The following is a 45,119-nucleotide window of genomic DNA, read 5'->3' on the forward strand; positions in this document are numbered from 1 at the left end:
ATCAGTCCTTTAAAAATGGCAACAGGAAACTGTTGCTATTTTTTTGAAATGTAAAAGAAGTATTAAAATGACACGCAAAAGTTATACTGCTGTTATCAATTATTTAGACTATAATAAGATACATATTGACCGGGATGAATTTGAACTTCAGTTGGAAGGACATCCGGACTTTCCAAGCCTTTTAGCATTTTCTGATGCTCTGAATTTTTTCAATATTGAAAATTATAGTTATAGAATAGATAACGATGAAAAAGATATTTTACCTGAAGATTTTTTGGCCTTGGTAGAAGGTGAATTGACTGTTGTAAAAAATAAAAACAATCAGCTTACTATTAATGGTTCTCCTGCACATGATTTTTTTACAAAATGGGAAAATATAATCTTCATTGTAGAACAAGAAGAATCTGCCAATACAAAACCCAAGTTTGATTATTCCTATATCAATTGGGGAATCTTTATCCTGTTGTTGGTATTTCTATTAGGATATGATTCTTCTAATAGGATATTAAAATTAATATTTGCCTGTACTTCTTTGGTGGGATTTATAATGGCTTATGAAGCTTATAAAAAGACGCATGGAAAAGGAACATTTATTCCGGTTGGAGTATGCAAGAGTAATTATTTGAATACAGATTGTGATTTGGTATTTAATTCCAAAAAATGGAAGCTTTTTACAAAAATAGATTTGTCTGAAATTTCATTGCTGTTTTTTACTACTCAAGTCACATGTTTTGTTCTGTTTTCACTGATGGGAAATATCGGATTTTTCCTTGAGGTTTATCAATATGCTTTATTGGGCTTTATACCCATCGCTTGTATGTCTTTATACTATCAAATAGTTGTGGTTAAAAAATATTGTCCGGTATGTATGGCCATCATCGCTTGCGTATTGATTCAATTAATAGTTGCTAATCTTATGTTTTTTGATCATAAAACTATTGATGTTGGTTCTGTCATCTTATTTTTTATTGGAATTTTTGGGACAATGATTGTTTTGCTAAACCTAAGGGCAAATGAAGAGATCGCACAGAAAAATGAATATATCATTAAGAAAGATTTGAAATTCAGGAGAAACTATAAGTTTTTCAAAAACAATCTATCCTTTCAAAAGAAACTGACGGATACCGATTTTTCGGGTGCTTTTGTGTTTGGAAATGAAAAAGCATTGCAAAGCTTAACCTTCATTACCAATCCTTTTTGTAAGCATTGTAAGGATTTTTATCCCGTTTTTATAAAGCTGGTGAAAAAATATTCTGACGAATTGAGAATCAATATTTTCTTTGATATAGATCTTGGAAGAGACGATGTGGATAACAGAACAGTTCACATAAATCTTAGCAGTATATATATCAATAGCGAAAATAAAGCAGACTTTCTGGAAGCCTTAAGCGGTTGGTATTCAGTTCAGGGATATAATGAAAATAAAACCGGCTGGTATAGAAAATATTCTAAATATTTTGGAAACCCAGAAGAAGCACTTGTTATTTTAAAAGAGCATGAAAAATGGTGTGGCAACAATAGTATTCATTTTACACCTGATATTTTTATCAATGATACGGAATATCCACTCCAATACGAAAGAGCAGACCTGGAATATTTTATACCGGAACTTTTATCTGAAAATTAAAATTAATTATGAAAAACTTATTATTTATATTGTTGGGAACAGCCATGCTCTTTTCTCAGAACAACAGGTTCATCTATGATGTTAAATATAAAAAAGACTCAACTTCAAAGCATATTATCAGAGAAAATTACTATTTGGATATCACAAAAGATGATGTAGCCTATTATAACAGACTGAATTATATTAATGATTCAATATTCAGTGTTACTGGAAAATATACACCTGCTAAGCTGACTTCTTTTCTCATAAAAAAGAACAAAAGCAATGTCTATCAAAATTATGAATATATTGGGGATGTAAACTTCTATAAAATATCCGAAGAAGCCAGACTGCATTGGAATATCACGGACAGTATAAAAGTTTCCAATCATTTCCGGCTTCAAAAAGCTACTACGCAATTCGGAGGAAGAAATTGGATCGCATGGTTTTCTAAAGATATTCCCATGCCTTATGGGCCCTATAAGTTTAACGGATTACCAGGGTTGATCATGGAATTGTATGATACCAAAAAGAATTATTATTTTAATGTGATTAAAAGTGAAAAGATTCCGGATGATTATAAGCGTCATTCCTTAAATAATTATATACCCAGAGCAATTCCCGTTACTCAGAAAGAATTGAATAAATTAAAGTTAGACCTTTATTCCAATCCTTTTAAATATGTTTTGAATGGGGCATTAACGATTCCGGAAGGAAAGAAACTTCTTTTGGATGATGGGACAGTTCTCTCCAAAGAACAATTGAAACCCGCAGAAGCCAACGAAAGAAAAAAAATAAAATCTTTCAATAATCCTATCGAATTGGATAAAGCAATTAAGTATCCTTAATCTGCTGCTGTATTAATAAAAAAGAACCTTTCAAAATCTTGAAAGGTTCTTTTTTATTAATACATTAAATAGTGAGTCTATGAGTCAAAAATTGTTTTGAGATTTTAATATTCGATTTTCTTCTTTTAATTCATGAATATTTTGCTTTAGAAAAACAATATAATCCTGTAAATTTTCAATTAGTGAATGATTGAAATTTTGGATATACTGATATTGGGAGTGATCTTTGAATATGGAATTTCCATTACTGATTATTTTCTCATCCTCTTCTTTGATTTCAGAAATAGGAACATTCAGTGTTTCAGATATTTTCTTCCATTCGTCTTCATGTATCCTTACTTCTCCTCGTTCTTTTCGGGAGTAATTTGAAGGATCAGTTGATAAAATTTTTGCCATTTTCTCTTGAGAAATGCCTTGTAGTTTTCGTAGGTTTTTTAGTTTTTCTTGCTTCATTGTTTCTTAATGTCGATTGCAAATATGCAAAACATGTACATGTTCTGCAAAAAATTTGCCAGAAAAATGCCTGATCTATTTCTCTTATTCGAGATTTTAATTTATAGTTTTGAAAAGTCAATAATGACACAGAATATTAAAAGAAAATTTTATGAAAAAGAATGCTTTAAAAATTACAAAAGCAAGCTTAACGAGAAACGAGTTAAGAACACTTAAAGGAGGAAAAAGAATACCAGATGATCCAGAAACTGGCGTAGAGTGTGGTTGTGTACAAGCAGGCTGTGCTGGAGATGGTAGTGCAAGATGTGGTGGAGGATGTTGTAACTAAAACTAAATCACAATCAGCAATGAAATTTCATTGCTGATTATTTTTTTAAGATCTATGAAGAAAAATATTAATATACTAACCCATTATTTGAACCTTAATGATATTCATGTTGACAAAACTGAGTTTGAATATCAGCTAAATGGTCATCCGGAATTTCCTAATATTCTGTCTTTTTCTGATACACTTCATTTTTTTAATATTGATTGCTCTGTTTTTGAAATAGATAAAGAGGATGTTGAATTGTTACCTGAAAATTTTCTTTCAATTAATGAAGGTGATTTTAAATTGGAAGACAAAAAAAATTATGATATTTCCACATCTAACGTTGTTTTATTAGTTGATAAATCAGAAATTTTCCACAATGAAAAGAAAAAGAATAATATCTTGTTATGGAGTATGCTTTTATTAAGCGCTCTGGTATTATCCATATTATTAATAGACTTTTCTTTTTTTTATATAGGAACTGCATTTTTATCACTTTCATTTTTAGGAATCTTTCTTTCCTATGAGGCTTATAAAAAGACACATGGTAAAGGAACCTTCATACCTTTAGGTGTATGTCAGAATAAAATGTTGAAAACAGACTGTGATTATGTATTCAATTACAAAAAATGGAAGTTTTTTGATATATCTGAGATTTCTTTGCTGTTCTTTTTTTCTCAAATGATCAGTTTTATAATTTTAGCAATATATAAAGATCTCAGTTTTTATTATTTTATTTACAAGTACATATTCTACTTATTTATACCTATTTCATTCATTTCATTGTATTATCAGGTTATTGTTATTAAAAAACTCTGCCCGGTTTGTATAGGGATCATACTTTCTGTCTATGGCCAGCTGGCTCTTTTATTATTCCTGCCAAATTCTTTAGTGAGTGTCAATCCATTCTCTATTATTTTGTATCTCATTTTTGTATTGGCTTCTGTACTATTCCTTCTGTATTTGAAGGAAAAAATTTCATGGAATAATAAACTGAAAGAAGAAATTATAAAAAGTTCGAGGTTTAAAAAGAACTATGCTTTCTTTAGAAATAACCTTTCAATTCAAAAGAAAACTCTTAATGATGATTTTTTAAACTCATTTAATTTTGGAACACCTGATTCCAATTTAACATTAACTTTAGTAACAAACCCTTCGTGTAAATATTGTAAAGAGTTTTATCCAACATTTATGAGAATTATTAATAATTATGGCAATAAAGTTAATATACGTCTTGTATTGGATGCAGACTTAGATAATTTTCCTGAAAACTTGCGGGCTACCTATATAAACTTAGCCTGTATTTATGAAAATTCGGAAGATAAAACAACTTTTTTTGTAGCTTTGGAAGAATGGTATAATATAAGAACAGATAAAAACGAAATTGATAAATGGTATAATAAGTATTCTCATCTGTTTAATAATCAGTATGATGTGATTTCTATTTTAAATAATCAGAAAAAATGGAGAAATATCAATGACATTAATTTTACACCTGATATTTTTATCAATGGATATCAATATCCTATAGAATATGACAGAGCAGATTTAGAGTATTTTATATCAGAGATGGTAGGATAATAATTAATTATGAAAAAACTGTTATTTTTATTATTGGGAACATTTATTTGTTTTTCCCAAAACAATAGATTTATATATGAAGTAGTCTATAAAAAAGATTCTGTTTCTAAAGATTTAATAAGAGAAAATTTTAATCTTGATGCAACTACAGAGGATATTGCCTATTATAATAGATTGTATTACGCCAACGATTCGTTATTTGCAGCCAAAAATCAGTATGGATTTAAAGGTTATAAACTGACCTCATTTCTGATTAAAAAAAATAACAATAATGAATATCAGAATTATGAATATATAGGAGATGTAAATTTCTATAAGATAAACGAAAAAGCAGAACAGAATTGGAAGATTACAGACGCTGTTAAAACTTCTGATGGTATTCATCTTCAAAAAGCGGTAACAGAATTTGGAGGAAGAAGCTGGATAGCATGGTTCTCAAAAGATATTCCCATTCCTTATGGCCCTTATAAATTTAATGGTCTGCCCGGACTTATTATGGAATTATATGATACAAAAAATAATTACTATTTCAGAGTGATTAAAAGTGAAAAAATTCCAGACACTTATAAAAGGACTTCATTAGAAAACTCTATTTCCAGGGCAATCCCTGTTGATCAGAATAAATTGAATAAATTGAAATTAGAATTATATGACAGCCCTTTTAAATATATAATGAACGGAAGGCTTACGTTGCCTGAAGGAAAAAAATTGCAGCTAGATGACGGAACTATTCTTACAAAAGAACAATTGAAACCCGCAGAAGCCAACGAAAGAAAAAAAATAAAATCTTTCAATAATCCGATAGAGCTTGACAAAGCAGTCAAATATCCTTAATGAGGCACTTTATTAATAAACAAAATCCCTTTCAAAAGCTTGAAAGGGATTTTTGTATTTCTGCTGATTCAGAATATTATAAATTATTCAGAATAAAATCTGTCATTTTCTGATACAGTTGCGGCCTTGTCTGTCCACCGTAAATTCCGTGGTTTTTGTCAGGGTAAGCCATGAAATCGAATTGCTTTTTGTTTTGAATCAAAGCTTCAGAGAATTCCATAGAGTTCTGGAAGTGAACATTATCATCAGCCGTTCCATGGATTAACAGAAATTTGCCTTTCAATAAATTGGCATATTCGGTAGGGGAGTTTTTATCATATCCATCCGGATTTTCCTGAGGTGTTCTCATAAATCTTTCCGTATATACAGAATCATAATATCTCCAGTTGGTTACAGGAGCTACTGCGATTCCCACTTTGAAAACATCAGCTCCTTTAGTCATAGCCAGGCTGGTCATATAGCCACCGAAACTCCACCCGAACATCCCGATTCTGCTCTTATCAATATAAGATTGGTTTCCGAACCATTTTGCTGCAGTAATCTGGTCTTCAATCTCGTATTTCCCAAGATTCATGTAAGTTACCTTCTTATATTTTGCTCCTTTATAACCGGTTCCGCGCCCGTCTACACAAGCAACGATGTATCCCTTTTGTACAAGGTGGTTGAACCACATGGCATTTCCGTTATCCCAAGAGTTTGAAACCTGCTGAGACCCCGGTCCGGAATACTGGAACATAAATAAAGGATATTTTTTATTTGGATCGAAGTTCTTAGGCTTCATTATCCATGCATTCATCTGATCACCAACAGCATTCGGAATAGTAATGAATTCTTTTACCGCAAAATTATCCGTTTTTAATTTCTGCAACTGGTCGTTATTATTCTGAAGCTCTTTTACAGCTTTTCCATTGCCATCTTTTAAAACATAAGTGTAAGGTCTTGCAGCGGTAGAAGATGTTTCAATAAAATAGTTGTAATTTTTACTGAAATTAGCCGAATTGTTTCCTTCCGTATTAGAGATCAGCTGAGATTTCCCATTTTCAATATTTACTTTGGAAACCACTTTATTGATGCTCCCTTTCTCCGTAGTCTGAACGTAAATTTCTTTAGATTTCGGGTTGAAACCATAATAATCGGTAACTTCCCAATTTCCTTTCGTAATCTGTTTTTTGAGCTTACCATCCTTGTCATACCAGTAAAGGTGGCGGTTGCCATCTCTTTCAGAAGCCCAAAGGAAAGAGTTGTCCTCAAGAAACTCCAATGTAGGGCTATCCGTATCAATCCATTTATCATCCGTTTCGGTAAATAATTTCTGAACCGCTCCAGTTTTGGTATTAACTTTTAAAATGTCCGAAGCATTCTGAATTCTCTCAGAAGTAATCAGAACAATTTCATCCGGTTTTGCGGTCTGGAAAACATTGGGGATATAATAGTTTTTGAAAGAACCTAAATTCAACAGCATTATTTTCCCGGTATCAAGACGGTATAATTGTGCAGATACTACAGAATTCTTTTCACCCGCTTTTGGATATTTGTAACGCATTTCTACCGGATACAGGTTTTTACCGTAAATTGGAATATAGATTTCCGGAACTTGGCTTTCATCAGATTTTACAAATACAATGGCATCAGAATTTTTTGTCCATTCATACTGTTTTGCGTGCCCGAATTCTTCTTCATAAACCCAATCTGCCAAACCATTGAGGATGGAGTTCTTTTTACCATCAGTCGTTACCTGGATAATTTTCCCCGAAGTAAGATCCTGATAGAACAGGTTGTTGTCAGAGATGAAAGCTACTTTGGTAGCATCAGGAGAAAAGGAAGGTTCCTGAACTGTTTTTCCCTCATTCAAACTGATAGTCTTTCCGGATTTTAAATCTTTTACATCAAATTTTCCAAGGAAAGAATGTCTGTAAATCGGCTGGCTTCCTACCTGTAAAAGAATTTTTGATTCATCATCAGAAAAAATATAGCTTTCGAATTTTCCGTCAACAATATTTCCTTCCTTCTGAGAAGTTTTGTAAGAATACTTTGCAATTCCTGAAGGCTCAATAACAAGATAATTTTCACCATTTTTCATGGAAGAGATTCCTGCAATTCCTTTTCCCCGGTAGTATCCCGAATATATCTTATCTAAAGTGATTTCCTGTGCCGATACATTTTGGAATGCCGCAGCTACAGTAAGTGTTAAGAGTAGTTTTTTCATTTCTAACATTAATGGATTTCAAAGATAATGATTTTATTAAAATGTGTAAAAAAGCTTTTCACAATACGCTTTTGGCAAAAAAATTGAATATCATTAAGTATAATCAAATCAAATAATAATTATGGAAACGAATGCATACAATCAGAAACTCAACCGTTACGTATTGAACGATCAGATTGTTTATACAGGTTTTTCCAGCTTTAAAGATGCGGAAGAATATACAAAGCGAAAAGGCGGAACACTCGTTGAAATAGGGTTTAAAGACGGAAACGATAACCCTGAAATTACAGATGAAGCCGGCTTGATAGAGAAAAAACTTCATTACTATGTGTATGCAGGCGATGAATATAAATTTATCCACTCATCTGATCCCGGCTTTAGAAAATATGCAGATGAGCTGCAGAAAATAAAGGCTAAAAATGATAAAACAAGCCCGGATGAAAGGTATTTTGCCAATTTCGAAATTGAAAATATAGAAGACCCGATTATTGTGATTAAAAATGATCATTTTGAATCGGTAACTTCGAGAGAGCGTTCAAAGTATTTGAAGCATGCCAGAGTTTATGAACTAGGGGTATCCCTGCCGAAATCTTAAAAAAAATGGATGATGAGCAAGACTAAATATTCAGACAAAGCTCAGGACAAAGTAGGAAAAGTGATGCACGAATTTAAGGAAGGAAAACTGAAGTCTTCCTCCGGAAAAAAAGTGACAAGCAGAAAACAGGCCATAGCCATCGGTATTTCTGAAGCAAGAGAAAAAGGCTTGAAAGTGCCTCCAAAGAAAAAATAATCATTCTAAAATAAAAAATGCCCGGAAATTTCCGGGCATTTTTTATTTTTTAAGCAAAACTACAAATTATCTATTTCGCGATTTTGACATTTAACGTTTTTGCTATTTTGCTTCATTATAAAGTATTCTGTAATATTCATCCGCCATTCTGTCGCTGTTGAAATGATCTTTCACATCGTTCATCGCGTTATGCTGAATTTTTCTCCACTGATCAGGACGATCGTAGTAAGTGGGAAGAATTTCATTTTCAAGAAGCTCGTATAATTTATTCAGATCATAATTATCCTGTTCATAGATACTCATGTTCAGGTAGTCGGCTTTTGGAACTACAAAAGAGTTTTCTCCGCTTTTAGCAAATTCAGGAATCCAGCCATCGTCTGTGGATAAATTTACAGAACCGTTCATGGCAGCCGTCATTCCTGAAGTTCCTGAAGCTTCTCTCGGAACCCTTGGATTATTTAACCATAGATCCGAGCCCTGTTTTAAAGATTTGCTTAAAGAAAGCTCATAACCTGTAAGAACAGCCATGTTCTTGTGGTTTTTACTTTCCTCAACCAACGTATTGAAAGTGGATATTGCAGAATAATCCATTGGGTAAGGTTTTCCTGCCCAGATAATCTGTACCGGATATTTTGGATTGTTCAGAAGTCTGTAGAATCTGTCTTTGTCATGTAAAAGAAGTTCCGCACGCTTGTAACCTGCAAATCTTCTTGCCCAGACAATGGTGAAAACATTCGGGTTGAAGAGATTTCCTGTCTGATCCGCTACAATGCTGAATAATTTTTTCTTTAAATGCTTCTTACGGTAATCAAAAACCATTGAATCATTTTCATCTTTGGCATTGTATAAAGGTTTGTCTGCCCAATATTTAAATTCCTGAGCGTTGGTGATGGAAGTGATTTCACAGATTCCCGGGTATTTATTCCACATAGCTCTGGAAACAACACCATGAAGCTGGGAAACACCGTTGGCAATTCTTGCCATTTTCAAAGCACAAAGCGAATGGTTAAAACGTTCATCATGAGCTCCTTCAATATTTTTTACTTCCTCTATGCTGTACCCTGAGAAATAAGACATGTCATAACATAATTTCATATTATGCTTTTCATTTCCGGCTTCTTCAGGAGTGTGGGTAGTGAAAACAAGCTTTTCTTTTACTTTATTCAGGTCTCCGTTATATTTTTTCAACAGGTAAAATGCCGCGGGAAGCCCGTGGGCCTCGTTTAAATGATAAACATCTCTTTCAATGTTCATTTCATCAAGAAGTTTGGCACCTCCTTTTCCCAATAAGATATATTGTGCCAGCTTTGTAGATTCATTGGCATCGTATAATTTATGACAGATTGTTTTTGAAACATGGTCATTTTCCGGAACATCCGTAGAAAGGAAGAACATGGGAGCCGTATTGAAGATTTCAGGATCAAGGTACCACACTTTTACCCAAACCGGAGCACTGTGGATTTCAATCTGAAACTTGATCCCGGTATCTTCAAGAAAGCTGTACATTTTCCTCGTCCATACCGGCTGAAGCGTCTGATCATGATTTCTGGCCTGGTCATAATAACCAAATTTCCATAGAATACCAATACCGATAAGGTCCTGTTTAAGATTATAAGCACTTCTCATGTGAGATCCGGCAAGGAAGCCAAGTCCTCCCGAATATATCTTCAGTACTTGCTCAAGGGCAAATTCCATTGAGAAATAAACAGCTTTTTTGGAATATTGAGGATTGATGTTGTAGGGTATTTTAAAATTCCTAAAATCCATAAATGTGGGTTTGTGTTAGAAGGGACAAAGGTATTAATTATCAAAATAAACTTTACATTAATTAATAGATAAATTAATTTTAAAAGTAGATATCGGATTGTTTTTTTACCTATCTTTAAGTGTGTAAATTTTTGATTATCAAAAACTTTTAATGATGAAAGCCTGTGGCTGCATGTGTTCTTTAATTTAATAAAAAAATCACACATGAAAAAGACGTTTTCTGATGAAGATCTGATTAAGAATCTGAGTTTATATTACCTGAACAGGCATTTGAAAAAAAAGCCCATAGAAAAGTATCACCGTACCATAGATGAATCTCCGCTTCATGATCGTGAAAAATACAGAAAGAAGTCAGAGATACTTCTTCTCAACTCTTTTATGCATCATTTCCCCGAAGTGAAATTTGAGAATCTTACCTGCGAGAGCCCGGACTTTATCGCAAAATTGAATGACAAAAAAATCGGAATAGAACTGACCGAAGTAATCAATCATCTGGAAATGAAAAAAGTAGAAAGTACTTTGAATAAGATGTTCCGTCAGGCAGAAATATTATTAGAACAGGAAGACACTACGAAATATCGTGGTGTTTATTTTTTAGAATTCCATCCCAATATTAAATTTGATAATCTAGAAGCACAGGAAGAAAACATTATCAATATTTATAAAAGTATCAAAAAAAATAAAGCAATTGGCTGCGTAAAAAGTATCAGAAAATCTTTCCACCGCAGAAATGTTTTTATTACTCATGAATACAGTATGAATCTATTTGATGAGCTTTGCTCGGAGAAGATTCTTGAGCTTATTGAAAAAAAGAACGAAAAATTTCCTTATTATGACACTTCCGTAGACGAATGCTGGCTGGTGATTGTTTCGGATATGAATTCTATTGCTTCAAGATATACTTTTATTCAGGATAAAGAACATTTGAATGAAGTAAAAAGTCCCTTCCATAAAATTTTTCACCTGGAAAACCTGTGCGGTAATATTACAAGTATAAAATAAGTTTTCATTGTTATATGTTTAAATATTTCGCGTTTTAATTTAAAATACTTTAAAATTATTTATATTTTATTGTTTGTAATTAAAATATAGGTATATTTGGTATAGGTTGAATATCAGTCTGATTAATAACCAATTTAACCATAAAAACATATATCTATGAGAAAACTTTTACTCTTTGCACTCCTGTGTATGTCTCATATTTTGTATTCTCAGGCGGATTGCGCTACTGCTCTGTCAGTTTGTGGAAATTCAAATATTACGTATAGTCCTTCAGGATATGGTGATATAAAGGAATTAGTAAATTCGGGAAGCTGTATAGACTTTACCGGAGAACACAACTCAATCTGGTATAAAATTACCATTGCTACCGGAGGTACACTCACTTTTGATCTGGTTCCGAATAATCCAGATGCAGATTATGACTGGGCGATCTTTGGCCCTAATGTAACGTGTGGAAGTCTGGGCTCTCCAATACGTTGTAACGCAGCAACCGTTATCGGTCCAGGACCAGCTACAGGATTGAATATGACAAGTACGCTTTTAAGTGCTGCCGGAGGTTCCCTTACACCTTATTGCAGATACATGGATGTTCTTCCCGGGCAAACTTATTATTTATTTATAGACAATTGGGTGAGCAGTACGAGCTCCACTACCGCTCCGTTTTCTTTAACGTGGGGAGGAACTGCAACGCTGGCATCTCCATTTACAGATCCTAATATTCAGACGCAGCCGTTTAACCCTCCGGGAATTCCAGCTGCAAATCCTGCTGATCCGAGAGAAGTAGTAATATGCTCAAGTACGGCTTTGTTTGATTTTTCTACATTGTCTGCAGGGATTCTTAACGGGAATCAAAATTTCAATGTCAGCTATCATGTAACACAGAATGATGCTTTAACAGGTAATAACCCGATTACGGCACCAAGAACGGTAAATACAACTACTGTTTTTTATTATAGTATCAACTATACAGATCCGACGAATCCGGTCAATCCGCTCAATAAATGTAAACAAATCGGAGCATTTAAGTTTAAAGACGGTTCTATTACGGTTAAAAATGTAACATTAACCCAGTGCAACAATAATAATGCGGGAACAGCAACATATGATTTAACGACAGCTGATGTCATTGCCAATCCGAATGTGACGAAGAAATATTATCATACGATGTCTGATCTCAATGCCGGTATCAATGAAATAACCAATCCAATGGCATTTGTATCCGCAGAAGGAGTCATTTACGTGAAAGTAATTTCTGAATTCGGGTGTACCGCAGTGGCACAAATCACTTTAAAATTCTATCCGCTGGTAGTGGTAAATGAAGTAACATTAAGATCATGCTTTATAGAATCCAATCCTTCTACTGCATCTTTTAATCTTGTCAATGCATCTGTAACCGGTCAGAACCCTGTTCCGATAAAAAAATATTATCCGTCACTTACCGATGCAATCAATCAAACCAATGAGATTATGAATCCAGGTGCTTATATAGCTCCAAACGGATTTGTATATATAAGAGTTTCCAATGCACAGGGATGTTATGCCATAGCGAGAGTAACTCTGGTAGTGATTCCGCCGGTATATTCAGACATTCTTAAAGATAAAACCATTTGTGCAGAAGAGCAGACGGTTCTGGATGCCGGACCAGGTTTCAAAAGCTATGAATGGAGCACAGGAGCTACTACTCAAACCATCAAAGCGGGAATTGGAGTATATTGGGTAAAGCTTAAAACTGGTGAATGTATTACAATGCAGACTGTTAAAGTAATTCCTTCTGAACAGCCGGTTGTTTCCGGAATTGATATTTCCAACAATACAATTACCGTTAATGTAATTGGCGGGAATCCTGCCTATAAATATTCAATTGATAAGATCATTTGGCAGGACTCCAATGTTTTTACCAATCTTTCAAGAGGAGACCATAAAGTGTATGTAAAAGATGCTTACAACTGTGATCCTATAGAAATAGGAATTGTAGTCCCTAATCTGGTGAATGTGATTACGCCTAACGCAGACGGTGTGAATGATGTGATTGATTATTCTGCATTGGCTAACAAGCAAAATCTCATCCTGAATGTTTTTGACAGATACGGAAATAAAATTCATCAGGCAGACCGTCAAAACGGATATAAATGGGATGGCACCCAGGGCGGAAGAAGAGTGCCTACGGGAACTTATTGGTATTCTGTAACATGGAATGAGAATAATAAAAACAGTACTCCTGTCAAATTTACAGGTTGGGTATTGGTGAAAAACAGAGAATAATCATAAATAAAATACATAGACAAAACCACTTCATCCGAGGTGGTTTTTATTTTAAAAAATAACTACATTAGTTATCAAAATAGAAGGTATGATTGATTTGTTTGTAAAACGTTTTGAATATTATAAAACCCTTGGTGATAAGACATTCGGTCAGTTGGATGATGAGCAGATATTCTGGCAGTATAATGAAGAAAGTAATTCTGTTGCTGTAATTGTAAAGCACATTGCCGGAAATATGCTTTCAAGATGGACTAATTTCCTTACTGAAGATGGCGAAAAATCCTGGCGTAACCGTGATGAAGAATTTATAACGGATTTCAAAACGAAAGATGAGGTAGTAGAGTATTGGGAGAAAGGATGGACATGTTTTTTTGACGCTTTGAAACAGATTAATGATGAAAATTTATATTCTACCATTTATATAAGAGGAGAAGGGCATTCTGTTATTGATGCTGTTTTTCGGCAGCTGGCCCATTACCCTTATCATATAGGGCAAATTGTTTACATCGCTAAGATGATAAAAAATGATGACTGGAAGACGCTGTCCATTGCAAGAAATCGCTCTCAGGAATTTAATGCTGAAATGAAAAATAAGTTCTCAGATAATGAACAGGAGGGGAATTCTTCCCCGGTCTGCTTTCAAAACAGTTCCGAAGTAAGAAACGAATATAAACAATAGATTGAATCAATCTTGGATTATTATTAAAATTACTATCTTTGCACCCATAAAATTCAGGAGTAACAAATGTCTACTTTTCACAGAACTGCCGCGTTTCATACACTTGGCTGCAAATTAAACTTTGCAGAAACATCTACTATTGCCCGTCAATTAACAGATGCAGGTTATGATAAGGTAAGTTTTGATGAAAAAGCCAATGTATATGTCATCAATACCTGTTCGGTAACTGAAAATGCTGACCGTGAATGTAAGCTTCACGTAAAAAGAGCAATGAAAGCCAATCCGGAAGGGCTGGTAGTTATTGTAGGATGTTATGCACAGCTGAAACCTGAAGAAATTTCCCAGATTGAAGGTGTTGATCTTGTTCTGGGAGCTAAAGAAAAATTCAATATCCTAAGCTATCTTGATGATTTAGAAAAATCAGATAACGAAGGTGTAGTTCATTCATGTGAAATTGAAGAAACCGATTTCTTTATCGGAAGTTATTCTATCGGAGACAGAACCAGGGCTTTTTTGAAAGTTCAGGATGGCTGTGACTATAAATGTACGTACTGTACCATCCCATTGGCAAGAGGGATCTCTCGTTCGGATACCATTCAAAATGTTCTGAAAAATGCGACAGAAATCGCAGCAAAAGACATTAAGGAAATTGTTCTTACAGGTGTGAATATCGGAGATTACGGTAAAGGAGAGTTTGGAAACAAAAGACATGAACATACCTTCTTAGATCTGATCTCAGAGCTTGATCAGGTAGAAGGAATCGAGAGAATCCGTATTTCGTCTATTGAACCCAACCTTTTGAAAGACGAAAGTATTGAGCTGGTTTCTAAAAGCAAAAGCTTTGTTCCGCATTTTCATATCCCGTTACAATCCGGAAGCGATGATTTATTGAAAAAAATGAAACGCCGTTACCTGACAAAACTTTACAATGACAGAGTCAACAAGATCCGTGAGGTAATGCCTGATGCAGCTATTGGCGTGGATGTTATCGTAGGGTTCCCGGGAGAAACAGAAGAAAAGTTTATGGAAACCTATAATTTCCTTAATGAACTTCCTATCACTTATCTTCATGTATTTACCTATTCTGAAAGAGAAAATACAGAAGCTGCTGCTATGGACGGTGTTGTTCCGGTAGTGGAAAGAAAAAAACGTAATAAGATGCTTAGAATTCTTTCTGAAAAGAAGAAAATGGCATTTTATCAGACACAATTAGGAAAAACGCTTCCTGTACTTTGGGAGCACGAAAATAAAGACGGGAAAATGTTTGGCTTCACAGAGAACTATGTGAGAGTCCAGAAAGACTTTGATCCTGCATTCGTAAACCAAATCGAATTTCTAAATTTAGAAAAAATCCTGTCAGATGGCACGGTTTCAGTGCAATCTTCCTACCAAAATTTTTTAGCAAAAGCATAGGCTCTTTGCAAAATTTCCACTAATTTTATTTTTAAACTTTAAATACTACATTCATGAGAGATAAGTTTTTATCTTGGGGAATTGTATTAGTACTTGCTACATGGATTATAGCAGTACTGATCAGAGCGCATTATTGGATACCAACACTGCTATCCGCCATTTATGCATTGGGTGTTTACAATGCTTACCAATCGAAACATGCTATTTTGAGGAATTTCCCTGTATTGGGGTATTTCCGGTATTTTTTCGAAAGTATTTCACCGGAAATGCAGCAATATTTTATTGAAAGGGAAACAGACGGAAAGCCGTTTCCAAGAAATCAGCGTTCTGCAGTATACAGAAGGGCAAAAAATTTAAGTGATACTGTTGCTTTCGGTACACAGCTGGAAGTTAATCATAGAAAATATGAAGGGATCAAGCATTCAATCTATGCCAAATCACCATCAGAAGAGCTTCCGAGAGTTTGGGTAGGAGGAGAGCAGTGTACACAGCCTTATCATGCTTCTTTATTCAATATTTCGGCAATGAGTTTTGGAGCATTGAGCGACAGGGCGCAGATTTCCCTGAACAGAGGAGCTAAAAAAGGGAATTTTTATCACAATACAGGAGAAGGAGGAATTTCACCTTACCATATGGAAGGAGGAGATTTATGCTGGCAGATCGGAACAGGGTATTTCGGTTGTAGAGATGATCAAGGAAAATTCAATCCTGAATTATTTGCAAAATATTCAACACTTCCGAATGTGAAAATGATTGAGATTAAATTGTCACAGGGAGCAAAGCCTGGTCACGGAGGAGTGCTTCCCGGGGTGAAAAACACTCCGGAAATTGCAGCAATTCGTCACGTAACTCCGGGAATGACGGTTATTTCGCCACCTTCACATACTTCTTTTTCTGATGCCGCAGGATTGCTGAGGTTTGTACAGCAGCTGAGAGAGCTTTCAGGAGGGAAACCGGTAGGATTTAAGCTGTGCATAGGGGATACAAAAGAATTTGAAGATATCTGTGTTCAAATGAATGTTCTGAAAATCTATCCGGACTTTATTACGATAGACGGAGCAGAAGGAGGAACCGGAGCCGCACCACCGGAATTCTCGGATGGAGTAGGAATGCCTTTAGAGCCGGCATTGATATTTGTCAACAGAACATTGAACAACTATAATGTAAGAAGCAAGCTGAGAGTGATTGCCAGTGGTAAAGTTCTTACCAGTCTGGATATTCTGCGAGCGGTAGCTATGGGAGCAGATATGTGTAATAATGCAAGAGGATTTATGTTCTCTCTGGGATGCATCCAGGCATTAAGATGTAATTCTAACAATTGCCCTACTGGAGTGGCCACACAAGATAAAATGCTTATTAAAGGACTTGATGTGACAGATAAGGCAGAAAGAGTATACCATTTCCACAAAAATACTCTTCATACTTGTAATGAATTGATTGCGGCAGCTGGTAGAAGCTCTTATGAAGAAGTAGATGCCACAATGTTTATGAGAGGAGATGAATTTGACCACCTGGCAGATCTTTACTTCCCGGATATTTTAGGAAATGTAAAACAGAAAGCGAGATCTTAACGCTGATATTCCTGCAGATAAATAAAAACCCCGCAATGAGTATTGCGGGGTTTGCTATTGTAAGTAAATTTTTATCTTTGTTTATGGTCTTGCAGATCTTCCGTAAACCTGGAAATTGAAAACAAAAGTTTTATTTCTCAGAGAGATAACACTGCTGTAATTCATATAGTTGTAAGGGTAATAAGGATCTCTTGCAAAAGCTGCTCTTGACGGAACAATAATTACTCCTTGTAAGTTATAGGGAGCTTCACTACCAAGATTATTGAAAGCTTTGAATTTCTGTAATGCTTCACTGAAACCTTCAATCATATAGTAACTTGGCTGTTGAGCCGCTGCTGTAGTAGCATTTTTGATTAATGGGTCAGTTGGCGAAATGTAATAGTACTTAGGATCAATTGCAGGGACTCCGGTTCCACTGATTGTATTCATGAAAGGAGTTGCTGTGATAAATGTAGCCTGCCCGTCATTATTAGCTGCCAGGTAAGTAGTAGCATTCATCATGACTCTAATAATATCCGTACTGCCAATGGTTTGTTCATCAGTTGGAGAGGGCTGAGCTCCAGTTCTCATAATATAGATTGTTCCGGAAGGAAGAGTCTTATAATCTAAGTCAGATAATTTTTTCTCGTTGTCATCAGAAGTATCCGTAGCACTGAAAGCTTTTATATTTCCCTGCGCATCAAGATAATTCTCATCCATAAATTTCTTAATGGCCAGATCATCGTAGGAATTTTGCGTTGCAATATCTTCTGGCTCTACATAAGTTGCTACATTATCATCTTTCTTACATGCAGAAAAACATAAAGATCCTGCAAGGATATATAAAAATATTTTTTTCATTTCAAAAAACTTTAATTACTTTACAAATAATATAACGGCAAAAGTATAAAAAAATATGAGAATAGATAAATTTTTATGGAGTATTCGTTTTTATAAGACGAGAAGTATTGCAGCAGAGGAGATTAAGAAGAATAGAGTTTCTATAGGAACTTCCGCCGTAAAATCATCTAAGGAGGTAAAAGAAGGAGATGTTATTAAGATCCGCAAAAATCAGATTGACTATAAAATAAAGGTAATCCAGATTCCCAAAAGCAGAATCGGAGCCAAGTTGGTTCCGCTTCATATCCAGGATGTAACGGATAAAGAGCAGTACGAATTGCTGAAACTCCGTAAAATGTCACAGGATTATTACAGAAACAAAGGAGAGGGAAGACCTACTAAAAAAGACAGAAGAGAAATGGATGACTACGTAGGCAATGATGTCGCCTCTGATTTTACAGACTGGGATGACTTTTTCGGAGAAACTGATGACGAAACAGAAGACGAAAATTAAAATAAGAAAGCTCTAGAGATAGAGCTTTTCTATTATTTCGTTGACAATGTCTTCCGGTTCTCTGGAATCTGTGCCCACGGTGAACTGCGCTTTGCTGTAAAACTGATTTCTTTCAAATAAATGTTTAGCAATAAATTCCGGCAGATCTTCCTCAGAAATATTGGCGATAATTGGCCTTTTTTCTTTTTGTTTGGACAGTCTTTCTGCTAATGTTGATACAGAGGTTCTTAAAAAGACAGTTTTAGAATTGTGATTGATGATCTCCATATTATTATAATAGACAGGAGTTCCTCCGCCAAGGCTTAAAACAATGTTCTCTTCGGAAGCCAGGATCTCTTCCAGTGCTTCTCTTTCCAGTTTTCTAAAGTAAATTTCTCCCTTTTTTTCAAAAATTTCAGGAATGGTTAATTTATTTCTTCTGGAAATCTCTTTATCGAGGTCAATTAGTTTAAAATTTATTTTTTCGCTTAATATTTTGGAAATGTGAGATTTGCCGCTCCCCATGTATCCGATCAATGAAATTACCATGTATTTTTTTTAAACAAATTTGCGAAAAAGTTTTGAGATAAAGAAAAAAGTCATATCTTTGCACCACTTAAAACAAGGGACATTACTTAAATGAAAACTTGTTAAGTAAGTGGCCGACTCGGTAGCTCAGCTGGTAGAGCAATACACTTTTAATGTATGGGTCCTGGGTTCGAATCCCAGCCGGGTCACTAGCAATAAAAATTACTAAACTTTGTAATTTTATTGCCTGCGTGGTGAAATTGGTAGACACGCCATCTTGAGGGGGTGGTTTCCTAAGGATGTGCTGGTTCGAGTCCAGTCGCAGGCACTGCAAAGAAAAATTTATAATTAATATTGAAATTTATTTCATTTTAATTGTGGCCGACTCGGTAGCTCAGCTGGTAGAGCAATACACTTTTAATGTATGGGTCCTGGGTTCGAATCCCAGCCGGGTCACAAGTTTACTGAAAAGTAAATTTTTTTCATATTAATATTTTGTGATTTGGTGTTTCAAAGGTCTCCCTCAGGAGGCCTTTGATTTTTGTATTAAATCTACAATGAATATTTCTGCCAACTTTGTGTCAAGTAGATTTCATAGACGCAAACAATAGTTATCAAGATAAAAGTATAAGTAGACAAAGGAATTTTCAATTGAGTTTCATTTATTTTTATCCCCAATTTTTGTGCTTGATCGTAAAAAATCCCCAGCCATATCAATGGTTAGGGATTGAATTTTATATAAAAAATTCGGATGAATTAATCCAAATGCATATTGTCAATTAATCTTACTCCGTCTACAACAACTACGATAAAAGCCCTGAAGCTTCTGTCTTTGTAGAAGAAATCTGTTTCCTGTAAAGTATCTTCATCAGCAATCAGGAAGTATTCAAGCTTCATTCCCTGCTGGTGGTCAAAAATATCCGTTACTCTTTCCTTTATTTCAGGGATTGTTACTGTTCTGAACCAGTCATTGACTTTTTTAAGGGTTTCATAAATAACTTTAGATACTTCTCTGCGGTCTTCATGAAGTCTTTGATTTCTTGAGCTTAGTGCCAGTCCGTTTTCGGCTCTGTAAATAGGAACGCCTGTTATTTTAACGGGAAGGTGTTTTTTTGAAACCATTTTTTTGATAATGGCAAGCTGCTGGAAATCTTTTTCACCGAAATAAGCATTGTCAGGCTGTACCTGTTTGAAAAGCTCTTCTACTACAGTACCTACTCCGTCAAAATGCCCAGGTCTGGATTTTCCTTCCATTTCATTTTCCAATCCATCAAAATCATAATGTCTGCTTTCTGCCTTTTCAGGGTAAATATCTGTTATTTCAGGGATATAAACGGCATCTACAAAACCTGAATTCTGAAGAATGAGGATGTCTCTGTTGATGTCTCTAGGGTATTTTTCAAGATCTTCAGGGTTGTTGAACTGAGTTGGGTTTACAAAAATTGAAGAAATTACAAGGTCATTTTCTTTTCTGGCTTCTTCATAGAGGGAAAGATGGCCTTTATGCAGTGCTCCCATGGTAGGGGCAAACCCAATTTTTTTTCCCATTTCTTTCTGTCTTTCAATGAAATCCTGAAGGACTTTCCTATTTTTTATAACTTCCATAGTTTATTGTAATACTATTTCAAAAATACTAAAAATATCGCATAATAATATGTACTTTTAATAATTTGAAAAAGGGAATTTTCGTAAAAAAATGTTAATTAAAATAATGTTGGATGTTTTTTTGTAATTTTGCACATTAAAGCATTTTTACAAAAATTAGATAGAAAGTTTATGCCGAATCAAAAAATACTGTACATTACTACAGAGATGTATCCATATCAGGAAGATACAAATATGGCTGCAGTGGTAAACAAAATGGCACTTAAGATGCACCAAGAAGGCAATGATGTAAGAGTTTTTATGCCAAGATTTGGACAAATAAGTGAAAGGAAATTCCAACTTCATGAGGTAATCCGTCTTTCGGGGATGAATATTATTATCAATGACCTGGACCAGCCTCTTATCATTAAAGTAGCGTCTCTTCCGGGGGAAAGACTTCAAGTTTACTTTATTGACAACGAAGAATACTTCAAAAGAAAACAATATTACTTCGACGATGAAGGAAACCCTTTCGATGACAATGACGAAAGAGCTATTTTCTTCGCAAGAGGAGTAATTGAAACCATTAAGAAACTAAACTGGGTGCCGGATGTGATCCACTTAAACGGATGGATGGCTTCTTTTGTTCCAATTTATCTTAAAACTTACTACGAATCAGATACTTATTTCAAAGACGCTAAAATTGTACTTTCTTTATACAATGAGAAAGATGCTGATCTGGACAAAAAGATCGATGAAAAATTGAAATTTGATAATATTTCAGGATTAAAAGCGTTAGATAACCCGACAATTAAAAGTTTCGTTATCGAAAGTATGAACTATGTAGATACCGTTGTGAAGGGAGATGAGTTTCTGGATGAAGACCTGGATAAGGCCTTCAATGAAACCGCTACCCAAAAGTCGGAATATCTTGACATAGATTCTATAAATCAACTTTATTAAAACACATTTTTAATGACTCATACTCTTAAAAGGACCTTCGCCATGCTTTTACTGGCGATTTTCGGAAGTACAATCCTTTATAACTGTGAACCTGATCCGGATTCTCTTGGGGAGCAGTTGTTCAATCAAGATGCAGCGGAAGGTAATGAAGTGTCATATGACGTTATTGCTTATAATTACAATAATAATGATTCCATCAGAAGTGATGCTGCCAGATTAATCAGCGGGCTAAACGAAAGTAACGGAGCTTTAACTGTTGGGGTACTTGGTGCTTTTACAGAAAACCAGTTTGGAATGCAAAAAGCATCTTACCTTACTCAGCTGAGAATGCCTACAGATAATTTTGATTTTAACGGACCGAATGCAAAAGTAGATTCTGTTGTTTTGGTGGTGAGACCACCAGCTAATACAGTAGCGAATACTTATTTCTTTGAAAGCAGCGATTCATTAAAAACCAATACATATGAGAGAAGTGATTTCCCTGTAAATGGTGAAAATATTGCTGTCTCCATTGAGAAAAAAACATATCCGGTTCGTAAATACGGAAAAATTGGAGGAGCTTCCAAATCAATGAAGATCAATGTACATGAAGTGACAACCTTCCTGGATACCAATAATGATGCTTTCAAGCGTTCAAATGTTTCAGTAAGTACAGGTGAGCTTTTGGGATCGGCAGTTTTTGATGGAAATATAAGCTCAATAGCAGTTACAAAAAAATCTGACAATTCAAATGTATTTACAGGAAACCTTGGATTCAGAATAAAGCTATCAAATACGGATTTCTTCCAGACTCATATTATCGATAAGAAAGGGAAACCTGAGCTTCAGGATGCTTCCAATTTTATCAGGTATTTTAAAGGTATAAGAATCTCTGTAGACGAAACAGACCGTTATCTTTTCCAATTCTCTCCTAACAATCTGGAGCTGATCATGTACTATAAATATGATAAAACAGATAATGGTACTACAACGAGGCCGCAGACTACGCTTAATTTTGTATTGGGTGGTATCAATGCTCATATCGGGCAATATGAATATGCCAGAGCTGGAAGTGCTGTGCAATCTGCATTAGCATCAAGCAATCCTACAGAAGGAGATTCAAGACTCTTTATTCAGGGAATGGGTGGGCCTTCTGCGATTGTGAAAATTCCGGATGCTACCATTGCTACTCTAAAAGATATCTATAACAAAGAAAAAGCAGGTATTCTAAACGCTAAGATCAGAGTATATGTAGATCCTGCAAGCTGGAAAAATACTGGTTCTACAGAAGATCGAAGATTTGTATTACTGTCAAGTCCACTGCTTAATAATATGGTTAACTACTCAAAACTGGCATTTACATCAGATTTGACGGCTGGTCTTGGATTATATTATCCTTTTATTAAAGATAACCAGCCTGTTTATTATGATTTTGTAGTGACAAAAACACTTAAAGATATCATTGAAGGAAAGACAAGTAAAGATGAAAATGGAAATGATCAGCTGATTGTTAATCAGCCATTATATATTGGCGCAGGATCATTTGCATCTAATGCTTCAGGTGGTCTTTTAGGAGCTTCTGTTACTACGAGAGCTTTTGATATGAACAGAGTCATTCTGACTGGAACAGACAAAACAAATGTGAACAGAATCCAGCTGAAAGTGACTTACGCAACAAAAAAATAAAACACAACAAACACTAGACAAAAATAATATGTGCGGAATAGTAGGATATACAGGTTTTCAAGACGCTTACGAAATTGTAATTAACGGTCTTAGAAGATTAGAATACAGGGGGTATGACAGTGCCGGAATTGTTTTGGAAGGTTCAAATAACAAGCTTGAAGTAGAAAAAACAAAAGGTAAAGTCGAGGATTTGGTGAATATTTCGAAAGATTTAAAAGGGAAGGCTAAGATTGGAATGGGACACACACGTTGGGCTACCCATGGTGTTCCTAGTGATAGAAACTCCCACCCGCATTTATCAAACAACGGAAAAATAGCAATTGTTCATAACGGTATCATTGAAAACTATGATACTATTAAGACAATGCTTACTGAAAAAGGATTTACTTTCAAATCAGAAACAGATACTGAGGTATTGGTTAACCTTATCCAGTATTTTATGGATCTGAACCCTGAAATTGATTTCCCAACTTCAGTAAGATATGCATTGAATGAAGTGTATGGCGCCTATGCTATTACCGTGCTTCATGAAGATTATCCTGGAGTATTGGTAGTAGGAAGATTAGGATCTCCTTTAGCAATTGGTATTGGAGATAAAGAATATTTTATAGCTTCGGATGCTTCTCCTTTCGTAGAATTTACGAAAGAAGCCATTTATCTTGAAGAAGGGCATATGGCAACAATCTCTCTTGAAGGAGGTGTAGATATCAGAACCATTAATGATAACTCTAAAATTGAGCCTGAAATTCAGGAGCTTAAACTAAGCCTTGAGCAGATTGAAAAAGGTGGATACGAGCATTTCATGCTTAAAGAAATCTTTGAACAGCCTAAATCTGTACATGATACAATGAGAGGAAGACTTCTTGTAGACGAAGGAGTAATTAAAATGGCCGGAATCTGGGATCATGTAGAGAGATTTAAAAATGCTAACAGAATTATTATTATCGCTTGTGGAACTTCATGGCATGCCGGTCTTATCGGAGAATACCTTATTGAAGAATACGCGAGGATCCCTGTAGAAGTAGAATATGCTTCGGAGTTCAGATACAGAAACCCGATCATTACAGATAAAGATGTGGTAATTGCAATCTCTCAGTCAGGAGAAACTGCAGATACTATGGCTGCTTTAAAGCTGGCAAAAGAAAAAGGAGCATTTATATATGGTATATGTAATGTAGTAGATTCTTCAATTGCAAGAATTACAGATGCAGGATCATACACGCATGCCGGTCCTGAAATCGGTGTGGCTTCTACCAAGGCATTTACTGCACAATTAACAATTCTTACTTTAATTGCATTCAAACTAGGTAAGCACAACGGAAATTTAGGTAATGCTGAATTTATGAGCCTGATTGCTGAGCTTGATGCTATTCCTAAAAAGATTGAAGAAGTATTAAATACAACGCATGAGCTGACACAGAATATTGCAAAAGATTTTGTGAAAGCTACTAATTTCCTTTATTTAGGAAGAGGATACAATTATCCTGCAGCCTTAGAAGGTGCGTTAAAACTAAAAGAAATTTCCTACATCCATGCAGAAGGATACCCGGCTGCAGAAATGAAGCACGGCCCGATTGCCCTGATTGATGAAAACATGCCAATTGTAATTATAGCGCCTAAAAAAGGTCACTATGATAAAATTGTAAGTAACGTTCAGGAAATTAAAGCGAGAAAAGGAAAAATTATCGCTGTAGTTAATAAAGGTGACCGTCAGGTGAGTGAAATGGCAGATTATGTTATTGAGATCCCTGAAACTTCAGAATGTTTCTCTCCAATCGTTGCTTCCGTACCTCTACAACTGCTTGCTTATTACATCGCAGTATATAGAGGAGCCAACGTAGATCAGCCGAGAAACCTTGCAAAATCTGTAACCGTGGAATAAAAAGTTGTTGTAAATAAAATAAATTTAGATTTCTTCCGTTATTTCAAAAAAAATCTTAAAAGTTTCTTAAAAAAATTATATATTTACGGCTTAATTATAAAAATTAACATGAAAAGGATATTTCTTTTATTATTGTCTGCGTCGGTAGCATCGGTATCTTGTTCAGGTGGTGGTAGCTCTTCTGTAGGGAAGCCAGGAACAAAAGGAGAATTGATACCAAGAGAAAAAACGAAATCTTTTGTTGCGGAAAGACCATACGGAATGGTTGCAATTCCTGCAGGATCATTTGTTGCTGGTTTAGCAGACCAGGACCCAACAAACACTCCTGAAAAAGCATCATTGAAAACAGTTACTGTTTCTTCTTTCTTCATGGATGAAGCAGAAACTACCAATGCGGAGTACAGAGTATTTATCAATTATGTAAGAGATTCTATCGCTAGAACTTTACTTGCTGAAGCTGCCGGAGAAGGTGGCGATGAAGGCGGACGTAAAGGAGCTGCAATAGGAGATTACGCATATCTTGCTAAAAAAGAAGAAAATTTAACACCTTATCAAGAATATATGGAAGGCCAGGGAGGCCGAGAAGATGGAGGATATGATGCCAGCAAAAGATTAGATTGGAAAATTCCTTTACACTGGAGTACAACAAAATATCCTGATGTAGAATACGCAGAAGTTTTAGAATCTATGTATCTGCCTTCTTCTTCAAGAATTGGAAACGAAAGAATTTTAGATGTCAGCAAACTTAAATATACTTACCGTTGGGGAGATATGGATGCTGCAGTTGCTGATAACGAAAGAGGAGCTAATTACCTGAGAAGCGAAAGTATTGCGATCTATCCTGATACTACTGTTTGGGTAAAAGATTTCCACTTTGCTTACAATGAGCCATTGTTTGAACAGTATTTCTGGCACAAAGCTTACAAAGACTATCCTGTAGTTGGAGTAACCTGGGATCAGGCAAGAGCTTATTGTAACTTCAGATCTAAATTGAAAACGGATTACAACGAAAGTTTAAAAAGAAAAAAACAAAGACCATTAGAGTTCCGTCTTCCAACAGAAACTGAATGGGAATATGCTGCAAAAGGCGGAATGCAAAATGCTACTTACCCTTGGGGAGGTCCATATTTAATGGATGACAGAGGTTGCTACCTGGCAAACTTTAAACCTAAGAGAGGTAATTACATGGAAGACGAAAAGAAAGGTACTTATACATATACAGCTCCAGTTAAGAAATTTAAGAAAAATGGGTTTGGGTTATTCGATATGGCTGGAAACGTTTCTGAGTGGACATTATCTGCATACAATAACTCTTCATACGGATTCTCTTCTACATTAAATCCTTCTACTAAAGATAAAAAGGATACTAAGAAATCTGTAAGAGGTGGATCTTGGAAAGATATAGGATACGCCTTAATGACCGGTGCAAGAGACTGGGAAAGAAAAGATTCGGCAAGAAGCTATATCGGATTCAGAACTGTTCAGGATATCCCTGAAGCAGCTGTTAAGCCAAGAAGAATTAACAGATAACTAATCAGACAATTTTTCAATAACAATTTTATTTAACATTAAAAAAACTAACTCAATATGTTTAAGACTAAAGATGCTTGGATGAATTTCTTCTATTCATTCGGTGCTGCAATTGTAATTCTTGGAGCTTGGCTTAAAATTACTCACATTACACTGGGACCAATCAACGGTAATATGGCTCTTACGGTAGGGCTTATTACTGAAGCGATTATCTTTATTATTTTCGCATTTGACCCACCAAAAACTGAGGAGTCTTACGCTTGGGAAAATGTTTATCCTGAATTATTGGATAAACATGCTAATCCTAACCCTTTACATTCTAATGTAACCACTAAAAATACAAGTGCTCAATTTGCAGAATTAGAAAACTCTCTTTCTAACAAATTAGACAAAATGCTTGAAGATGCTAGACTTGATGTTCAATTATTCGAAAGATTAAGAACAGGAATTGATAAATTTTCAAATTCTGTTGATCAGATCAATCAAACAGTTGACGTTTCAGCTTCTACTCATAAGTATAATGATCAGCTAAACAAGGCTGCTCAGCATATGGAAAGCATGAATGCACTTTATGCAATGCAGCTTGAAAGCGGTAAAAGACAATCTGAATTCGCTAACAAATATGTAGCAGATATGCAGAAGTCTGCAGAGCAATCTGAAAAATTCAACCAAGAGTTACAAGGTTTAACATCTAATCTGAACAATTTAAATAGAGTTTATGGTGGTATGCTAACTGCTATGAAGTCTTAATTCCTAACCATTTCTAAATTTAACTATTTAATCAAAAAACAAAGAAAAGAGAATGGCACAAGGAAAACAGACCCCTCGTCAGAAGATGATCAACCTGATGTATCTGGTGTTCATCGCGATGATGGCCCTAAATATTGATGCAGAAATCATCAGATCATACTATGACTCTACCAGAGCATTAAATGAAACAAGAACTTTAACAGAAAGAAAGAACGAAAAGATCTTTGAAAGAACATTAGAAGCTAAAGCTCAGCAGGTTCCGGATACCTACGCACAGCCTTGGGCTCAGTACAAAGTGCTGAAATCTAAGATTGATGTATTGGTGAAATCTTCTCAGGATATCAAAGATCTGTTAAAAAAACAGTCTGAGTTTCATGATAAAGATGCCCAAGGAAAAGATATTGACGTAAGCGAGAATTTTGCTGCATTGAACAATAATGAAGCAACTACTGAGTATTTCTTTAAAGAAGGAGATGAAAACTCCCCTTCAAATAATGCTTTAGATTTAAAAAAGAAAATTGATGACGTAAGAAACTACATCAATGCTACTTTTGGAAATAATCCTCAGCTTAAAGATTTAGTTGAAAGAGCTAACAAATCTCTTATCGCTGAATATCCGAAAGGAAAATCTCCAAACGATAAGACCTGGTTCCAAAACAAATTTTATCATCAGCCGTTAATTGCTGCAATATCTAACTTGGAGATTATCCAAAATGATGCCAGAAATGTTCAGTCTGATGCATTAGCATTATTACTTCAGGAAAAAGTAGATGCGAATATCAAATTCTCCAGCTATGAGCCTATCGTTTCAGGTCCGGTTGATATCCAGGCTGGAAAACAGGCTGAAGTAAAAGTAATGCTGGGAACTTATTCTAACAGTAATAAGATCAGCATCTCTGGAGTAAGCAAAGTAGAAAATGGTAAAGGTACACTTCAGATTTCAGGTTCTGGAATTGGTGAACATAAACTAGCAGGTACAATTACATTAACAGATGCTTCAGGTAAGCCACAATCTTTCCCTTGGACGCACACTTATAACGTAATTGCAGGACCAAGAGAAGTAAAACTTGAAAAAGGTTTATTACTTTCTGCTGATAAAATGAATGTAATGTATAGAGGACTTGAGAACCCTGTTTCAGGATCAATCTTAGGTGCTGACAATTCAAGACTTTCATTATCCGCAGCTGGAGCTACTGTAAAGAGCACAGGTCCGGGCAAATGGGATGTAACACCTACTACAGGAAATGTAGTTAAGTTGACATTATCAGGAACAGATCCTTATGGTAAAACTGTTTCCCAGGTATTTGAATACAGAATTAAGAATATTCCTAGACCTCAGGGTCAGATCAGAGGTAAAGCTGTAAACTTTATGCCGGTAGGTTCTATTGCTAATCAGATTGTTTCAGCAACATTACCAGACTTTGACTTCCCGGTTTCGTTTACTGTAAACAGCTTCATTATCAAGCTTCCGGGGAAAGCAGGAACTCTTATTCAGGGTAGTTCATTATCAGGAGCAGAAGGAATGCTTAGAAATCTTAGACCTGGTGATGTAGTTCAGATTTATGATATTCAGGCAACAGCTACCGGTCTTGGAAACCAAAGACTTAAGGAAATTTCACCTGTAATTATTAATGTACAATAAGGTTAATTTGTAAAATCATATTATGAAAAAATATATTAGCACCCTTTTAGTATTAGTTTCGGGATTTGCTTTTTCCCAGACTATTCTGAATGCTTCTTCTCCTGAGGAATTTAGACAAATGAGATCTGAATCAATGAGGAAAGCAGGGGATACTGTTATCAGCAATAAAGTAAAGCCTCTTGAATATGGTTTCGTTGATGATAAGGATATTTACAAAAGTATGTTTGTTTGGGAAATCATTGATATGAATGATAAGATCAACCAGCCATTCTACTATGATAATCCGGACGGTCTTCTGGCTACACCAACAAGATCTTTATATCAGCTATTATTGGATGGAGCTCTTAGCGGAAATATCAAAGAGGTTTATGATGATGAAAATTTCGTAACAAGGCTTTCTCCTGAAGCAATTCAGAAAAGATTGGAAAGTATAAGACTGGATGAAGAAGCTATCGATATCCTGAATTCTGGAAGACAACTTACAGAAGATGAGAAGAAAAGACTTACAGACATCATCAGAACTACTACAGATAAAGTAAAAGTTCTTAAAGTGATGGGAATGTGGTTTATCGATAAGAGAGATGGCCAGATGAAGTACAGACCATTAGGGATTGCAGCAATGGGGCCGGATCCTACATCTGTAGGAAGAATTGGTCCTGATGGACAGCCTTTGGCAGGAGCTGATGAGTTGATCGATCTATTCTGGATCTATTACCCAAGTGCTCGTGATATCCTGGCTAACAATTACGTTTACAATAGAAAAAATTCATCTGCAGACTTATCTTTTGATGATGTTATTAATGCAAGAAGATTCTCTTCTATTATCTATAAATCTTCAAATGGTTTAGGAGACGGAACAATTAAGGATTATATCCCTAAAGATGCTGATGATCAGCTGGAAGAAAGCGATAGAATCAAAGCGCAGATCCTTGAAATGGAAAATGATATGTGGAATTACTAAATTTCACTTGATATTTATACAAAACCTGAGTATTTTTACTCAGGTTTTTTTTATTATGAGAAATGTAGATTATATTATTGTAGGAGACGGATATGCAGGGCTTTTTTTAGCCCATCAGCTGATTAAGAATAATAAATCCTTTGTGATCTTTTCCGAAGGCAGAAAAAGTGCTTCACAGGTTTCTGCGGGAATTATTAACCCTGTTGTTCTTAAAAAATTTACAACATTCTGGAAAGCACAGGAGCAGATTGACTTTTTAAAAGAAAGTCTCAAAGAAATAGAATCCTATACCGGTGAGAATTATCTCATTGATGCTCCTATCCATAGAATTTTTCATGATGAGAATGAACAGAATCTTTGGTTGAAAAAATCAGGAAATGAAGAATTGAATCAATTTCTTGATAAAAATTTTGATCGTTTAAATATAGTAAAAAACGACTTTCTCACGGGAAAGGTTAATCAGTCTGCCAGATTGAATGTAAGTGGATTTTTTGCAGGCCTATTCAATTATTTTGAAAAAAATAATCATTGGGTAAAAGAAAAGTTTGATTATTCGAAATTGAACGCTTCAGAATCCGTTTATAAAGATTTTACCTTTAAAAATATAATCTTCTGTGAAGGAATGGGAGTGAAAGATAATCCATACTTTTCAGAGATTTCCGTAAATCCAAATAAAGGACATCATATAAAAGTTAAACTTTCACAACCAATCCCTGAAAACATAACCATTAAAAAGAAACATTTCCTGTTTCCAACCGGAAACGGACTGTATTTCTATGGCGGAACTTATGACAGGGAACAGCTCCATCACCATATTGATGATTCTGCAGTGGCACAATTGGTGAAAGGATTATCAGAATTTTATCCTTATGATTTTGAAGTGGAGGAAGTGCAATTTGGGTTTCGTCCTACGGTGAAAGACAGGAGACCGATCATCGGAAGACACGCAGACTTCAATAATCTCTATGTTTTCAACGGCCTTGGTGCGCGAGGAATTCTGAACGGATGTTATTTTTCAAGAGATTTATTCCGTTGTATAGAAGAAAATATTCCTTTGCACGAAGAAGTTTCATTGGATAGATTTAAGTAAATTGTATTCAGTTTTCAAGAGGATTAAGCTTATGAATGAAAATCTATTAGGGATTATCGCTGGAGTTCTGACCTCCGTTTCTATGATTCCACAACTGATAAAGGTGATTAGGGAAAAAAATGTGGAAGATATATCTTTACTGATGCTTCTTGTTCTTATTTTCGGATTGTCATTATGGGTTTGGTATGGTTTTAAGAAAGATGAATTGCCTATTATTCTTTCAAATTCATTTGCGGTTGTAGTTAATATAAGCCTTTTGATATGCTATATAATGTATAATAAAAAACATTAAAAAAGACACTTCATCATGAAGTGTCTTTATATTTTTAGTCCGGAATATATTGTTATTCAAGAACAAATTTAGCTAGTGGAGCCATTCTTGCCTTATTCAAAGTCAAAGTATTTCCATTCACAGAGTAATTATCCGCAGTAAGAATAGCTTTTGTAAACTGGTTTTCAATATCCAGATCTTCACAAGCCATCATTGTAGATACTCCCTGATTGAATTTAATTCTCATTATTTCAGGCTTGATCTCAAAGGTTCCGCCCAGCCCGTTACATCCTGCATGTCCTTCATATTTCATTCCGTCCATTGTAAGTTTGAAATAAGGATTGTTTTTAGGATTCTTCAGCTTAATCGGTTGTCCGTTAAGTTCTGTAAGCTTCCATGTTTTTCCTGTGATATCAGTCGTTGCTTTTTGAGCAGAAGCCTGAGGTTTACAAGAAACAACCAAAAATGTAGCGATAACAAGGGCTGATAAGTAATAATATAAACTTTTCATAATGTTAATTTTAAATTGGTGTACTCTATGCTAATACGATGCCATTTTTGCTGGACCAGACTCTTTTTTCGCCTGTTTAAGATGGAAGAGAACCATATCTACATTCTTCTTCAGGAAAGTTACATTTCCCTTAATTTCAGAGTATTGATACTCTTCATTGGAGGCTGTATACTCGGGTAAAGCATCACTTTTTTTAAGGTCATAAGTTTTACCGTTTAAATGTATAGTGGCCGTATTTTTAGTGTTGTTAATGGTGACTTCTATTTGTTCTCCATAGCTGTCAACATATACATTTTTAGAAATGTCATCTGTATTTTCTGGGGCTACGGCAGCGGTAACGCTTTCAGCTTCTTTTCCCGGATGTTTACACGCTGTTAAGGAAATGATGGTCAATCCCAAAAGGATGGGTGCTAATAATTTTTTCATAGTGATAAGTGATTTTAAAGTGTTTCATGAATTATGATGTTAATGCTATATAAAATTACGAATATTTTTAATAAATATATGTTAATTTTACATAAACTAACAATAAGTTTCAATTCTTATTGTTAAGGCTGATCCTTTTTTAAACATTCTTTGTGAAACGCAAAAAAGTAATTTTTATAGTGAAAAATTGTGGATTGATGGCGTTAATATGGAATTTTTAACGAACTTATTTTCAATAGAATAAAGTGTGTTTTTTCTTTTTTTCATTTGTTGTGTAAATTTTCGGCAAAAATAATTCAAAAATAAGAGAATAACAATAAGTGTGTGTTAATAATTCGAAATCATGATAAAATTTAGTTTTTTTAACAAAAACGTTTATCTAAACAATCAGATTTTAGAAGATCACCGTTTCAAAATGTCAAAAAAAGAAACAATATTTTTAGAGACTTTCTCTTATTTTATAAAATTTGTGCTGATTGCAGGTCATTAATCGGAAGCTGTCATTATTGTGAAAATTGGCTTAATGTCTCTTGAATAGGAGAGAAATTTAATATTTATCAGCGCTATTGTTTCAGCTAATTTAAAGAAGCGTTAAATTTTGTTAATCCGTTATGATAATATCATAAACAGGATGTACATTTGCGACTTCAAAATGAGAAACTTTATAGTATACTTTTTAACCGGTCTTTTTCTGCTGTTTGTAGTGGAAAGCAGACTCAACGTTAAAACACTCCGAAATGACTACACAGGTCATGTTTCTCACCATCTGCCTAAAAAAGCCAATCGTTTAAATCAAACTTTTGAAAAACTTTCGGTTCAGCAAATGGCAGATAATATAGAAAATTCCACTTTAGAACTTGCAGAAAACGATTTTCAGCTGTCTGATATTGTTCAGGCGATTGTTGTTTTTGCAGGTGTTTTCAGTCTGGTTTATATTTTCGGATTAAAAAGCTATAAACGGTTAAGACCGGAAATTCATGGCTTTGTTTTGGGCTTTGCCACCAAAAGATTCATTCTGATCCGTTCCATTAGAATTTAAAATTTCATTTTTCCATTTATTTTCTGCCTGATTCCGGGTGGGAGTACCCTGCGTTGTGTATGCCGGTAATCATCACACTGCATCATCTTTTATTACCATTTTATTTCTATTCAAACATTAACGATTTATATAAACTCTAGGATTATGATAAAAAGAGTTATTTCGGGAATTGCACTGAGTGCCCTTTTGCTGGCAGTTGGCTGCAATAAGAAGAAAGAAGAGAAGGAAGAAGTTACCGTGTACCCGGTAACAACTCCTGTAGTGATGGACACTGTCATCAACAAAGAATATGTAGCCCAGATTCAGTCTGTGAAGAACATTGAAGTCCGGGCACAGGAAAAAGGGTTCCTGGAAAAGATATTTGTAGATGAAGGACAGTATGTACAAGCGGGGCAGACCTTGTTCCGAATCATGCCTAAACTGTATCAGGCTGAATTATTAAAAGCAAAAGCAGAAGTAGAACAAGCTTCTATTGAACTTAGAAATGCAAGTACATTGGCAGGAAACAATATCGTTTCTAAAAATGAAAAAGCAATGGCAAAAGCCAAGCTGGATGCAGCCAATGCAGAAATGAAACTGGCACAGATTCATCTTTCATTTACGGATATTAAAGCTCCGTTTTCAGGTGTAATCAACAGAATTCCCCTTAAATTAGGAAGTCTTGTAGATGAAGGAGATTTATTAACTTCTTTGTCAGACAATACAAGTATCTATACTTATTTCAATGTTTCAGAACCTGAATATTTAAGTTATCAGACACATGCAGCAGACAGAGGAAGCAATCAGGTGTCATTGATTACCGCAAATGGTGAAACCTATTCGCAGAAAGGAGAAATTCAGACCATTGAAGGAGAATTCGACAATGAAACAGGAAATATTGCCTTCCGTGCTAAGTTTCCTAACCCGGATAAACTTTTGAGAAATGGTGAAACCGGAAAAGTACAAATGTCTATGCCGGTTCATAATGCCTTAATCATTCCGCAGAAAGCAACTTATGAAATTCAGGATCAGAAGTATGTATTTGTAATTGATAAGAATGGGGCGGCAAAATCCCGAAATATCAAGATTGCTTATGAACTTCCGGATTTGTACGTGGTTGCCTCAGGAATTTCAAAAGGAGATCAGATTCTTTTAGAAGGTGTTCAGAAAGTGAAGGATGATCAGAAGGTAAAAACAAAATTCCAGGATCCTAAAAAAGTTCTTCAATCATTGAAATTAAAAGCAGAGTAGTGGCCTCTAAAATGAAGTAGTATGTTTAAGAAATTCATCCGCAGACCTGTTCTGTCTATAGTAATCTCTCTGATTATTGTATTTTTAGGGATCTTGTCATTGGTAAAACTTCCGGTGACGCAGTTCCCTTCCATTTCTCCGCCTAAAGTAAATATTACCGCAGAATATCCCGGAGCCAACAACGAATTATTGATTAAATCCGTTGTTATCCCCTTGGAAAGAGGGCTAAACGGGGTTCCAGGTATGAAATATATGACCTCTGATGCCGGAAATGACGGGGAGGCTTCCATTCAGGTTGTATTTGACCTGGGAACAGATCCCAATGTTGCTGCAGTAAACGTGCAGAACCGTGTATCTTCAGTGGTAAATAAACTTCCGCCTCTGGTAGTACGTGAAGGGGTAAAGATTACCCGTGAAGAACCCAATATGTTGATGTACATTAACCTGTATAGTGACGATCCTAAAGCTGATCAGAAATTCCTTTTCAACTATGCAGATATCAACGTAATGTCTGAGTTGAGAAGGGTAAGTGGGGTTGGTTTTGCCGATATCCTCGGAACCCGTGAATATGCAATGCGTATCTGGCTTAAACCAGACAGATTAACGGCTTATAATATTTCGGCTGATGAAGTAATGGAGTCATTGAATGAGCAGAGTTTGGAAGCTTCTCCCGGAAAAACAGGAGAAAGTTCCGGAAAACGCTCACAGTCATTTGAATATGTATTAAAATATCCGGGGCGTTTCAACAATGAAAAAGATTACGGAAATATTATTTTAAAAGCAAAACCAAACGGTGAATCCGTAAGGTTGAAAGATGTTGCAGATATTGAATTCGGAAGCTCAATGTATGATATTTATTCCACATTGAACGGAAAACCTTCTGCAGCGATCACTGTAAAACAATCCTATGGATCCAATGCAAGTGATGTAATTAAAAATGTAAAAGCTCTGATGGCTGATCTTGAAAAAAATAACTTCCCTAAAGGAATGCATTATGAGATCAGTTATGACGTATCCCGATTCCTGGATGCTTCCATGGAAAAGGTAATACATACTTTATTTGAGGCCTTTGTTCTGGTTGCAATTGTAGTATTCCTATTCCTTGGTGACTGGCGTTCAACATTGATTCCGGCATTAGCCGTTCCGGTTTCATTGGTGGGAACATTTGCTGTAATGTCTGCATTCGGAATTACCCTGAACATGATCTCGCTCTTTGCTCTGGTAATGGCGATCGGAGTTGTTGTAGATGACGCAATTGTAGTAATTGAAGCCGTTCATGCCAAAATGGAGGAAAAAAATCTCTCTCCTTTGAAGGCTACCGAAGAAGCAATGCATGAGATCAGTGGGGCAATTATCGCGATTACGCTGGTAATGGCATCCGTATTTATTCCGATTGCATTTATGTCCGGCCCTGTAGGGGTATTTTACCGTCAGTTCTCTATCACAATGGCTTCATCCATTATTTTATCGGGAGTTGTAGCACTTACTTTAACACCGGCATTGTGTGCGTTGATCCTGAAAAATAATCACGGAAAAGCGAAGAAGAAAACTCCGGTTACTATTTTCCTGGATAAGTTTAATAATATATTCACAAAAGGAGCAGGAAGATATGAGAAGATGCTGAATAAAACAGTAACGAAGAAAACCATTACATTACCGTTGTTGTTAGCATTCTGTGCTGGTACTTATTTCCTGAGTAACTCCCTTCCATCAGGGTTTATCCCGGCAGAAGATCAGGGGATGATCTATGCAATTATTCAGACACCGCCGGGATCTACACTAGAAAGAACGAATCAGATTGCCAGAGAACTTTTGAGAGAATCAGAAGATATTGATGGTGTACAGTCTGTTTCCTCTCTTGCCGGTTATGAGATCTTGACAGAAGGAACCGGATCGAACTCAGGGACCTGTCTGATCAATCTTAAAAGTTGGGATGAGCGTAAAGAATCAGCCGCTGAAATTATTGAAAAATTAGAAGAAAAAGCTAAAAATATTCCAGGTGCTAATATTGAATTCTTCCAGCCGCCTTCCGTTCCGGGTTATGGTGCTGCAGGAGGTTTCGAACTTCGTTTGCTGGATAAAGCGGGGAGTGGAGATTATCACAAAATGGAACAGGTAAGTAATGACTTTGTAAAAGAGTTGAAAAAACGTCCGGAACTCGGTTCAGCATTTACATTCTATTCAGCGAGTTTTCCTCAATACATGCTTAGAATAGATAATGATCTTGCAGAGCAGAAAGGAGTAACCATTGAAAAAGCAATGGATAATTTATCTACCCTGATTGGTTCCAACTATGAGACGAGTTTCATCCGTTTTGACAGACCTTATAAAGTAATTGTTCAGGCAGGGCCGCAATACCGCGCCTTACCTACTGACCTGTTGAAATTATATGTTAAGAATGATAAAGACCAGATGGTTCCTTATTCGGATTTCATGAGACTTGAAAAAGTATATGGTCTATCTGAGATGACGAGACATAATATGTACAATTCTGCGCAGGTGAGCGGAACTCCTGCTCCGGGATATAGTAGCGGGCAGGCCATCAAGGCTATTCAGGAAGTAGCGGATAAAACACTTCCCAGAGGTTTCGGTATAGACTGGGCCGGGATTTCCAAAGATGAAGTAAGCCGTGGAAATGAAGCTGTATTTATCTTCCTTGTGTGTTTAGGATTCGTTTATCTTATCCTTTCTGCACAGTATGAAAGCTTCATCCTTCCGCTTCCGGTTATTTTATCCCTTCCGGTAGGTATTTTTGGAGCGTTCTTATGTCTAAAACTTTTAGGATTGGAAAATAATATCTATGCACAGGTGGCTATGGTAATGCTTATCGGGCTTTTAGGTAAAAATGCCGTATTGATCGTAGAATTTGCCGTTCAGAAGAAAGCTGAAGAGGGGATTCCTGTTGTACAGGCTGCTATTGAAGGGGCTGCTATCCGTTTCCGTCCGATTCTTATGACTTCATTTGCGTTCATTGCGGGTTTGATTCCTTTGGTAATTGCAACAGGGCCGGGAGCTGTAGGAAACAGAACAATTGGTACTGCTGCCGCAGGAGGAATGCTGATCGGAACCATTTTCGGACTGATGGTTATCCCAGGATTGTATTATATCTTCGGAACCATTGCTGATAAGTCGAGACTGGCAAGATATGAAGAAGAAAATCCTTTAACAGAACAAACTGAACCTTATGAACACGATGGAAAATTCGAAGACTAAAAATATAATCACAGCCATTGCCTTATCTCTTGTTCTTGCAAGTTGTAAGGCTCCGATGGCCACCGTCATAAAAGACGAGGTAAAAGAAAATATACCTCAAAACTTCAATCAGGAAGAGCAGCAGGATGCTAATAGCAACAGTGGAACCACTCCGTGGAGACAGTTTTTTACTGATCCGAATCTGGTTACCCTGATTGAAACGGCCTTAAAAAACAATCAGGAGCTGATGATCACCCTTCAGGAGATTGAAATTGCCAAAAGTGGTGTTTTGGCTAAAAAAGGAAGATTAAGCCCTACCGTTTCTGCCGGGATCGGGGCAGGCCTGAAAAAAGCCGGCCGCTATACCAGTGAAGGAGCGGGAGATGCGTCTACGGAAATGGAACCCGGAAAACCAATACCTGATCCGCTGGGGAATTTTGAGGCCGGCTTAAATGCAAGTTGGGAAATTGACATCTGGAAAAAGCTCAGAAATGAAAAAGAATCTGCGGTTGCCCACTATCTTTCCACAGTGGAAGGGAAGAACTTTGTCCTTTCCAATCTGATTGAGGAAGTTGCTGATAATTATTATGAATTACTGGCTCTAGATAATCAACTGGAGATTATACAGCAGTATATTAAACTTCAGCAGAAGGCATTGGAAATTTCCAAAATTCAAAAAGAGGCTGCTGCTGCTACGGAGCTTGCTGTGAAAAAATTTGAAGCAGAGCTTGCTAAATCTAAAGCATCAGAATATACCATCCGCCAGGAGATCACTGAAAAGGAAAATGAGATCAATGCTTTATTGGGTAGATATCCACAGCCGATCGTAAGAACAAAGGAAAACTTTATGTCTACCATTCCCCAGACTGTGTATACAGGAATTCCGTCACAATTACTGGCAAATCGCCCTGATATCAAGCAGGCCGAACTGGAATTAAAGGCATCAAAACTCGATGTAGAAGCGGCCAGAAAAGAGTTTTATCCTTCACTGGAAATTTCTGCAACACTGGGACTAGAGGCTTTCAAACCTTCTTATCTGGTTAAAATGCCGGAATCAATTGCTTACAATCTGGTAGGAGAGCTGGCAGGCCCACTAATTAATAAAAGTGCTATCAAAGCCAATTTTCAGACTGCTGATGCAAAACAGATTCAGGCATTGTACGAATATGACAAGACTATTCTTAATGCTTATCTGGATGTTGCGAATTTAATGTCAAAGATCAAAAATATTGATCAGTATTATCAGCTGAAATCCCAGGAAACCAAGGCACTGGATCAGTCTATTGATATTGCCAATCAATTGTTCCGTAATTCAAGAGCAGATTACCTTGAGGTTCTTTTAAACCAGAGAGATGCACTGGATGCAAAAATGGAACTGATAGAAGCTAAGCAGAAACAGCTCAGCACTGTAGTCGACATCTATAAAAGTTTAGGTGGCGGTTGGAAATAGAACATCATAATTCAATCAATAAACAGTTAATGTTTGAGGGGTCAATTTTTAGGAGTTGGCCCTTTTTATGTTTAATGCACCAGGTTTTGTTATTTTAATAAGAGTATTTTACATTAAAAATATGTTATTAAAGTAAAATATAAATAGCATTTTATAATAAATAGTATAGTTTCCATTGCGTTGTACCAGGGTAGTTTTTCGTGTCTTAAAAAATGTTAAATTCGTAACGTTTAAAAGAACTGATAATAATTAACTCAAAATAAAAACCATAAATATGAGAAGAATCTATCTCTGTGCATTTACCTTATGTACAGTCTTGAGTTTATCCGCTCAGGAAACAGAGGTGGTCTGGCAAAAAGATATCAAATCCTCTACCCAGGATTTCCTTTCACAGGTCACCACAACCATCGATCAACAGTATCTTATCACCGGAAGCGCTATACAATCAGGAAGAGGAAAGCAGGAGGCTGGGAGTAAACCAAACAACGGTTACGATTTCCACCTGGTAAAACTCAACCAGCAGGGAGACCAGGCCTGGGAAAAATATTTCTCAGGATCTAACCATGATTACCTGTCAGCCACCGTTACCACTCAGGATGGGGGCTTTCTATTAGCCGGAACCTCTTACTCAGGAAAAGGATTAGATAAAAAAGAAGAATCCAAAGGCGGTTCCGATATCTGGCTGATCCGAATCAATGAATTCGGCGATGAATTATGGCAAAAAACATTAGGAACCCCTTCCGATGAAGAAGCTAGAGCTGTTATTCAAACCACCGACTTAGGATTCTTTGTAGCCGGTAATGTACAGAATGCTTCAAAAGGCTATGGTTCCAAAGATGTCTGGATCACAAGACTCGACAAAAACGGAAAAGAGCTGTCCCAATTAATTTTAGGCGGAAAAGGGTTGGATGAAGTCGAAAAGATGATTCCTACAAAAGATGGCGGAGCCTTAGTGGGAGTTTATTCCAGAAGCTCTGAGGTGAAGGTGGGAAGCGGGGAGCAGGATGCTGGAAGCAGTGCAAAGCTTGTCTCTCATTCCAAATCCAGCAGCAATTTCGGGGAAGGTGATTACTGGATCATCAAACTAGATAAAAATGGAAAAGTAGAATGGGAAAAGAACTTCGGGGGCAAAGGAGATGATCATCTAAGAACACTGGCATTAACTTCAACAGGTTACCTTGTTGGAGGAGAATCCAGATCCGAAAGATCCGGCAATAAAACAGTAGGCATTGAAGAAGGCACAGACCTTTGGCTGATTTCCTTAAACGAAAGAGGAGAAGAACAGTGGCAGAAATCCTACAACTTCAAGAACCGAGATGTCCTGATGGGAATGAATGTGATCAGCGGGGAGCTGGAAGATGGAAGCCGGAGGTCAAAAGGTATTCTGTTGGGAGGTTATACCCAGGCAGAAGGAAGAATAGAGAAAGATGATGAAACCTTCTGGATGCTGTATTTAGACCAAAATGGAAACGAACAGTGGAGAAAACACATCGCCGGAGAATCCAGAAAAAAGGAGGAAAGACTTTCCGATTTAAAATTAAACCGTGATGGTTCCATCATTTTAGCAGGCACCAGCGCAGAAGAACTTGGCAAAGAAAACTGGAAGATTGTAAAACTTGGAGACAAACAAGTAGATCAGTTGATTGAGAAGTACGACATCAAGATCTATCCAAACCCTGTATCCGATTATGCGTATGTAGAAATCGGGTTTGATTTCAAAGAGGCAGATATTCTGCTGTATGATATGAGTGGAAGACAGGTCCAGAACCTGAAAACAAAGAATAAGGTGACAAAGATTAATACGCAGTCGCTCATTCAGGGAGCTTATTTAATTACCATAAAAACTAATGATAACAAAACGGCGAATGCAAAGCTGATTAAGAAATAAACTAAGATGAACAAAATATTTTTATTATCCATTTTCATTGTAGGCGTTGGAAAAGCTCAATCTATTTCCAATCCTCAAAATGATAGCTATACTCCTAAATTTCTACCCAGTTCTCCAACTACTGCATCATTGATGAAGTTTGAAGAAATTCCAGTGGACAATTATACAGGAATCCCTGATATTAGTATTCCAATTACCAATGTAAGCATAGATGAAGGTTTAAATCTAAACATTAGCCTGAAATACCATCCTGCTTCTATAGCTGTAGAAGAAAAAGCAAGTGATGTAGGTTTAGGTTGGAATTTGATTGCAGGAGGAACTATTACGAGAACAATAAAAGGGATTCCTGATGAATATAAATTTGATGGTAACTATACACGTCGTGGTATTTATAGAAAAGATGAGCCAACATATCCTAACAAATATGGGGAAGTATATGAGATTCTTAAAAATGGGCAGTTTGGTTATGATAACCTGCCTAGATATGATAAATACAATGAGTTTGCATGGGAGTCTTTTTTTAAAGGTACTTACGACAGCGAATATGATTTATATCAATATAACTTTTTTGGAAATACAGGTCGGTTTATAGTCAAGAAAAATGATAATGGTGAATTTGCTGTAACTAAACTTGATGAAAATAACCTGAAGATTCAATATATCAATAATACTAATTTTGAGCCTGTTAAATTTATAATTACAGATGAAAATGGTTATGTTTATACCTTTGATGTTATTGAGAGGTCTGAATCTAATGATGTCACTTTTTCATCAGGTTGGGATAGTATAGGAGGTTCTTCCATTACGAGAACAATTAACTATAACAGTGCTTTCCATCTCAGTCATATTGAAGATGCTAATAATACTCCATTAATTACTGCTTCATTTGAAGAGCCAAGTAAAGAAATTGTTAATATTTATAATTCCACTAACTATAGTTTTGGTCAGGGTTATGAGGGCTTTTTGAATGAAATTCGGATGGTACAATGTGAAGACCAGGTATTACCTTATCTAAATCCGATGAACAGAACAAGTGTAAATCAGATTATAAGTTATACTCGTAAATTGAAAGAGATAAATGTTATAGGAAAGGCTCTTGTAACATTCGAATTTCAAACAGGAAGAAGTGATACGAATCTTCACAATCCTTCACAATCCAAGTTTTTAAAGAAGATTACAATCAACGATTCTAATTCTCACCTCTCAAAAAGCTATGTTTTAAGTCAACTTTATAGAGGAAGTATAAATTCAAGAATGTTCCTTTCAAAAGTGGATATATTTGATAAGAGCAATGCTTTTTTGAATAATTATCAAATGTCCTACAAAGATTTTTCCGGCAACAATCCCAATTCCCAGAATGTAGGAAAGGATTACTGGGGATATCTGAATCAAAGACCTATATATTCTTTTTATGGTGACTACAGAGAGATTACTCCAGGAATAACGAGTACGGACGTTCTAGAAAAAATGAAACTTCCCACATCCGGCAGTATAGATTTTAACTATGAAAATAATACATATTCTTACAACTCAGCTTATAATAACGTTACTGAGAACCTTAGTAATTGGGATGAGAATATTAATAATTGGGATGAGCAATATTCTTCTTTAAATTTCACACAGCCAGATAAAAATCAAGGAACGAAAAAATATGCTTTTACCCTGCAGGAACCTACTGATGTATCTTTCTTAATTGAAAATTTATTCGGAGAAAATAATCCTTCAGACTGGCGATATCTTTTATATAAGGGCTCAGGATCTGGACAACAGGAAATCCTTGTTACTTCATATACTGGTATTGAAGATCCGGAAGAAGCAAGGAAAAAGACCATTTTGCTCCAACCCGGAGATTATTACCTGAAATTCGGTTCGATAGATATGGCCTTTAATAAGCCATTCACATGTTCCGTTAATATTTTTTATAAAACAAAGAAGCAGGTGGTACAAAAGTTTTTGTTAGGTGGCGGATTAAGAATAAAAAAGATATCTTATAAGGACAGTGATAACACTACGGCAAGAGAGCTGGAATACAGGTATCAGTCTCTTGATAACTCAGAGTTGAGCAGTGGAGCATTAGCGGTTCCAAAACCGATCTATCAATATAAAGAATATTCCACAAAGCAAGGGCTTAGGTGTGCTTTGAAGAGTAATTTGGGAGTAACATTGCAAATATATAATTTTGAATATCCAGCTTTTGATATCCTGACAAGCTCAAATATTGTTCCTTCACAGAAATTAAAAGGAGAGATAGGATACAAAAATGTGGTCATAAAAGAAAATGGTAAGGGACAACAAAATTTCACATATTCTTCTCCTATCGATATTCCGAATAACTATATTTTCTCAATGGCACCTCCAATTTTATTTTATGAAACTCCGGATTACAAAAGGGGATTGTTAAAAACCATTACAATATTGGATGAGCAAGGACATATTTTGAAGAACTCTGTTAATGAATATTCATATGCTGATCGTATTGAAAATATAGGGATTACATATTTTCCGACTCAGCTCCCTTCTTCAGCATACTATCCTTCCTTTAAAAAGTATGGTGACTTTTTATTACATATAAGAGGGTGCTCTCAGCATACAGAGCCAGCACACAGTACAAGCCAGAATTATGTAGGGGTTAAAGAATTTTTTTATGATAATGGAAATAGTGTACCTCCTATTTGTGCTTTTTATGGGGGAGAAACACCAAATCTGGTGAGACATCATTTCAATAATGAGATTGTAGGAAAGGCTAATTTGATTAAACAGGAAGATACAGAATTTCTTCAAGCACAAAATTCGATAAAAACAATAAAAGATACGCAGTATAATGTTTTAAATTATCCCACAAAACAGAATGTAACATTCTCAGATGGAACAGCGAGTGAAACGACTTATCAGTATGCCGGCGAAAAAGGAAATCAGGTGATGGTCTCGAAAAATATAATTAGCATTCCTTTGGAAACTGTAACAACCCAAACTATTGGAGGAGTTACTAAAACATTGAGTAAGGTAGAAACGGTTTATCCGGTCTCACTTCCGACGCCAGAAACAGGAAACTTGATATTACCAACTTCTGTAAAATCATATGACTTTCAAAATATTCCTTCCACGGAAATTAGTTATGATAAATACGATTCCAAAGGCAACCTGAAGCAGTACACCACAAAAGCAGGTATTTCAACGGTGATTATCTGGGGTTATAATGAGACTCAGCCTATTGCTAAAATAGAAGGTGCAAAACTATCAGATATTCAGCAGTCATTAATAGATGCCATTGTTAGTGCTTCCAATACCGATGCTTTGGCAGTTCCCGGAAATGATGAATCAGGATTCTTAGGGGTTTTGAATACCTTCAGAAATAATTCCGCTTTATCCAATTACCAGATTACCACTTATACGTACGATCCTCTTATCGGGGTTCGAAGTATCACTCCGCCATCGGGGATCAGAGAAGTATATCTTTATGATTCTGCTAACAGGCTTAAAGAAATCAGAGAAAACAGCCAAACCGGAAACGTATTAAAAGAATTCAAATACAACTATAAAAACTAAGAATCGATGAAAAAAATATTAATTCCGGTGGGAGTATTGCTTCTGTCCAATGTGGTTGGTGCCCAGACACTGACTCCTACCGAAAACTATGTCTATTCCAAAACTTATCTGGATTATAACGGAGCAGCCGCTACAAAATCCTCAGAAACCGTTCAATACTTTGACGGTTTGGGAAGACCTAAGCAGGTTGTTAATGTAAAAGCATCCCCTTTGCAAAAAGATGTGGTAACCCATATCGAATACGATCAATTTGGAAGACAGGCAAAAGATTACCTTCCCGTACCACAATCTTCCACAGGAGGCGGAGCCTATTATTCCGGTCCGTTGGGCGTTTACC

General features: G+C 35.9%; 37 protein-coding genes and 3 tRNA genes. 32 read left to right on the top strand and 8 right to left on the bottom strand.

Annotation, left to right across the window (positions count from 1 at the left end; translation table 11 throughout):
- Nucleotides 1-67: 67 nt before the first annotated feature.
- Together F3J23_RS17560 and F3J23_RS17565 are read left to right on the top strand one after the other, a co-directional pair.
- Complete coding sequence (locus F3J23_RS17560) at nucleotides 68-1,627, top strand: vitamin K epoxide reductase family protein (protein ID WP_167031985.1); 1,560 nt, start codon at nucleotides 68-70, stop codon at nucleotides 1,625-1,627.
- Nucleotides 1,628-1,635: 8 nt separating this feature from the next.
- A complete protein-coding gene (locus F3J23_RS17565) occupies nucleotides 1,636-2,454 on the top strand; it encodes a GLPGLI family protein (RefSeq protein ID WP_167031988.1) in 819 nt (272 codons plus the stop codon).
- Nucleotides 2,455-2,538: 84 nt separating this feature from the next.
- On the opposite strand, the gene F3J23_RS17570 is transcribed toward F3J23_RS17565, so the two are convergent.
- On the bottom strand, nucleotides 2,539-2,907 hold the full coding sequence (locus F3J23_RS17570; protein ID WP_167031992.1) for a helix-turn-helix domain-containing protein: 369 nt from the start codon (nucleotides 2,905-2,907) through the stop codon (nucleotides 2,539-2,541).
- Between the two features lie 151 nt (nucleotides 2,908-3,058).
- On the opposite strand from F3J23_RS17570, the gene F3J23_RS17575 reads away from it, so the two are divergent.
- Genes F3J23_RS17575 through F3J23_RS17585 form a run of 3 tightly spaced genes read left to right on the top strand, consistent with a single transcriptional unit; the run spans nucleotide 3,059 to nucleotide 5,632 of the window.
- Nucleotides 3,059-3,235 carry a hypothetical protein gene (locus tag F3J23_RS17575; RefSeq protein ID WP_167031995.1) on the top strand — a complete coding sequence of 59 codons (177 nt, stop codon included), beginning with the start codon at nucleotides 3,059-3,061 and terminating at the stop codon, nucleotides 3,233-3,235.
- 54 nt (nucleotides 3,236-3,289) lie between these two features.
- Nucleotides 3,290-4,798 carry a thioredoxin domain-containing protein gene (locus F3J23_RS17580; RefSeq protein WP_167031998.1) on the top strand — a complete coding sequence of 503 codons (1,509 nt, stop codon included), beginning with the start codon at nucleotides 3,290-3,292 and terminating at the stop codon, nucleotides 4,796-4,798.
- 9 nt (nucleotides 4,799-4,807) lie between these two features.
- Complete coding sequence (locus tag F3J23_RS17585) at nucleotides 4,808-5,632, top strand: GLPGLI family protein (RefSeq protein WP_167032001.1); 825 nt, start codon at nucleotides 4,808-4,810, stop codon at nucleotides 5,630-5,632.
- 76 nt (nucleotides 5,633-5,708) lie between these two features.
- On the opposite strand, the gene F3J23_RS17590 is transcribed toward F3J23_RS17585, so the two are convergent.
- A complete protein-coding gene (locus F3J23_RS17590; protein WP_167032004.1) occupies nucleotides 5,709-7,838 on the bottom strand; it encodes a S9 family peptidase in 2,130 nt (709 codons plus the stop codon).
- 121 nt (nucleotides 7,839-7,959) lie between these two features.
- Here F3J23_RS17590 and F3J23_RS17595 point away from each other — a divergent pair, with 121 nt between their 5' ends.
- Nucleotides 7,960-8,433, top strand: a complete 474-nt coding sequence (locus F3J23_RS17595) for a hypothetical protein (RefSeq protein WP_167032007.1) — start codon at nucleotides 7,960-7,962, stop codon at nucleotides 8,431-8,433.
- Between the two features lie 12 nt (nucleotides 8,434-8,445).
- Complete coding sequence (locus F3J23_RS17600) at nucleotides 8,446-8,628, top strand: DUF6496 domain-containing protein (protein WP_167032010.1); 183 nt, start codon at nucleotides 8,446-8,448, stop codon at nucleotides 8,626-8,628.
- A gap of 102 nt (nucleotides 8,629-8,730) precedes the next feature.
- Here F3J23_RS17600 and glgP read toward each other — a convergent pair whose 3' ends face one another.
- Nucleotides 8,731-10,395, bottom strand: coding sequence for an alpha-glucan family phosphorylase (gene glgP / locus F3J23_RS17605; protein WP_167032012.1), 1,665 nt, complete (start codon nucleotides 10,393-10,395; stop codon nucleotides 8,731-8,733).
- A gap of 204 nt (nucleotides 10,396-10,599) precedes the next feature.
- On the opposite strand from glgP, the gene F3J23_RS17610 reads away from it, so the two are divergent.
- The 5 genes from F3J23_RS17610 to F3J23_RS17630 all read left to right on the top strand — a co-directional run bounded on the left by F3J23_RS17610 (nucleotide 10,600) and on the right by F3J23_RS17630 (nucleotide 17,322).
- On the top strand, nucleotides 10,600-11,397 hold the full coding sequence (locus tag F3J23_RS17610) for a hypothetical protein (protein ID WP_167032014.1): 798 nt from the start codon (nucleotides 10,600-10,602) through the stop codon (nucleotides 11,395-11,397).
- Nucleotides 11,398-11,553: 156 nt separating this feature from the next.
- Nucleotides 11,554-13,659: a T9SS type B sorting domain-containing protein gene (locus tag F3J23_RS17615; protein WP_167032017.1), complete on the top strand. Its 2,106-nt coding sequence runs from the start codon at nucleotides 11,554-11,556 to the stop codon at nucleotides 13,657-13,659.
- An 88-nt stretch (nucleotides 13,660-13,747) separates the two neighbouring features.
- Nucleotides 13,748-14,338, top strand: a complete 591-nt coding sequence (locus F3J23_RS17620; RefSeq protein WP_167032020.1) for a DUF1572 family protein — start codon at nucleotides 13,748-13,750, stop codon at nucleotides 14,336-14,338.
- Between the two features lie 66 nt (nucleotides 14,339-14,404).
- A complete protein-coding gene (gene mtaB, locus F3J23_RS17625; protein ID WP_167032023.1) occupies nucleotides 14,405-15,751 on the top strand; it encodes a tRNA (N(6)-L-threonylcarbamoyladenosine(37)-C(2))-methylthiotransferase MtaB in 1,347 nt (448 codons plus the stop codon).
- Between the two features lie 53 nt (nucleotides 15,752-15,804).
- Entirely contained in the window at nucleotides 15,805-17,322 is a 1,518-nt protein-coding gene (locus tag F3J23_RS17630) for an FMN-binding glutamate synthase family protein (protein ID WP_167032026.1), read from the top strand.
- A gap of 81 nt (nucleotides 17,323-17,403) precedes the next feature.
- Here the strand turns inward: F3J23_RS17630 and F3J23_RS17635 are convergent, their stop codons facing one another.
- Nucleotides 17,404-18,162: a hypothetical protein gene (locus F3J23_RS17635; RefSeq protein ID WP_167032029.1), complete on the bottom strand. Its 759-nt coding sequence runs from the start codon at nucleotides 18,160-18,162 to the stop codon at nucleotides 17,404-17,406.
- A 55-nt stretch (nucleotides 18,163-18,217) separates the two neighbouring features.
- Between F3J23_RS17635 and F3J23_RS17640 the strand changes: the two genes are divergently transcribed.
- Nucleotides 18,218-18,655 (top strand): RNA-binding S4 domain-containing protein, encoded by a 438-nt coding sequence (locus tag F3J23_RS17640; RefSeq protein WP_167032032.1) that lies wholly within the window; start codon nucleotides 18,218-18,220, stop codon nucleotides 18,653-18,655.
- A 12-nt stretch (nucleotides 18,656-18,667) separates the two neighbouring features.
- On the opposite strand, the gene F3J23_RS17645 is transcribed toward F3J23_RS17640, so the two are convergent.
- Nucleotides 18,668-19,183, bottom strand: coding sequence for a shikimate kinase (locus F3J23_RS17645; protein WP_167032035.1), 516 nt, complete (start codon nucleotides 19,181-19,183; stop codon nucleotides 18,668-18,670).
- A gap of 115 nt (nucleotides 19,184-19,298) precedes the next feature.
- Here F3J23_RS17645 and F3J23_RS17650 point away from each other — a divergent pair.
- The 3 genes from F3J23_RS17650 (at nucleotide 19,299) to F3J23_RS17660 (ending at nucleotide 19,618) form a co-directional block, all read left to right on the top strand.
- A tRNA-Lys gene (locus F3J23_RS17650) sits at nucleotides 19,299-19,371 on the top strand.
- Nucleotides 19,372-19,407: 36 nt separating this feature from the next.
- Nucleotides 19,408-19,490 (top strand) — tRNA-Leu (locus tag F3J23_RS17655).
- Between the two features lie 55 nt (nucleotides 19,491-19,545).
- A tRNA-Lys gene (locus F3J23_RS17660) sits at nucleotides 19,546-19,618 on the top strand.
- Nucleotides 19,619-19,918: 300 nt separating this feature from the next.
- Here the strand turns inward: F3J23_RS17660 and panC are convergent.
- On the bottom strand, nucleotides 19,919-20,767 hold the full coding sequence (gene panC, locus F3J23_RS17665; protein WP_167032038.1) for a pantoate--beta-alanine ligase: 849 nt from the start codon (nucleotides 20,765-20,767) through the stop codon (nucleotides 19,919-19,921).
- A 171-nt stretch (nucleotides 20,768-20,938) separates the two neighbouring features.
- Here panC and F3J23_RS17670 point away from each other — a divergent pair, with 171 nt between their 5' ends.
- From F3J23_RS17670 to F3J23_RS17710, 9 genes are all read left to right on the top strand, one after another.
- Nucleotides 20,939-21,709, top strand: a complete 771-nt coding sequence (locus F3J23_RS17670) for a glycogen/starch synthase (protein ID WP_167032041.1) — start codon at nucleotides 20,939-20,941, stop codon at nucleotides 21,707-21,709.
- A gap of 12 nt (nucleotides 21,710-21,721) precedes the next feature.
- Nucleotides 21,722-23,374, top strand: a complete 1,653-nt coding sequence (locus F3J23_RS17675; protein ID WP_167032044.1) for a DUF4270 family protein — start codon at nucleotides 21,722-21,724, stop codon at nucleotides 23,372-23,374.
- Nucleotides 23,375-23,402: 28 nt separating this feature from the next.
- Nucleotides 23,403-25,256 carry a glutamine--fructose-6-phosphate transaminase (isomerizing) gene (glmS, locus tag F3J23_RS17680; protein WP_167032047.1) on the top strand — a complete coding sequence of 618 codons (1,854 nt, stop codon included), beginning with the start codon at nucleotides 23,403-23,405 and terminating at the stop codon, nucleotides 25,254-25,256.
- Between the two features lie 108 nt (nucleotides 25,257-25,364).
- Nucleotides 25,365-26,786 (top strand): gliding motility lipoprotein GldK, encoded by a 1,422-nt coding sequence (gene gldK, locus F3J23_RS17685; RefSeq protein WP_167032050.1) that lies wholly within the window; start codon nucleotides 25,365-25,367, stop codon nucleotides 26,784-26,786.
- Nucleotides 26,787-26,843: 57 nt separating this feature from the next.
- Nucleotides 26,844-27,536 carry a gliding motility protein GldL gene (gene gldL / locus F3J23_RS17690; protein ID WP_167032053.1) on the top strand — a complete coding sequence of 231 codons (693 nt, stop codon included), beginning with the start codon at nucleotides 26,844-26,846 and terminating at the stop codon, nucleotides 27,534-27,536.
- 52 nt (nucleotides 27,537-27,588) lie between these two features.
- Complete coding sequence (locus tag F3J23_RS17695) at nucleotides 27,589-29,178, top strand: GldM family protein (protein ID WP_167032056.1); 1,590 nt, start codon at nucleotides 27,589-27,591, stop codon at nucleotides 29,176-29,178.
- A 22-nt stretch (nucleotides 29,179-29,200) separates the two neighbouring features.
- Nucleotides 29,201-30,139 (top strand): gliding motility protein GldN, encoded by a 939-nt coding sequence (gene gldN, locus F3J23_RS17700; RefSeq protein WP_167032059.1) that lies wholly within the window; start codon nucleotides 29,201-29,203, stop codon nucleotides 30,137-30,139.
- Between the two features lie 55 nt (nucleotides 30,140-30,194).
- A complete protein-coding gene (locus tag F3J23_RS17705; RefSeq protein WP_167032062.1) occupies nucleotides 30,195-31,229 on the top strand; it encodes an NAD(P)/FAD-dependent oxidoreductase in 1,035 nt (344 codons plus the stop codon).
- Nucleotides 31,230-31,260: 31 nt separating this feature from the next.
- The gene (locus F3J23_RS17710; protein ID WP_167032065.1) at nucleotides 31,261-31,521 is read left to right on the top strand and encodes a SemiSWEET transporter; all 261 of its coding nucleotides are present in this window, start codon (nucleotides 31,261-31,263) and stop codon (nucleotides 31,519-31,521) included.
- Between the two features lie 52 nt (nucleotides 31,522-31,573).
- Here F3J23_RS17710 and F3J23_RS17715 read toward each other — a convergent pair whose 3' ends face one another.
- Together F3J23_RS17715 and F3J23_RS17720 are read right to left on the bottom strand one after the other, a co-directional pair.
- Nucleotides 31,574-32,011, bottom strand: coding sequence for an META domain-containing protein (locus F3J23_RS17715; RefSeq protein WP_167032068.1), 438 nt, complete (start codon nucleotides 32,009-32,011; stop codon nucleotides 31,574-31,576).
- A gap of 30 nt (nucleotides 32,012-32,041) precedes the next feature.
- Complete coding sequence (locus F3J23_RS17720) at nucleotides 32,042-32,437, bottom strand: hypothetical protein (protein WP_167032071.1); 396 nt, start codon at nucleotides 32,435-32,437, stop codon at nucleotides 32,042-32,044.
- 652 nt (nucleotides 32,438-33,089) lie between these two features.
- On the opposite strand from F3J23_RS17720, the gene F3J23_RS17725 reads away from it, so the two are divergent.
- From F3J23_RS17725 to F3J23_RS17755, 7 genes are all read left to right on the top strand, one after another.
- On the top strand, nucleotides 33,090-33,476 hold the full coding sequence (locus tag F3J23_RS17725; RefSeq protein ID WP_167032074.1) for a hypothetical protein: 387 nt from the start codon (nucleotides 33,090-33,092) through the stop codon (nucleotides 33,474-33,476).
- Between the two features lie 147 nt (nucleotides 33,477-33,623).
- Nucleotides 33,624-34,706 (top strand): efflux RND transporter periplasmic adaptor subunit, encoded by a 1,083-nt coding sequence (locus tag F3J23_RS17730; RefSeq protein ID WP_167032125.1) that lies wholly within the window; start codon nucleotides 33,624-33,626, stop codon nucleotides 34,704-34,706.
- 21 nt (nucleotides 34,707-34,727) lie between these two features.
- On the top strand, nucleotides 34,728-37,919 hold the full coding sequence (locus F3J23_RS17735; RefSeq protein WP_167032077.1) for an efflux RND transporter permease subunit: 3,192 nt from the start codon (nucleotides 34,728-34,730) through the stop codon (nucleotides 37,917-37,919).
- Entirely contained in the window at nucleotides 37,891-39,348 is a 1,458-nt protein-coding gene (locus F3J23_RS17740; RefSeq protein ID WP_167032080.1) for a TolC family protein, read from the top strand. Before F3J23_RS17735 ends, F3J23_RS17740 begins: the two co-directional genes overlap by 29 nt.
- A gap of 274 nt (nucleotides 39,349-39,622) precedes the next feature.
- Nucleotides 39,623-41,236, top strand: a complete 1,614-nt coding sequence (locus tag F3J23_RS17745; RefSeq protein WP_167032083.1) for a T9SS type A sorting domain-containing protein — start codon at nucleotides 39,623-39,625, stop codon at nucleotides 41,234-41,236.
- A gap of 6 nt (nucleotides 41,237-41,242) precedes the next feature.
- Entirely contained in the window at nucleotides 41,243-44,782 is a 3,540-nt protein-coding gene (locus F3J23_RS17750; RefSeq protein ID WP_167032086.1) for a hypothetical protein, read from the top strand.
- A 6-nt stretch (nucleotides 44,783-44,788) separates the two neighbouring features.
- Nucleotides 44,789-45,119, top strand: a 331-nt coding sequence (locus tag F3J23_RS17755; protein WP_167032089.1) for a DUF6443 domain-containing protein, incomplete at its 3' end; no start/stop codon positions are given.

Source organism: Chryseobacterium sp. Tr-659, assembly GCF_011752975.1.
In the GTDB taxonomy this organism is placed as follows: domain Bacteria; phylum Bacteroidota; class Bacteroidia; order Flavobacteriales; family Weeksellaceae; genus Chryseobacterium.

Coding starts and splice junctions, on each gene's coding strand:
- F3J23_RS17560 (WP_167031985.1), top strand. CDS start 68: ATGACACGCAAAAGTTATACTGCTGTTATCAATTATTTAGACTATAAT.
- F3J23_RS17565 (WP_167031988.1), top strand. CDS start 1,636: ATGAAAAACTTATTATTTATATTGTTGGGAACAGCCATGCTCTTTTCT.
- F3J23_RS17570 (WP_167031992.1), bottom strand. CDS start 2,907: ATGAAGCAAGAAAAACTAAAAAACCTACGAAAACTACAAGGCATTTCT.
- F3J23_RS17575 (WP_167031995.1), top strand. CDS start 3,059: ATGAAAAAGAATGCTTTAAAAATTACAAAAGCAAGCTTAACGAGAAAC.
- F3J23_RS17580 (WP_167031998.1), top strand. CDS start 3,290: ATGAAGAAAAATATTAATATACTAACCCATTATTTGAACCTTAATGAT.
- F3J23_RS17585 (WP_167032001.1), top strand. CDS start 4,808: ATGAAAAAACTGTTATTTTTATTATTGGGAACATTTATTTGTTTTTCC.
- F3J23_RS17590 (WP_167032004.1), bottom strand. CDS start 7,838: ATGAAAAAACTACTCTTAACACTTACTGTAGCTGCGGCATTCCAAAAT.
- F3J23_RS17595 (WP_167032007.1), top strand. CDS start 7,960: ATGGAAACGAATGCATACAATCAGAAACTCAACCGTTACGTATTGAAC.
- F3J23_RS17600 (WP_167032010.1), top strand. CDS start 8,446: ATGAGCAAGACTAAATATTCAGACAAAGCTCAGGACAAAGTAGGAAAA.
- glgP (WP_167032012.1), bottom strand. CDS start 10,395: ATGGATTTTAGGAATTTTAAAATACCCTACAACATCAATCCTCAATAT.
- F3J23_RS17610 (WP_167032014.1), top strand. CDS start 10,600: ATGAAAAAGACGTTTTCTGATGAAGATCTGATTAAGAATCTGAGTTTA.
- F3J23_RS17615 (WP_167032017.1), top strand. CDS start 11,554: ATGAGAAAACTTTTACTCTTTGCACTCCTGTGTATGTCTCATATTTTG.
- F3J23_RS17620 (WP_167032020.1), top strand. CDS start 13,748: ATGATTGATTTGTTTGTAAAACGTTTTGAATATTATAAAACCCTTGGT.
- mtaB (WP_167032023.1), top strand. CDS start 14,405: ATGTCTACTTTTCACAGAACTGCCGCGTTTCATACACTTGGCTGCAAA.
- F3J23_RS17630 (WP_167032026.1), top strand. CDS start 15,805: ATGAGAGATAAGTTTTTATCTTGGGGAATTGTATTAGTACTTGCTACA.
- F3J23_RS17635 (WP_167032029.1), bottom strand. CDS start 18,162: ATGAAAAAAATATTTTTATATATCCTTGCAGGATCTTTATGTTTTTCT.
- F3J23_RS17640 (WP_167032032.1), top strand. CDS start 18,218: ATGAGAATAGATAAATTTTTATGGAGTATTCGTTTTTATAAGACGAGA.
- F3J23_RS17645 (WP_167032035.1), bottom strand. CDS start 19,183: ATGGTAATTTCATTGATCGGATACATGGGGAGCGGCAAATCTCACATT.
- panC (WP_167032038.1), bottom strand. CDS start 20,767: ATGGAAGTTATAAAAAATAGGAAAGTCCTTCAGGATTTCATTGAAAGA.
- F3J23_RS17670 (WP_167032041.1), top strand. CDS start 20,939: ATGCCGAATCAAAAAATACTGTACATTACTACAGAGATGTATCCATAT.
- F3J23_RS17675 (WP_167032044.1), top strand. CDS start 21,722: ATGACTCATACTCTTAAAAGGACCTTCGCCATGCTTTTACTGGCGATT.
- glmS (WP_167032047.1), top strand. CDS start 23,403: ATGTGCGGAATAGTAGGATATACAGGTTTTCAAGACGCTTACGAAATT.
- gldK (WP_167032050.1), top strand. CDS start 25,365: ATGAAAAGGATATTTCTTTTATTATTGTCTGCGTCGGTAGCATCGGTA.
- gldL (WP_167032053.1), top strand. CDS start 26,844: ATGTTTAAGACTAAAGATGCTTGGATGAATTTCTTCTATTCATTCGGT.
- F3J23_RS17695 (WP_167032056.1), top strand. CDS start 27,589: ATGGCACAAGGAAAACAGACCCCTCGTCAGAAGATGATCAACCTGATG.
- gldN (WP_167032059.1), top strand. CDS start 29,201: ATGAAAAAATATATTAGCACCCTTTTAGTATTAGTTTCGGGATTTGCT.
- F3J23_RS17705 (WP_167032062.1), top strand. CDS start 30,195: ATGAGAAATGTAGATTATATTATTGTAGGAGACGGATATGCAGGGCTT.
- F3J23_RS17710 (WP_167032065.1), top strand. CDS start 31,261: ATGAATGAAAATCTATTAGGGATTATCGCTGGAGTTCTGACCTCCGTT.
- F3J23_RS17715 (WP_167032068.1), bottom strand. CDS start 32,011: ATGAAAAGTTTATATTATTACTTATCAGCCCTTGTTATCGCTACATTT.
- F3J23_RS17720 (WP_167032071.1), bottom strand. CDS start 32,437: ATGAAAAAATTATTAGCACCCATCCTTTTGGGATTGACCATCATTTCC.
- F3J23_RS17725 (WP_167032074.1), top strand. CDS start 33,090: ATGAGAAACTTTATAGTATACTTTTTAACCGGTCTTTTTCTGCTGTTT.
- F3J23_RS17735 (WP_167032077.1), top strand. CDS start 34,728: ATGTTTAAGAAATTCATCCGCAGACCTGTTCTGTCTATAGTAATCTCT.
- F3J23_RS17740 (WP_167032080.1), top strand. CDS start 37,891: ATGAACACGATGGAAAATTCGAAGACTAAAAATATAATCACAGCCATT.
- F3J23_RS17745 (WP_167032083.1), top strand. CDS start 39,623: ATGAGAAGAATCTATCTCTGTGCATTTACCTTATGTACAGTCTTGAGT.
- F3J23_RS17750 (WP_167032086.1), top strand. CDS start 41,243: ATGAACAAAATATTTTTATTATCCATTTTCATTGTAGGCGTTGGAAAA.